A 42,459-nucleotide genomic window follows, 5' to 3' on the forward strand; every position below is an offset into this window, starting at 1 on the left:
GGTTATATGTCCGCATAAAAAAACGATATCTTCGATGAGTTATGCCTTGTACCTCAGCACGCTTGCTCTATAATGCGCAATCTATGCACAATCCGTTTCAAATTTAAGACGAAGTTAGAAATACAGGTAAAAAGCATTGCAAAATAAAAAAAGAGTCCTGCTCAAAAAAATATTATCTGCTTGTCTTATCCCTATTCCGATCGTTTTTTTTTACGCTTACTATACCAGCGTCACGAGCATTAATAGCCAGTTAAACACCATTGCCGATTCGTACGCCAAACGTATCGATAGCCTGATTGCTGATCTCCATGATGAAAATGCCAAAGCGTTATACAGCAATAAAAGCTGCGCACAGATTCAAGAAGACCTGTTATTTGAAAGTTTACTGCGTGAAATGTTGATCGTTGAAGATCAACAAATTGTTTGTTCATCCAAACGGGGAGAGATGCAGTCAGATATCAGCGACTATTATCCCGATGGCATTGTCACCAGTAAAGAACGCTTCTTTGACTTACAAAACGATCCAGCCATGCGCACTTTATTAGTGATTGATGCCGATAAAAACAATCCCTATCGTGGAGCCATTTCTGTTGTCGATCAAGGTTATATTCAAGCTCGTCTCGGTTATCACACCGACACTCGCATAGCTCAATTAATCGTCAAGGTCGGTAATCAATACTACCCAGCTAATAGTAAATTTATCACTAAACAACATAACGTAAAGGTCACATCGGCCAAGCAGCTTTTTACGTTACAAATTGTCGCTAGTGACTCTTTTGTTACTGAACAGATAACCTTTTATCTACTGAGTGCCCTTCCGGCCTCGATTGCACTTTCACTATTCATTTATGTTCTGTTTTTATTTTTCACCGGCCGGACGAGCTTATTAGATGATTTAAAGAAAGGATTAGAACGACACGAGCTGTTTTTAGTCTATCAACCTGTCATCGACAGTCAGAAACAAAATGTTGTCGGCTATGAAGCGTTACTGCGTTGGATTAACCCTAAATTAGGTTTTGTTAAACCCGATACGTTTATTCAAATTGCAGAAGAGTATGGCTTAATCAATAAAGTGACCGATTATGTGATTAGCCAAGCTCAAAAAGATGCTCAGCATTTACCTAATCATCAGCAATTACACCTTAGCATTAACGTTCCACCTTGCTATCTTTCACACCAAAAGCATATTCATCGTTTAATCCTTTGTGCCAGTCATCTTGCTGCTCAAGGAATTCAGTTGGTGGTTGAAATTACTGAACGCCAACTGCTGGATAAAAAAGGACAAACTATTTTACAAGAATTACGGCAAGCTGGTGTGATGATCTCTATTGATGATTTTGGCACAGGACAAACCTCATTATCGGTCCTGCAACATATTGCTTTCGATTATTTAAAAATCGATAAATGCTTTATTGATTCAATTGGCGTGCAATCGGTTAGTGCGCCGATCTTAAATACCATTATTGAGCTGGCTCATCAGCTTAAGGTCAATATCGTCGCGGAAGGAGTGGAACATGCCGCTCAAGCCAAATACCTTGCCAACAAAGGGGTTCAATATCAACAAGGGTATTTCTACTCTAAACCTCTCGATCTTTCGGCAATAACAAAGGGGAAATCATCGACATCCTAATGAAGACCAGCCAGAACAACACCAAGGTTACACCTTCTATTGTGATAGGGGTTTGCGCAACCAATGTATATGTGGAACAAATCCCCCTTGCTGATAAAAATGTTGCGCCGTTTGATTAAACTCCCACACCTCAACAAACATTTCTTTGACGCCATACTCAACGAATGTCTGCTCTAAATGAGCAAGAAGTGAGGCTGCGACTCTTTGTTGACGATAACAGGGAACAACATATAGCTCATCAATACTGCCCATCGGAATGGGCTGACTGACACTCGAAATTAACTCACAAAAATGCCCAGTAATAAAACCAACGATCTGAGAACCCTGTTTAGCAACGTAAACCAAACATTCCGGATCATCTAAATAACGGGCAATACTCTTCTCTTGCTCAATGTCATGAGCGGTTTTGAAATAAGCTGGACAAGCACGGTGATGCTCGTCATGTAACTCAAACATCAACTGATTGAGTACTTCTAAATCATCGACTTGAGCCGCTGATAGGATAATCGCTGACATAATGTTGCCATCACAGAAATAAAAACTCTCTGAATTCTATCCAATAAAGGTAAAAAAAAATACGCCTAAGACCGATTAGTGTTAGGCGTATTGGTTAGCATCACAAAAGTGAATAGCCCTACTCTGTGGCTGGTGCCTTAACGGTTAATGCATCACGACGCAGCTTGAGAATGGTCAGCAACATGGCACAAAGCGCTAAAACACTCATCCCGATATAAACCAAGCTAAAGCCTTGAGCGAGTACATGAGTCGCGACTTGCGCTTGTTCAGCACCATGTTCACTGACTGTCACGTCTTGGGGAACTCGTAGATAGAATAACGCCGAGCAAAATGCAACCCCTAACGCTCCGCCTAACTCACGGCCAAAATTAAATAACGACATGCCAATCCCACGATCGCGAGCAGGCAAAACACTTTGGACGACAACACTGAGTGCAGGCAAAGTTAACCCAAGTCCAATTCCTGCAAAACCGAGCGCGAAATTAACCCAAATATCATAGTGAATTTGCCATAGCGCAATCATCGCCAAAGCAAAACCTAATGCCACTAACAATTTATAGCGAGCAAACTTAGCGACCAGCTTACCGCCGACATACGCGCCCGCCGTGATACAAAACATAAAAATTACCATCACGACGCCACTTTGTGATGGAGAAAGTCCTTTCTGCCATTGCAGTTGCAAAGGTAGATAAACTAACAGCGCAAACATCAACATTTGCGATCCCATCACTAACATAATGGCGGTTAAGTAGTTGGGCAAACGCGCTAAACGAGCAGGTAAAATAGGATCGCTAACGCGTTTTTCTACCAATACAAGCATGACAAGGCTAGCTAATAAAATAAATGCCCCCCAGCCATTAGGCATAAACGAGTGCGATGAAAGCAACATTAGCAACATGGTAGTGGCGATCATCAATAATCCGGCACCAAGCCAGTCAAAGCGGCTATTACGACGTTTATTCAAGTGGCTGAGGTAACGATTGACCATCCACAATGCCACCAAGCCAAGGGGCAAGTTGATTCCAAAGACCCAGCGCCACGTTAAATGGTCAGCAAAATAACCGCCTAACAGTGGCCCAGCAATACTCGATACCGCATATACCGCGGAAATATAGCCTTGATATTTACCCACTTCACGCGCTGGAATCGAATCGGCAATCACGGTAAAGGCCAGCGCAATTAAGCCACCACCGCCAATGCCTTGAATCACGCGCGCACCAATTAAACTCGGCAAATCAATCGCAAACGTACAGAGTGCTGAGCCAATCATGAAAATGACAATGCTGATATTGAGCATGCGCACTCGACCAAACAGATCGCTTAACTTACCATAAACCGGCAGTACCGCTGTCGCAGCCAATAAATAAGCGGTAATCACCCAAGTAAGGGATTTTCCAGCGGATAACTCCTGACCAATCAAAGCCAAAGGTGTGGTGACAATACTTTTTTCTAAAGAGCCTAAGGCAATCACCAGTGCGACGCTGGCAAAAATAATTTTCGGGTTGGATGAATAAGTCGAATCGGTTGACATAAATCCTCTGGTATTAAACGATACCAATACAACATAACGTTATGGGTAAGTGATCAGCGAATGAGCGCAGAGGGTGCGCCGCTTCGGTAACTCAAGATTGAAGAAAGCGCAGCCTATCGCGCATCACTATAAGATAACTGAATATCATTCTATCTAAAATAGGATAGAATGGGATCGTCAATTGCAAATATGGGATTATGATGAAATTAGACGATCTGGCGCTTTTTATTACGGTGGTACGCTGCGGTAGCTTCGCCTTAGCCGCTAAGCAAAAAGCCCTCTCCAGCAGCACTCTGAGTCGCCGAATCCAACAATTAGAGCATGATATGGGTAGCATCTTGCTGATCCGTAGTAGTAAAGAAATTGTTTTAACCAAAGAAGGTGAACAATTATTTGAAACCTATGCCGAGCTCTTCGCTGAAATCGAATCGAAACAAGAAATCGCCTTACGTGCCAAACAAGAATATCGTGGCACGATTGTCATTAATGCACCGATTATCCCCTTACGTCATCAACTGAGCCCACTTGCATTAGAATTTTGTCAGCAACATCCCAACGTTAATATCCATTTTCAAGTCGGTGCGGGCATGGATTACTTCACGCGTCACGATATTGATATCGCTTTGCGTTTTGGTCCTCAGCCACATTCCGATTGGGTCGCTCGTAAGCTAGCCAATAATCCATCGCAGCTCTGCTCGACTCCCAGTTACGCCGCTACCTTAACCTTAAATCACCCTGAACAGTTGCAAACATTACCGCTACTGACGCTGAATACCAAACAGGCTTGGGTGTTTAAACATCGGCTCACAGGAGAACAATTTCAATTTACCCCGCGAGCTCGCTTAAGTTCAGAAGAGTTAGATACGATTTTACAAGCGACGCTCCTAGATATGGGAGTCGCTCGCTTACCGAAAGGATTGATTAGCCAAGAACTGACGCAACAGCAATTAGTTCCTTTATTGCCAGAATGGGATATAGAAGGGGCTGATGTTTATTTACTGCACCCTCAACGGCGATTCTTACCAGAAAGGACCCAAGCTTTTATTGACTACATCAATGCACATTGGCCAAGAGTGGCGTTCAGTCATTGGTTAAATACATAATTGACGAGAATAAAACGCCCTTGGAGAAAAACACAACCTCCAAGGGCGTTATCGATGGTTTATCAACTGAGCGATAAACCGATTTGACGACTAACCGCTAAAGCGATTATAGAAAATGGAAAGTCGCGTTAAAGGAAAGCACACTGACGTCTTTCTTGTCGAGAGTATAACGATGGTAACCTGCGCCTACCGAAAAAGGACCCATAATAAAATATTCAGCGCCTACGCCATACATGATATCGAAACCATCATCATCTTTACTGTTGTTGATTTCTGTTTTCCATGAATGGATACCACCACGCGCATAAATATGTAAAGGACCAAAATCAATGCTTGGCTTTAGTGCGGCATACATGGTTGAAGCAGAGGTTTCAATACCGTTAATTTTAAAATCGCCTAATTTTGTGTAACCACCTTCAACCGCAAAAAATGGCAGAATTCCGGTTCCAACATGCAAATTATAAGCCGTACTGCTATCACCACGGTAATCAGATTGGCCAACCGATGCACCAGCGTAAACCAAAGCATCTGCCATTGCTGCAGAAGAGGCTCCCAATAGCGCGAGGGCAAGTAACGTTTTTTTCATAATTAACCTTTTGATAGTTGTCTGGCCGCTGCTGCTAAGCCAATGTTATGCATTACCAGAAATTATAGAATCATCTTCACCGCACCTCAAGGAACGAAAGGACAGATAGTGAATAAAGATCAATAATATATCCGCTTATCATTTGAAGTCGCCGCCCGATGGGCGGAGACTTGCAGCTTGCCTAACAGGCATCAATCGCTTGTTTGACTCGTTTATCTGAAATCGGATAAGGCGTACCAAGTTGCTGAGCAAAATAACTCACTCTTAGCTCTTCGATCATCCAGCGGATCTCTTTGACCGATTCAGGCACAGCTACTCCTTTCGGAATTTTATTCAATAAGGTCTTGTATTCGTTAACCACCGATTCAATTTTCAACATATGCAAGCGATCTTTATTGGGATCAACCGGCAGCTTTTCCAGCCGCCTTTCAATCGCTTTCATGTAGCGCAAAATATCCGCCAGCTTTTTCCAACCGCATTCGGTGGCAAAACCTTTAAAAATCAGCCCTTCCATTTGTGCTTTGATATCCGATAAAGCAAAAGCCATCGTGAAATCGACTTTACCTTTCAAACGCTTATTAATGTTGTACGCGGTGGTTAAAATGGTTTCTACTTGCTGGGCAATCTCGACCACCGTATCGCCCAGTTCAGCGCGAACATATTCTTTCAGCGCTTCAAAGGCTTCTGGCTGCCAAACCATGCCCCCATGCTGCTCGATAAGCTTATCAACGCCACAAGCAATACAATCATCAATTAAATCCAGCACTTTACCGTAAGGGTTAAAATACAAGCCAAGCTTGGATTTATTAGGCAAGTTACTGTGTAAGTATTTGATCGGTGATGGCACATTAAGCAAAATTAATCGTCTTTGTCCGGCTTGCATCGCGGTTTGCTGCTCACTTTCCGTTTCAAATAGCTTAATTTCAATGCTGTCTTTATTATCCACCAACGCCGGATACGCTTTAACCTCAAAACCGCCGCGTTTCTGCTGGTAAACTTTCGGCAGCTCACCAAACGACCAAGTGTGGAGATCTTTCTGCTCAATATCATCATCCGCCACTTGCGATAAGGTTTCTTGAACCTTGGCTTTCAAGCTTTCTTTCAATGCGTATAAGTCTTTATCTTCATTGAGTTTCCGCTGACGATGATCCACCACCCGATAGGTCACTTTTAAGTGATCAGGTACTTGCTGCCAATTCCAATCTTCACGCTCGATAGCCACGCCTGTCATCCGCTTAAGTTCTTTTTCCAGCGCATCCAGTAATGGCATTGCTAACGGTGTGACGCGCGCTAGAAAAGCATCAGCATAGTTTGGCGCTGGCACAAAGTTCTTACGCAGCGTTTTCGGTAGCGATTTAATCAAACTGACCACTAATTGATGACGTAAACCCGGAATTTGCCAATCAAAGCCTTGCGGCTCAATTTGGTTAAGGATCGGCAAAGGAATATGCACCGTGACACCGTCACTATCAATGCCCGGTTCAAATTGATAACTGAGCTTTAATTTAATTCCGTTTTGGTGCCAGAAATTAGGGTAATCGAGTTCGGTGATATGGCTGGCATCGCCTTTAACCAGCATCTCTTTTTCAAAATTGAGTAAGTCTGGGTTATCATGGCTGGCTTTTTTCCACCAAGCATCAAAATGACGTCCAGATACTACCTCTGCGCCAACTCGTTGATCATAAAATTGGAACAGCTCTTCATCATCCACCAAGATATCTCGGCGACGAGATTTATGCTCTAACTCCTCGACCTCAAGTAACAAAGCGCGATTTTGCTTAAAGAAAGCGTGTTTGGTTTGCCAATCACCTTCCACCAAAGCACTGCGAATGAAAATCTCGCGGCTCAATGGCACATCAATCGCCCCATAATTGACCGCTCGTTTGGCAACGATAGGTACGCCATAAAGGGTCACTTTTTCATACGCCATCACCGCGGCACTTTTCTTCGACCAATGTGGTTCGCTATAACTACGCTTGATCAAGTGCTTAGCAAGAGGCTCAATCCATTCCGGTTGAATTTTGGCGACAATCCGCGCCCACAGTTTCGAGGTTTCGACCAGTTCTGCCGACATCACCCACTTTGGCTGTTTTTTAAATAAACCAGAAGCTGGGAAGATATTGAATCTTGCGTTACGAGCCCCTTGATACTCATTTTTTTCAGCGTCTTTACTGCCGATGTGTGACAGCAAACCCACCAAAATGGCGCTGTGCAGACTGTCATAATTTGCCGGCTGATCGTTGAGCTTATAATCCATTTCACGCATCGATTGATGAATTTGGAAATAAACGTCTTGCCACTCACGAACGCGCAAATAATTTAAATAGTCCTGTTTACATTGACGACGAAAAGCATTGCTATTCAAGGCCTTTTGCTGCTCTTGTAAGTAATGCCACAGATTGATTAAGGTAACAAAATCCGAGTCTTCATCGACAAAACGGCGATGTTTTTCATCTGAGGCTTGCTGCTTATCACTCGGCCTTTCTCTTGGGTCTTGAATCGATAACGCTGAGGCAATGATCATCACCTCTTTTAAGCAGCCTAGTCGCGGCGCTTCCAACACCATTCGCGCTAAACGTGGGTCAATCGGTAAACGAGCCAACTGACGTCCAATCGTGGTCAGGCGTTTTTTCGGGTCGCTGATCTCAGGGTTCATTGCCCCCAACTCTTCCAGCAAGCGAACGCCATCTTGGATATGGCGTTTGTCTGGCGCTTCAACAAATGGGAACGCCTCGATATCGCCTAAGCCTAGCGCAGTCATTTGTAGAATGACTGACGCTAAGTTGGTGCGCAGAATTTCTGGGTCGGTAAACTCAGGGCGAGATAAAAAGTCTTCTTCTGAGTATAGACGGATACAGATCCCCTCTTCGACACGCCCACAGCGCCCTTTACGTTGGTTAGCACTGGCTTGAGAAATTGGTTCAATCGGTAAACGTTGCACCTTGGTGCGATAGCTGTAACGGCTGATCCGCGCGGTGCCAGGATCAATAACATACTTGATCCCTGGTACCGTTAACGAGGTTTCCGCCACGTTGGTGGCAAGTACGATCCGCCGGCCGCTATGGGGTTGGAAAATCTTATTTTGTTCGCCAGAGGATAAACGGGCATACAAAGGTACAATCTCTGTATCTCGTAACTTACGTTTTGCTAACGCATCGGCAGTGTCACGAATTTCCCGTTCACCATTCATGAAAATCAGGATATCCCCTAACCCCTCAAGGCACAGCTCATCCACCGCGTCAAAAATACCTTCGAGTTGATCGCGATCGCTGTCCGTTTCTGCCACTAGTGGACGATAACGCGTTTCTACCGGAAAGGTTCTGCCTGACACTTCAATGATCGGCGCATTAGCAAAGTGTTTCGAAAATCGCTCAGGGTCAATGGTTGCCGAGGTGATGATCACCTTGAGATCAGGGCGACGCGGTAGTAACTGGCGTAAATAACCGAGAATAAAATCAATGTTTAAACTGCGTTCGTGAGCTTCATCAATAATGATCGTGTCGTACTGATTGAGATAACGATCATGTTGAATTTCTGCTAGTAAAATACCGTCAGTCATTAATTTGATTTGGGTTTGCTCAGAGATTTGATCGTTAAAACGCACTTTATAACCGACAACGCCACCAAGCTCACACTGCATTTCTTCGGCAATGCGATTAGCCACCGAACGAGCGGCGAGTCGACGTGGTTGCGTGTGACCAATCAGCCCATATTTACCACGTCCAAGCTCAGCACAAATTTTCGGTAACTGAGTGGTTTTACCTGAACCGGTTTCCCCAGCAACAATCACCACTTGATGCTGCTCAATTGCCCGCGCAATATCATCCCGCTTTTGACTGACCGGTAACTGTTCTGGGTAATCAATCGTGATTTTTTGCGCTTCTCGCTGTGAAACCACCATCATTGAACGAGCAATATCCAGCGCTATTTCATCAAAGACGGCTGTTCTTGCTTGTTCTTTAACAATTTTACTGGCACCGATGATCCGCTTATTGAGACGAAAACGGTCTTTTATCAAACACTGTTGCAACGCTTGTTGCAATGACTTGACGGTATTGGCTTTTGCCATCGTATTTTTTTCTGAGTGAGGCTGTGACTGAGTCAAAGCGTTACCTATTCTTTTCTTTGCATAAAATTAGCCGAATTGTATCACAAACTTGTTGGTCGATCGGTAATTCGTATTAAGCCAATCCTGCTGATTCGGCTCGGTAACCAGTAAAGAAATGTATTTCGATGATTAATTGTTCGTTTATGGCCCATTGCATGCAAGAAGGTTTAGTTTTATTGTCATTTGGCCGCTAAAATAGAAAGATACCTAACTAAGTAGAAAATACTGTGAAAGCTTCTGAACTGAAACTAAGACTTGATGACCTGCCTGCTGATTGTGACCCTGAAGTCGTCATGGGAGAACTTTGGCTGCCCGAACGTTTAGTCGGTACTCAGCACGATAACGATATGCTGTTTTTACAATTTGATAATGCTCCAGAAGAAGGTGAAGGCGAGGAAGAGGGTCGCGGTTTTGTTCAGCATGAAATCAATCTGATCCGTGAGCGTATTACTCAATTACTCAATGAACCCAATCCACAGAGCGTTCAAGTTGAAGCTTTAGTCGCCCTACTGCTGCTTGCCCATGAACAAAGCAGTTCGGAGTTTGTAGAAATGATCAGTGACTGGGAACTGTAAGCGTTTAACTCTCTCAACGCTTGAATAAGCACCTTCTCTGCGCCATTTTCTACAACAATAAGGGAACTGTAGCAGCGTTTTATCCTCCAATCATTAACGTTCACTGGTACCGCATATAGAGAAAGGTATTTTTTATGTTCAATACTATTACTGCCTTATTTAAACAGCTTCTCGACGGGCACGATCTAAGTCAACCTTCTCCTAGCCCTAATTTTGCAATCGCTTGTTTATTGAGTGAGGTCGCTGGTTCAGATCAAAAAATAACCCCCACAGAACGACAAGCGAAGCTAGCCTTACTGCAACGTTTACTTGCAATAGACGACAGTGAAGCACAAGCTTTGATTAGCCGTGCTGAGCAACAAATACGTCAATCGGCATCATTGTATGAATTTACCTCTCAGCTACGAGAATTAACCCAAGACAAACGATTTGAGTTAATAAAAGCGATGTGGGAAGTTGCCCATGCGGATGGTGAGATTGATCCACTAGAAGATGCGGTGATCCGTAAAACGGCTGAGTTATTGTACGTTGACCACAGTCAGTTTATTCGCGCAAAACTGATGGTTGTTAATCCGAAAAAATAAAGCGAAGTTCTCGAATTAACGCGACCTTCGCTTGATGATTTATTTTTTTGCTGTTTTTACTTTCTTTAATGTTGAATTCCACGATGACCTTGATGGGAGCGAAGCAATACGCCCATCAAGGTCTCCAAGACCGTTCGTTAGTATTTAAACTGATTTAAACGCGAGCTCACCGCACTCACTCGATTCGCCGCATCACGACTCTCTTGATTGGCGGCACTGGCACCATGATCAATTTCATTCGCCGCATCATTAATCGCCACAATATTACGATTCACCTCTTCAGTCACCGCCGCCTGCTCTTCTGCTGCGGTGGCGATTTGGTGGGCCATGTCTTGAATACGTTCACTTTGCGCGCGAACCTCTTTTAAAGCATCAACAGCACGTTGTGATAACGCTTGGCAGTTATTACTCTGTTCACGACTTTCATTCACTGTGGCCACCGCTTTTTTACTGCGCTGACGTAAGGTATCAATCATGGTTTGAATTTCATCGGTAGACTGCGCGGTGCGCGTGGCAAGGTTACGCACTTCGTCAGCCACCACGGCAAAACCACGTCCCTGATCACCAGCACGCGCCGCTTCAATCGCTGCGTTTAATGCCAATAAGTTGGTCTGCTCAGAGATGGCTCGAATGACATCCAAGATTGACCCCACTTGCTCACTTTGCGCTTCCAGCTCTTCTATCTCTTGCGCAGATTTAAGAAGATCATTAGCTAAACGTTTCAAGCCTTCGGCACTTTGTTCTACTTCGCGCTGGCTTTGGTTAATTTCTTGCTGAGCTTGAGTCACGGCGCTGGCCGTCTCTTGAGCATTGTCGGAAACACTGTGCGCGGTAGAAGACATTTCATTGGTTGCGGTTACCACTTGCTCTATTTCTGCCCGTTGATGTCTAATCTGATCGACGCCCTGTTTCGCATAAGAAGCCGAACGCTGCGTGCTTTCCGTTAAGCCATCCATTTGCTGAGCGACATCAGAGACTATCGAGCGAACGTTACCGACAAAGGTATTTAAATGATGAGCCAATTGCCCGGTTTCATCACGGCGATCAATTTTAATGGTTTGGGTTAAATCACCTCCAGATTGGGTGAGTTTTTCAACCAAACCAACCAGCTTTTGAATCGGACGGCTGATTGATAATGCCATGACCCACATGGCGATAATACCTAATAAGATGAGTAAACCACCGACCCAAAGCTGACCTTGTAGGTTAGCGGAGAAGCCTTGATCTAATTGCTGGGAGATCACAGCGGCCTGAGCTAATGCCACAGAAACCGGTAATATCACAATCACTTCCCAGTTATCATTCACCCCATGAGCACGAAACTGCGCTGATGCGATCACTGAATTATCTTCAATGCGGCTTTGTCCAACCACCCGCTTACTGATCAACTGAGCGATACCTGTCTGTTGAAGAGCTTTACCAACATTCGCGGCTTCAGAGCTGTCTGCACTCACGATATTTTTCGGGCTAAGGATGAGGACTCGCGCTTGACGATCAATATGCTTTTGGGTATCGGCAGCGATGCGTTGCAGGAAGTTTAACGAGTAATCGACACCAACCATCCCCGCCGCTTTACCATTAACCATCACAGGAGAAACAAAAGAACTCAACAAGGTTTGTACACCTTGGATATCGTAACTTGCAGGATCAATCACGCAATTTCTGCCCGTTTCGATGGGGCATAAATACCATTCAGAATTACGTACGCCTGTCGAAGAAACGGTTTTATCGTACATATTACCTAATGGACGCATCCCTAGTTGCCCCGAAGCCGAGCGATTCCAGTAGGGGGCGAATTGACCATTATCTTTGCTATGCGGTAAGCCGAGCGAAAAGATATCATCACCATCGAATTGATGCGCTTCCCAACCGGTATAAATACCTAGCAAATCGGGATGTTGAAGAAAAACACTGCGTAACATTTCAGTGACCACTTCACGAGAAGGACGCTCACCTTCTAAGCTACTCGATAATGACTGTGAAATGAGCATCGCTTGGTCAAAACGACTTTTCACTCCTAACGCTTCTTGCGTTGCAATAAGCTGCATGTTTTGTAACGCTTGACGGCGCAGCTCTTGATCGACCTGTTGATTAACGGAAGCCGATAAAATTTGACTGCTATGATAACTAAAACCAATCACCGCAAGGGTGATTGATAAAAGGGCTAACACACTAAAGGTTAAAACCTGTTGGCGAATACTGGTAAATTTCATCCTGATAACCTTACTTATCCATTGATTACTACCAGTTTAAGTCAGATTTTTCCTTTGAGCATTGTCATCGCGTTTTTATTGAGAGATTTGCCATATAAATAGATCGATGAATGTTTAAAACATCGTTAATGCCAGTTTTGCCAGATTGTAAGCATCGACATAACCGGAATGCTGACGCCCTTCCCAATCAATACCCTGTGCTTCTTGCGCCGCTCGATGCCCGATTCGTTTATCTTTTAAACGATGTTGAAGACGATATAAGGTCGCTAAATTGATGCATTCGTGGATCGGCATAGGCAGACCTTTTTGCGCGCACTCTTTGGCTAAGATCAAATCGTCTCTTCCCCAACACGCATAAATTTTCTTACTGCCACCAAAGTTTTTCACCATCGACCGCAACACATCGGCAAGGGGGCGGCCTTGTTTAGCTACTTTACGTGGAGTAATCCCCGTTAGTTCAACGCAAAACTCAGAAATTTTATCCTGCTCGGGTTGTACATAATATTGAGCTCGCTTGACGATTTTACCCGCCGTAAGATCGATTTCAGCCAACCCCACTTCGATGATCTCTCCGGTAGTGCCTACGCCGTTCTCATTCCAGCAACACATTTCGAGGTCAAAACACACCACTCGGTTGTAATTCATTCGTTTATTCCGTGACTGATTGTCAATAAACCACAAATACTACCCAACTCTCTGCCAAAACTCGACGATTAAACCGTAGCGCCACGATTGGTTGCCGCAATTTTAAAACGATTGTCGACAAACTCGACAAATCACCACGTTGAGCGCTTAAAAAGCGAACGAATAGTCGCACTCTCACCCTGAAAACACCGATTTAACCATGCCTCATCGGTTGAATATGCTAATATCTGCCCTTATTTATCAAGCTATTCTGATCATCAAAATACTGCACCACGCTGTATTTGTTAGACCTAATATTGAGAATTCATCATGAACTTCGATTTAAGCGCTATACCAACCACCGTCGACATGCTCCACGCTGTCCTTGCTATTTTCAGCTTATTTGCTCTGTTATTACTGATTCTTCGTAAACCGCGTGTGATAGAAACCATCGTTGAAAAGCCGATTGAGAAGATCGTCGAAGTGGAAAAACCGGTGGAGAAAATTATTGAAGTCGAAAAGATTGTTGAAGTAGAAAAAATCGTTGAAAAAGTGGTCGAAGTAGAATCCAAGCTTGCCACGACATCGACTGACTCGGCACTGCAATTGCTGGCCATTTTGCAAAAAGAAGCCCGCTTCATTGACTTTTTACAAGAAGAACTCAGCGCATTCTCTGACGAAGAAGTCGGTGCAGCGGCTCGCGTTATCCATTCGGGCGGTCAAAAAGTTCTCAAAGAATACTTAACGTTAGAGCCAATTCGTACTGAAGAAGAAGAGACCCGCATCACCGTTGAACAAGGGTTCAACTCGCAAGCGATTCGTTTGATCGGCAACGTGACCGGACAAGCACCGTTTACTGGTACGTTGATCCACAAAGGGTGGAAAGCCAGCGCACTACACTTGCCGAAACTGGCCGAGCATTATGATCCCTCAATCATTGCCCCAGCAGAGGTAGAGCTATAATGGAACATCAACACGATCTCTCCACGCAACCATCAGCAACTTTTAGTGTCGGTATTGATTTAGGTACGACTCACTGTGTGCTTGCCTATAGTGATACACGCAACGAACACGCGAGTGTGCAAGTGATGCCGATTCCTCAGCTCAGCGCACCGGGTAGCGTCGAATCGCTCAATCAGCTTGGTTCTTTCGTCTATCAACCCCATGAACACGAAATGAATCCAGCGTCTCGTGTATTGCCATGGACAGATAAACCCAATGCCTTAGTAGGAGCGATTGCCCGCAACCTTGGCGCTAAAACGCCGATTCGCTTGGTGGCCAGTGCGAAATCTTGGTTATGCCATGGCGGTGTGAATCGTCGTGAAGCATTTTTACCTGCTGGCAGTCCCGAAGAAGTGGAGAAACTCTCTCCCCTACGCGCCACCGAGCTTTACCTTGAGCACTTAAAACAAGCGTGGGATCACACTCATCCCGAACATCCGCTCTGTGATCAAGAAGTAACCATCACCGTACCCGCCTCGTTCGATCCGGCAGCGCGAGAGCTCACGGCTGAAGCGGCGCGGAATATTGGCTTAACCCATTTGATCTTACTCGAAGAGCCTCAAGCCGCACTGTATAGCTGGATCGATAATAGTCATGATCAATGGCGTGATCAGGTCAATGTCGGCGATATCGTACTGGTGGTGGATATTGGGGGTGGTACTACCGACCTATCACTGGTTGAAGTGACCGAAGATGAAGGAACACTAAGTTTACAACGCATCGCCGTCGGTGAGCATATTTTGCTCGGTGGCGATAATATGGATCTCGCTCTTGCCTACCACTTAAAAATGAAGCTGGCCAAAGAAGGTAAAGATCTACAACCTTGGCAAGTGCAAGCGATGACTCACGCTTGCCGCGATGCCAAAGAAGCGTTATTGAATGATAGTCAACGACAAGCGATGCCGATTGTTGTGCCAAGTCGCGGATCCAAACTGCTCGGTAGCACATTGAAAACCGAGTTAACACAAGATGACGTTCAGCAAATGCTGATTGACGGCTTCTTCCCGAAAGTGACGATTAATGATCATCCGCAGCAACGCAGCCGTGGCGCATTAACCCAAATGGGCCTACCTTATGCGCAAGATGCGGGTATTACTCGCCATATTGCCGCGTTTCTTGCCAAACAAGCCAACGCAACCACAGAGGCAACAGACCAAGAATTCAATCCGTTTCTTGGTGGCATGCCCAGCCAATCATCACCGTCAAACGCTTTTATTAAGCCAACCGCAATATTGTTTAATGGCGGAGTGTTAAAATCCTCTCTCTTAGCTGAACGTTTGCAAGACACCATTAATCAATGGCTAGTCGAAGCCAACGCTCCAATCGCTAAACGCCTGACGGGCGTTGACTTAGACTTAGCCGTTGCCAGAGGTGCCGCTTATTATGGTGTGGTTCGCCGCGGTCAAGGGGTGCGTATTCGTGGTGGTATAGCTTCGAGTTATTACGTGGGTATTGAAAGTGCGATGCCAGCAATTCCCGGTATGGCTCCGCCAATGGAAGCACTCTGTGTTGCACCGTTTGGTATGGAAGAAGGCTCTAGCGTCGACGTCCCCAGCCAAACTTTTGGTTTAGTGATTGGTCAACCGGTTAACTTCCAGTTTTTTGGCTCAACAACTCGCCGTGACGATGCCGCAGGCACCCATCTGGATCATTGGCAAGATGACGAATTAGAAGAACTACCGGAGATCCAAGTCACTTTACCGGTATCAGAAGGCCGTCGCGAAGGTGAAATTGTCCCTGTCACCTTAGCTGCACGAGTCACGGAGTTAGGAACGTTACGCCTTGAGGCCATCGCCGCTGATAATGGCCAAACGTGGCATGTTGAATTCAATGTCCGTGAAGAAGCGCAACCGACCGCTTAGCCATCCATTACAAAAACGGCACTTTCAGAGTGTCGTTTTTATTCATGAAAAGGGTTGTCATGACATCTCCTCGTTTTCTGGTGGGCATTGACTTAGGTACCACCAATACTGTCGTTGCTTATTGCGAGCTAACCACGGATTTATTGCATTCACCCGTGACTCTGTTCGAGATCGATCAATTAATTGGGCCCGGTGAAGTGGTGCGTAGACCGTTATTGCCTTCTTTTCGCTATCACCCAGCAGCAGAGCAAGTCAACGCCGCTGATCTTACCCTACCTTGGGAACATCAAGCGGTCAGTGGCGATCTTCCTCAGGTAATCATTGGTGAATGGGCCCGAGCGCTCGGTGCCAAAGTCGAAGGTCGCCAAGTGGTGAGTGCCAAAAGCTGGCTGTCTCATCCGAGTGTCGACCGACACTCCGCCATTTTACCTTGGGCTGGAGCGAGTGATGTCGATAAAGTCTCACCGGTGATTGCCAGTGCGAGTTATCTCAACCACATCCGTCAAGCGTGGAATCACCGCCATCCGGGAGATCGGTTAGAAAATCAAGAAGTGGTAGTCACCGTGCCAGCCTCATTTGATGAAACAGCCCGTCAACTCACCCTCGATGCTGCGCAATTGGCAGGTTTATCTACCATCATTTTATTAGAAGAGCCACAAGCCGTTTGCTACGATTGGTATGCTCGTCATTCCGCTACCGCCAGTGAGCAACTGAGCGAAGTCCCTTTGATTTTAGTCTGTGATGTCGGCGGTGGCACCACCGATTTGAGCTTAATTGAAGCCAAATACCAGCAAAGTTTAATCCTCAATCGTGTTGGTGTCGGTGAGCACCTCATGCTCGGTGGTGATAACGTAGACCTCGCCCTCGCCCATCTTGCGGAACAACATTTCAATACGAACCAAAAGCTGAGCGCTGCAAGCCTGAGTAAATTGATTCAACAAACACGGCAAGCAAAAGAGCAACTGCTGTCTACCAATCCCCCAGACAACGTAAAAATCACCCTATTAGGCAGTGGCTCTAAATTGCTCGGTGGCAGTAAAAGCGTCTCGCTCACTCGCCAAGAAGTGCATCAGATTGCTTTAGAAGGATTCTTTCCACGGTCTGAATTTTCACAGTTGCCTGATAAGCGGCGTCGTGCGGTGGTCGAATTTGGCTTGCCCTACGTCGCTGACCCTGCAGTGAGTAAACATGTCGCCGAATTTCTTCACCAGCATCAATCTGTTGCGCTATCAGCACTCAATCAGCTCGATACCACACAGCCAGCGATACCTGTTGGGTTGCTGCTCAACGGTGGGGTTTTTAATAGCCCATTAATTACCGAACGTCTTACCCAACTGCTGACCGACTGGCGAGGGGCGCCAATAACCGTATTAGATAACCCTCACCCTGATTTAGCCGTAGCGCTTGGTGCTGTCGCGTTTGCCAAGGCTCGACGTGGTGCACAGCTGAAAATTGGCGGCGGATCTGCCCGCTCGTATTTTTTACATCTTCCCGAAAAGAATCATTTAGGCAAGGCATTGTGTTTACTCGCTAAAGGCAGTGAAGAAGGGCAAGAGATCCGCTTAACTGGTCGGCGCTTCTCGTTAACATTAGGCGAGCCTGTCCGTTTTAACCTTCTTACCTCCAGTTACGATACGATTGATGAAAAAGCGCCAATACAAAATGGGATGCTGATCAACATTGAACCGGAACGATTTACGCCTTTACCGCCCTACATTACCAGCCTCGAAGGTGAAGGGGCGGTTTTACATGCCAACCAAAAAGAGCGCATTGAAGTACAACTGGCCTGTCAGCTAACCGAAGTTGGTACATTGAAAATAGAGTGTGTTCACGTCGACGATGAAAGTAAACGCTGGGCATTAGAATTCGAAGTTCGTCAGCAAACCGAAGCGATGCAGCAACCAGCCTCTCTTCATCCTCGCTTATCGGAATGCAAAACCTTAATCGCTCGTTTGTACAGCGGTAATACCAAAAGTGCAGCGAATAACGAGATAAAAACCTTAACCAAAACCCTTGAGAAACAACTGGGCAAACGCGATGAATGGGATTTCACCACCCTGCGCCATTTATTTGATGTATTAGCTCAAGGACGTAAACGTCGCCGTCGCTCAGAAGCACACGAAAAACATTGGCTACGCTTGGCTGGGTTTACATTACGTCCAGGTTTTGGTGATAGCACCGACCCATGGCGCATCGATCAGGTATGGGGTCTCTATCAGCAAGGTATTCAGTTTCAAAATCAACAAGGTTGGAGCGATTGGTGGGTATTTTGGAGGCGAATTGCAGGGGGATTAAACCAAAGCCAACAAGAGCAAATTCTAGCCGACATTGCCAAATACTTGCATCCCGGCGCGATAAAAAACCCACAAACGGCGAAAGCAGCGCAAGAGATGGGCTACGAAGCGATGGTGCGCCTTGCTGCATCGTTAGAACATCTGGATGTTGAAGATAAAGTGCTGCTCGCGACTTGGTTTTTGAATAAAGCCCTCAACCAAACCAACTTCGCTCAGGCTCACTGGTGGGCATTTGGCCGACTTGCCTCACGCAGTCTATTTTATGGCAGCCAACACACCGTTATTGCGCGAGAACAAGCAGAACAATGGTTACCCACTCTGCTTGAGCAAAACTGGCAACAAGAACCGATGATTGCTTTTGCCACCGTGATGATGTGCCGTAAAACGGGTGATCGCTTGTTTGATATTAATGATTCCATGCGTCGCGATGTGTTAAGCAAACTGAAACACAGTAAGGTTCCGGATGCATGGGTAGCTCTGGTCGATAGCGTCAGTGAGCTTTCTGCGAGTGAGTCAAAACGTGTCTTTGGTGATGCTTTACCGTATGGCCTACAGCTGATTGAACATTAATCGTCAGTTGTAACGAAGGTGTTGATAGACTTTAAGATCGATAAAGGACAGTCACGGTAGCTGTTCTTTATTATATTGGTATTTTCACCGCTAGTTATGGATGAGCGGGGAGCCGTATCGTGAATGTCGTTTGCTGGGGATCAGACTCCAGTATAATCTCACCTTGATGAGCCTCAACGATTGAACGGGTAATAGAAAGACCGAGACCAGAGCCATCGCCTTGACGTAGACGAGAAGGATCGCCTCGATGAAAGCGCTCAAACACCAAGGGGATCTGATCGCGAGGGATTGGCTCTCCCGGATTACTCACTAGAAGGTGAACCTGATGATTAACCCTTTTTATCGTCACCGTAATCACGTGTTCAGCGGGAGTATGTCGAATCGCGTTAGATAAAAGATTAGACAGTGCTCTTCGTAACATTAAACGATCACCGATCACGGAGCCCTTACCGACCAACTTCATCGTTAAGCCCTTTTCTTCTGCCAAAGCTTCATAAAATTCAAACAGAGCGCGCACTTCTGATTCAAGTGCAACATTTTGCTCAGGTTTCGGCAGCATGCCATTATCAGCTTTAGCCAAAAACAGCATATCAGCAATCATCCGGGCTAAGCGTTCAAATTCTTCTAGGTTAGAATGTAAGGCTTCTTGGTACTCCTCTGCCGAGCGAGAGCGTGATAACGCCACTTGTGTCTCGGTCATCAAGTTGGAGACTGGTGAGCGTAACTCATGAGCGATATCGGCAGAAAATTCATTCAAACGACGAAACGACTGTTCGAGACGCTCTAACATGCCATTAAAAGCTTGCACCAGTTCTTGTATCTCGCTGGGTGCCTCTTCTGTTGATAACCGTTCCCCAAGGCTATGTGCCGATAATCGCCTTGCTGTACCAGCAATCGTTCGCATTGGCGCTAAGCCTTTATGGGCGGCCATCCAGCCGAGCATCGCCGCAAATAACGTTGCAATACCAATCCCGATGCCTAATTGTAAGCGTAGGGTATTAAGAAAATGCACGTGATGAGAGATATCTAACCCGACCAAGACATTAACGTCGCTAAGCTCTGGTAATGACACAGAAAACTGAGTGGCGATACCAATAAAATCCGCCCCAGAGGCATCGCTCCATTTGAGAAAAGGTTGCTTAGAGGTGACTAAATGAGTCTTAATCGGCTCAAGGTGTTCAGCACGCAGAGCATATTGCCATTGCTGATCGGCAATAGCGATCAAAATGGCAACATTATCATGCCCTACAAGGATCTCATTGATTCGGGGCGATAAGGTGTCAAGTGAGTGATGAGAAGTCGTCGTCGATAGGAGTCTTTCTATAGTAGTCAACTTAGTTGCAAGCTCATGGCTATCTAATTCATCGAAATGAAGGGACACTGAGCGCTCAATTAACACGCCCATGATGATCAATAGTCCACCCGCCATCAGAGCAAACAACACCGCCAGTCTAACGGTTAGAGATTGCGCCAATTTCACGTCTCGTCAACCTCAAGCACGTACCCCATTCCTCGAACAGTACGAATTAACTTTGGCTCAAAGGGGTCATCAACTTTCGCTCGTAAACGACGCACAGCCACTTCAATCACATTCGTATCGCTATCAAAATTCATATCCCACACCTGAGAAGCAATAAACGAGCGCGATAAAACTTCACCTCGTCGGCGCAATAATAACTCTAATAAGATAAATTCTTTCGCTGTTAAATCAATTCTTTGTCCATTTCGTATCACTCGACGTTTCACCAGATCAAGCGCTAAGTCTGCTGCCTGTAAGTGATCGATCTTTTGCGTTTTCCCTCTTCTCGATAAGGTCCGAACTCGAGCAAGCAATTCGGAAAAAGCAAAAGGCTTGATGAGGTAATCATCAGCACCCAATTCAAGCCCATGCACACGATCTTCAACGGCATCCCGCGCGGTCAAAAACAGCACCGGCATATGATATTCAGCACGACGAATCGTCTTTAACACACCCCACCCATCCAGTCCCGGCAACATAACATCCAATATTAAGAGGTCATACTCTCCTGTTAATGCCAGATGTAATCCATCAATGCCATCACGTACCAGATCAACCACAAAACCGGCTTCACTTAACCCTTGCTGTAAATAATCGCCGGTTTTCTTTTCATCTTCTACGATCAAGATTTTCATCATTCGCTACTAAAGTTCAGGACAGGTGGCGTTATGTTCTCGTAAACACCAAACGATAACAATACTTAACGAGAACATTGTCGAAAAGGATCGTATCACTAGGGTCTGTTGACCACACAAACAGACCCTAAGCATAAGCTTTAACGAATTAGTTAAGGCCTCGTTCCGCTAACCATTGTTGCATCATGCTAATTTCCTCTTCTTGTGCTGCAATGACCGCTTGCGCCAAAGCACGAATTTTAGGATCGCTACCGTGCTCTAATACCACTTTCGCCATCTCAACCGCACCTTCATGGTGAGGAATCATTCCGCGCACAAAATCCACATCGGCATCACCGGTAAAATTGATATTCATGGCTTGGTGCATTTGATCATTAATGGCTTGATAAGCCGCAATCGACGCTGATTGTGTCGAAGGGGCAGCCATCTTTGTATGGTGTTTGGCATGCCCATCGGTGGCCGCAAAAGTCACGGCACTAAACATCACCAAGACACTGGTCAATAGCCCTACTTTACGTAACATAAACACCTCGATAAAAACGTGATAAAAATTTTGCCATTGCCTGACAACTCAACATTGCTCCCAACCCAAAGTACAATCTGCTTTGGTCGCTGGAACAGATTAATCATAGTCTGCGCTGCCTGTCAGTAACATGACCTGAAGATTACATTCTTGTCATCTATACCCAAACGACTTGGAGTTGCAGGTAGGCGACAAGTGACTGACAAATTTGTCTGGAACAAATTTGAACAGCCGTAGGCTGGCCTTTGGTGAGAGCCACGGATGGTTCTCATCATCCCCATAAGCATAGGCAAACGATGTGATTGGGGTGAACGAACATAGCCAACACCGCTACAGCTTCAAATAGGAAAGGGATAACGAGTACCTAAACTCATCCGTGAGCATCACTGCCGTGATTCAAGGCATTAGAAAGAGCACTCTACAACCGATTAACACTCTATAAAACTGGATGCATTCAGCATAGACGAGGATATTTCGGCATAAAACCACTTTTTATTCACTGTTTTATGCCGTTTTTTAACATTAGTAACAATTGAACTTGTATTAATTGAGCATCGGTTAATAATAGTCAGTTCAATCACCCCGAGCGGCTTTAGGTGGCAAACGGATCATCCGTTCATCGACCACGATAAGCGTAGATAGACATAAGTCATGTGACTACCGTGGTGAAAGCATTTAATGACGCAGAACATTGAAAGAGAAAAAGAATAAATAAGACGTGTAACAATCATTCTATCGTAACTTACTGATTCCCAATACTCTACCTACTCGCGATTGATCGCCATTCCCTCTCCTTGAGCCATAGCGTTTTACAGGAAAGGAAAGTTTTTGAATCTCGGCGTTATCAAGTCATCAGGGAAGAGAATATCTACGATACCTCAAACGCCATCGAGAATTTAGGAGAAAGTTGTGAAAATATTTTGGCATTTACGCTGGTTTTTTAGACTACGCTGGCAACATTATTGTGGTTCTATCTTACTGTTCGTGCTTATTTCAACCATGCAACTTATTACCCCCAAAGCCGTTGGCCATATTGTGGATGGTGTCGTCGACAACACTATGACGCGTAATGAAGTATTGCAATGGCTGGGTGGACTCTTGGTGGTCATTCTTATCATCTATGGTTGTCGAATTCTCTGGCGTATTTGGTTATTTGGTGCCAGTTTTGAACTGGGCAGTATTCTGCGTAACCGTCTCTATCAACACCTATCACACCAGCCGCCACGTTTTTTTGAACGCTATAAAACCGGCGATCTCATGGCGCGTGGCACCAATGACGTGAAAAATATTGTTATGACGGCAGGCGAAGGTGTGCTTACCGCGACAGATTCACTGATCACCGGTATTGCTGTACTGATCATTATGAGTACTCAAATCAGTTGGAAACTAACCCTAATGGCACTATTGCCTATGCCCTTTCTTGGATTAGCGATTTTTTTCATTGTTCGCATTCTCCATCAGCGCTTTAAAGTCGCTCAAGAAGCTTTCTCTGATATGTCTGACATGACTCAAGAGTCATTAAATGGCGTGCGTATGTTGCGAGCATTTGGCCTAGAAAGCCAAGAACAACAACGCTTTGAAAGAATGGTCAACGAAACTGGCGATAAAAACATTGCCGTCGCTCGTGTCGATGCCCGTTTTGATCCCGCGATCCAGTTGGCGATTGGTTTATCGTTTTTTATCAGTATCAGCGTCGGTGCCTATCTGGTTGCTCAGCAAGAAATTAGTCTAGGTGATCTCACTGCGTTCACTATGTATCTCGGCCTGATGATCTGGCCGATGTTAGCATTTGCGTTTTTATTTAACATTTTAGAACGCGGCTCTGCCGCTTGGGATCGCTTGCAAGAGGTACTCGACCTTGCGCCGAGCATCATCAGTGGTGATCATGCATTACCAAACGAAGCTCAGCCACTAACAATCCATATCGAACAATTTCACTGGGATGCACAACTTCCCGCGGCTTTGGAACAGTGCCATATTCATCTTAAACCCGGTGCGATGTTGGGTATTGCTGGCCCCGTGGGTAGTGGTAAATCGACCTTAGTCGCCTTACTACTGCGGCAACAAGAGTTACAACATGGGGAGATTCGTTATGGTGATGTGTTGATAAAAGAGGCCAAATTGGATCAATGGCGCCGTAAATTTGCGGTGGTGAGCCAATCGCCTTTTCTTTTCTCCCGTTCGATATTTGACAATATTGCCCTAGGTTGCCCTACCGCCACTCAAGAAGAGGTTTACCAAGCAGCGAAACTGGCTTGTATTCATGACGATATTTTGAAATTTCCAGCAGGTTACGATACCGAGGTCGGTGAAAAAGGCATCACGCTATCTGGTGGACAAAAACAGCGCATAGCGATCGCGCGTGCGATGTTATTGAATGCCGAAATATTGATTCTCGACGATGCGTTATCAGCGGTGGATGGACGCACTGAGCATACCATCTTGCGTAACCTTGCAACGAGTAACCAGCAGCAATCTTTGATTATCATTGCTCATCGCTTAACCGCTTTAGAGAAAGCCGATGAAATCATTGTCCTTAATCACGGGAGAATCGCCGAACGCGGTCGACATCAACGCTTGCTGACCAATCACGCTTGGTATGCCGAGATGTACCAATATCAACAACTGGCTCAAGCGATTGAGGGAGAATAAACATGAGAAAGCAAACCATAAAACGCCTGTTTACCTACCCTCTCTCACAACCCAAGCCGATGATGATTGGCCTGTTGTTTCTGTTTATCGCTGCAGTAGCGAATGCAGGGGGGCCTTGGCTTATCCAACACTTTATCGATGAACACATTGCTAAAGGGGATTATTCTCAGCAAGCGTTAACGCTATTAGCAGCCGGTTATCTTGGTCTTACCCTGTGTTCAGCGCTGTTTCAATATCTGCAAAGTATTCAATTTAATATTGTCGCCACAGGGGTGATCAAAACCATTCGTAAACAGGCTTTTAATCGTGTCCTTCGACAGCCGCTGTCAGCCTTCGATTACACGCCAACCGGTAAGTTGGTCTCACGGTTAACCAACGATACTGAATCGCTGCAACAGTTTTATGAATTACTGATCGCTTCGGTGGTTAGAAATATTGTGATGATCTCCGTCATGCTGGTAGTAATGTGGCTACTTAGCTGGCAACTCACGCTGGTCGTGCTGGTTCTTTTACCCGTGGTTATAGGGTTCATGTTACTTTTCCAAAAACTCAGCACTTCAGCTTATCGGGTAATGCGTGATTTACTTACTGACATCAATGGCAACATGAGTGAATCGATTCAAGGTATGAGTGTGATTCAGTTAATGCGCCAAGAACAACGTTTTAACCAACAATTCAAACAACTGACCGCCGAACATTTCAATGCCGGTAAAAAAGTGATCACCTTAAATGGTATTCTGCTTCGTCCATTAATGGATCTATTGGCTGGCATTGCGTTATTAACCTTAGTGGCTATTTTTGGTTTTAGTGGCACTGAGTTAATCGGTGTTGGCGTACTTTACGCGTTTATTAGCTATCTCGGACGAATTACCGAGCCGCTAATAGAAATGACTCAACAACTGGCTCTATTACAGCAAGCCTTAGTCGCCAGTGAACGAATTTTTGAGATGATCGATGCGCCACAACAAACCTATGGTGAAGATACTCGACCACTGGCCAGTGGTGCCATCTGCTTAAATAATCTCTCATTCAGCTATGATGGAACGCAAACCGTACTCAAGCAGATTAATTTGACTATTCCTCATCAGCACTTTGTGGCTTTAGTTGGCCATACCGGTAGTGGTAAAAGTACCATCGCTTCGTTATTGATGGGCTTTTATCCGGTGGAACAAGAGGCATTATTGATTGATGGCAGAGCGATTCATGATCTCGATAAAACCGTATTAAGAAAAGACATTGCCATGGTGCAGCAAGACCCACATGTTCTACCGTCATCAGTGCGTGATAACATTGCTCTTGGACGCAAGATCAGTGATGAGTCAATTTGGCGAGCGTTGCATCAAGTCGGACTGGCTGAGCAGATTCAGCACTATCCCGAGCAATTAGACACTCAATTGGGGCAAGGTCAAACCAATCTCTCCGCCGGACAAAAACAACTGCTCGCGATGGCTCGTGTCTTAGTCGCTAAACCGAAAATACTGATCTTAGATGAAGCGACAGCCAATATCGATTCAGGCACAGAAGCATTAATACAGCGTAGCCTCCATGCGTTACGCCATGATATGACCTTAGTGGTGATTGCCCACCGCCTATCAACCATTATGGAAGCCGATAAAATTGTTGTTTTGCATCATGGCGAACTGGTCGAACAAGGCTCACATCAAGAATTACTGGCTCAAAAAGGACGTTACGCGCAAATGTATAAAATGCAGCAAGTGGGTGAACATCTGCGTGATATTGAGCATCAAACACCGCTCGAACCGGTTTGCTAATCCTATACCGCTTCGTAAACAGAACGAAGCGGTATATCGCACCTCTCTCAAGTAATGATAAAAAATCCCTTCGTATCTCATGCCTACTAGGATCCCCCCTCATTAATGATAAAATACTCGCTATCTCATCCATGACTACGGTATGATGCGCGGCTGTCATGATGACTCACCGTTCAGCTCTAAACCCCATTAGCAGGATAGATCACCTTAAGTAAAGCAGTTGTATGATATGTCTATGAACGCCGATAAATTTATGAATGTGTTTCGCCTACCAGGCTCAATACAAGTTCGTATAGGTCAATGGCAATCGACCTTTCGTGGAACCTCCGATATTATTTTGCACCAAGCGCTAACGCTACGTAACCAACAGTATCATCAAGCTGATTTTTTGCCCCGTGGTTGGTGTTTAACCCCATTCTCTACCGAGGATATTTCTATCACTCATCACGGCAAATACATCCAAACGACAATGCTCACCATGATCGACCGAAAGGTGACTTATAAACGAATTTATCTGTCTCGTTTGCCTCTTGAACAGGCTGAGCCAGCTTTACGTGCGTTTAAAACCGAATGGATTAAGCAATACAACATTGTGTTGAGCAAATACAATCAGCAACAAAAAAAGCAGTTTATGCGGTTTGCGCAAGAAGAGCTGGAAACGCTCTACCCATCGATCCCCAAAGGACAATTTAACTCTGTATTATGGAACCGCATAGTGCGTTCAGAATTCGGCTCTGAAAACAAACAGACCAATCCCTATTTTGTTAAAGCCTCTCTTTAACTAAGCCGTTAGGAACTAAGCCGTTAGGCGACAAAAAGGTAGCATGATCAATAAAGAGTCAGTCAACCACCCAGCCCTAACTGGCTGAGTGGAATAAAAGGTTAGTGTTGTACACCGGAAGGGTTATGACTAAATTCGGTTTGTTGATAAATATCCGCCAGCGCTTTGACTTTGTTGGCTCTGGCTTTTCGACGCCGTTTAGGTTCGAACTCTTGCTCAACGTGTTTTAACGTTTGCTCGTGCTCTTTGGCTGATTGAATGAACTCAGGGTTTGATATCGCCTGTTGGCGTAGGCGGTTAACGCGTTCTAATGTTTCCCACAACATAGAGACCTCCTTACCACTGGTTATATAACCAGCATAGCTCAGCCTCTAGGCTTGTCAAGCGTAAACACTGTCATTATACACAGTATTTACACTCTTTTACGCTTAAAACACTATCTTGATCACCCTTTATCGATGGTGTACTTACTGAACAAAGATTGGCTAACCGATTGAGGGTGCTGTAAATATTGATTCAGACCGGCTTTACGAAGCTCACAAGCCGGACAAGTCCCACAGCCATCCCCGATCATGCCGTTGTAACAGGTCAGCGTTTCGTTACGCACTAAATCCAAAGCTTGATACTGATCCGCTAACGCCCATGTTTCTGCTTTATTCAACCACATTAACGGAGTACGAATGGTTAATTGGCGATCCATTCCTTGCACCAAAGCGTGGTTCATCGCTTTGACAAAATCATTTCGACAATCCGGATACCCTGAAAAATCGGTCTCACACACCCCAGTAATGATCGTATCAGCACCAATTTGGTAAGCGTAAATACCTGCTAAAGTCAGAAACAAAATATTTCGTCCCGGGACAAAGGAATTCGGTAAACCGTTTGCCTGCAATTCATGAGAGACCGGAATATCATCACGAGTTAGTGAGCTGATCGCCAGTTCATTAAGCAAGCTGACATCCATCACTTTGTGTGCTTTGACACCTAATTTGAGTGCTAATTGCTGAGCAACTTCAATTTCAAGTTTATGTCGCTGCCCATAATCAAACGTAATCGCATGAACTTCATCAAACTCTTGCAAGGCTTGCACTAAACAGGTAGTTGAATCTTGCCCACCACTGAATACCACGACTGCTTTATTCATGTTGGATTCCTTTAAGCAATATTTAAGTATTTATGGGTTTGGATCGATAAACGCCAGTTACGGGTAATACAAGTCTCTATACATAACTGGGTTGCCCGTGGTTTTTGACTGATCGGCTGCAAAGCAATAATGGTATCAGGGCTTATCGCTACTTGTGCTAATAAGGCCTCTAACTGTGCGATGTCTTTTTCTGTACCCACTGGATGCTTGATTTCATTGGCCCGTTGTAGTGCTGACGGCACAATCGGTAACTTACCTTTCATCGCGATTTTCGGTGACACGGTCACCCAAGTCTTCGCACTGGCTTTAATCTCAAACGTACCACTGGTTTCAATTTGACATTGACAGCCAATCGCTTCAAACGCTTCCGTCAAAGGGACAAGATCATAAAGACAAGGCTCGCCACCCGTGATCACAATATGTTTGGCGGTGTAGCCTTGCTGCTGATATTGAGCGACGATCTGCTCCGCAGAGCCTTGACACCATGTTGGACTATCGCCTTGTTTGATAATAATTTGCTCGAAGCTACGCTGATCTTGTGGCTCAGCATCCCAAGTTTGCTTAGTATCACACCAAGCACAACCAACCGGACATTGTTGAAGACGTACGAATACCGCTGGGACACCAGTGAAGACGCCTTCCCCTTGGATGGTTTCAAATATTTCATTCACTTTGTACAAAGTCATTGGCCTATATTTGCGCTGATAAAACGTTAGGCCGCAGACCTTAATAGATGCTCAACTTGAGGTCAATTTAAACCCGCCGATCATCAATAATTTCTCGTTAAGGGCTCCGCTCCCTTCTTACTTGCACCGTTAGTGTTATTGACGAGGTTGATTCATCTACCTCAATCCCGCGCTTTTTATAAACTGACTTTAGATTTTCATAAAAAACACGTATCTTGTCATACTTTCAAGCCAAGCGATTTATCCGTTGCACCACGGAAAATGGGCTAAAAACGATAAATCCAGCGGTAACTCTCTTTTTAGTCATTTTAGGTAACACATGTATAAATTGATCGCGCTCGATATGGATGGCACCTTACTCAATAGCCAAAAGCAGATTTCTCTACGCACTCAACAAGCGATAGCCAAAGCTCGCGAGCAAGGAATTAAAGTCGTGCTTGCTTCTGGTCGTCCACTCGCGGGGATGCAAGATAAACTCGAACTTTTACACCTCACCTCAGATCAAGACTATGTATTGCACTACAACGGATCGATGGTGCAAAACGTCGGTACGGGGGAAGTTATCTATCAACAAATTATTGATGGTCGCTCGGCTAAACGGGTAGCACAATTAGCCAAAGAGCTGGGCGTTAATACCCATGCATTTAGTCAAATTCATGGTTTGATCACCCCAAAAGTCAGCCAATATACTGAAGTCGAAGCGACTATAAATGGCATTTCCATCACTGAGATGGACTTTGACCAGTTGGAAGATGATCATCCGATCATCAAAGCAATGATTGTCGCAGAGCCAGCAGTGTTAACCGCAACCATCGCGAAAATTCCAGCTGAGTTCTATCGAGATTTCACGATTGTACAAAGTGCGGCATTTTTTGTTGAATTCCTTAATCCTAAAAGCAATAAAGGCATTGGCGTACAAGCGATTGCTGAACACTTAGGCATTCAGGCCTCTGAAGTGATGTGCATGGGGGATGCTGAAAACGATCACCATATGTTGCAATATGCAGGACTCGGTATTGCGATGGACAATGCCATGGAAGAGACAAAACGCATCGCGGATCATATTACCTTGAGCAATGATCAAGACGGTGTTGCTGTTGCGATTGAGCAGTTTGCTTTACGTTAAGAAACACCATTTAAAAACCCCCGTATCAAATGATTCGGGGGTTTTTATACTCTCAAACTAGAGTGGTGTTTTAGGTATCAAGGGAACGCTACCCTTCGCTACCTTGTTTAAGCACTTTCTCTTGCCCTTGCAAAAGCACATATTCTTGACGTGCCGAAGGGATTAATATCACTACACGCTGCTGAGCCTGTTTTGCACTGGCTAAACGTTCGCTTAATTGACCAGGATGGCTAAACGGTTCGCGCTCAGCATCACGACGACACAAGTTAACAAACTCATGGTCACAAGAGTCACAAAACAACACCAACTCCGCTTGTTGCATATAACGTAACGCTTTTAGTGAAAGCAGCTCAACATCCCTACCACACTCAATCCACGTCACTTCTCCTCGTTCATCGATCGGCTGCTCTAGTGCCGCACAATACTGCTTTTCTAATGCTTCACGGCTAGTGGCATTTTTAACCGCAGTTTGCGCAAAAAATAGTTCCCAAAACTTACGGCGTTGATCGACGGTCGTGAGATGATCTTTAATCGAATTACGTTTCGAAGCGCCAAAATCAGCCAATAACGCGAGGTTTTGCGGTAAAACACTTTCGAGGGTTTCACGAATATTGCGGATCAAGACTGGGGAAGCTCCACCACTAGAGATCGCCAATTGAATTCGGCCGCGCTCAATCATCGACGGAGTAATAAAATCGCAATAAGGCTGATCATCGACCACATTAACCAAAACTCCGACTGACTTGGCATCACGAAACACTTGATGATTCAGATCGGGATTATCTGTGGTCGCCCAAACTTGCACATAATCGGCGCTAATAAATTTTGAGGAATAGAAGTTTTGAATCCATTGGCAGCGGTCTTGCTCAACCCAGGCCTGCAATTGAGGGGTAATATGGGGGGACACTACCGTGATATGGGCACCAGCACGCATCAGCGCCTCAATTTTTCGACACGCTACCTCGCCACCACCCACCACTAAAACGGCTTTATTGGACAAATCAAGAAATACTGGAAAATAGCGCATGTTAGTCTTTTACCTTTTAATTCAATCGATTCATGCTAACAAAAAACCAACACTAACAGTAGATAGGTTGTTGAAGCAATCTAACATTAATTTGACTTGGTAGAAGTGACTTATCTTATCTACGCTTATAATAACTGACAAATTGACCGAGCGCTTCTGCTCAAAGAAGGATATTCCCATGGCGAATCGATTGGCTACTCTTGTTTGTGCGGTTTCATTATCGTTAACCACTCATCTCGCTTTTGCATCGCCAACGACCTTAGACCGCGTGTTAACCCAAGGAAAACTCACCTGTGGGATCGGTACTGGTTTAGCGGGTTTTTCTGATGCCGATGCCAAAGGTCAATGGCAAGGTTTGGATGTGGACTATTGTCGCGCCCTCGCCGCCGCAGTATTAGGCGATAAAAATAAAGTAGAGTACGTGCCGTTAACGGCTCGCGAGCGCTTTAATGCTTTACAATCGGGACAGGTCGATGTGCTTTCTCGCAATACTACATGGACATTTGAACGAGATACCACCATGGGCTTAAACTTTGTCGGCGTTAATTTTTATGACGGCCAAGGATTTATGGTTACTAAAAAGTCCGCCATAACCCAACTCAGCCAGCTTAATAATCGCCCTATTTGCGTCCAATCAGAAACCACCACCAAATTGAATTTGGATGATTATTTTCGTCATCACGGCATGAGTTACCAACCCGTGGTGTTTGATACTGCAATACAAATTGCCCGCGCCTTCAATGCAGAGCGCTGTGTTGCGGTCACCGCCGATAAGTCTGGATTATATGCCTTGCGACTGAACTTAGTGAAACCAGACTCAGCCATTATTCTACCACAAATCATTTCCAAAGAGCCGCTTGGCCCCGTGATTCGCGAAGGCGATGATCGCTGGTTAAATATCACTCGCTGGACGCTCGCCGCGATGATTAACGCCGAAGAACTCGGCATTACCTCAGCCAACGTCGACCAAAAGCGCAAATCAACCAACCCTGAAATCAGACGACTCCTCGGTGTTGAAGGAGAAATTGGACGTCCACTGGGCATTAATAACGATTGGGCTTATCAAATCATCAAACAAGTGGGCAACTACAGTGAAAGCTTTCAACGTAATGTCGGCGAAGACTCTCCTCTAGCCATTCCACGTGGACTGAATGCCCTTTGGAACGCGGGAGGAATTATGTACGCCCCACCAATACGCTAAAAGTTTCTTATTATTACGTCTATTTTAACGTAGAATAAGCGTTACCTATTCACAAGCGCGATCGCACCGTTCTAGTATGAATAGCGAACGCAAGTAATATCATGTTACAACTTGTTCACACTTAATTCGCGCTTTTTGATTATTATTCTCGTAAACAAAAATACAGATATGGGATTGAAATAGTGAACTTTTCACCCCATTACTGTCTACATAGTTAACTACACCTTCTATGAGGAAGAGTATGAACAGTCCAATGTATTCACGCACCTCGTCTTATGACAGTGCTCTACAAACCAACAAAGTGCTAAGAAACACCTATGCGCTACTCTCAATGACCTTATTATGGTCAGCGGTTGTCGCTGGCGTTTCTATGGCAATGAACCTACCACGCCCTGGCTTAATTCTTATGCTGGTCGGTTTTTATGGTCTGTTATTTTTAACTGAGAAAAACCGTAACAACAGCCTTGGCCTAGTGTTTACGTTCTTATTTACTGGCTTCTTAGGTTATACGATTGGTCCAATCCTCAATATGTACATCGGTGCAGGCATGGGCGATGTTATCCTCACCGCTTTAGGTGGTACTGCCTTAGCCTTTATGGGTGCATCAGCGTACGCGTTAACGACTAAGCGTGACCTCTCTTTCCTTGGTGGCGTACTGATGGCTGGCTTCGTTGTGCTGCTTATCGGTATTGTGGCAAATATTTTCCTACAAATGCCAATGCTGCACCTAGCAATGAGCGGAATGTTCGTGTTGTTTTCAACCGGTGTTATCTTGTTAACAACTCAGCAAATTGTTCGTGGTGGTGAGACTAACTACATCTCTGCGACCGTCAGCCTTTACGTTTCAATCTACAACCTATTCATCAGCTTGTTGACGATTCTTGGCATCATGCGCGACTAATCGCAACACAACTGAAATAACATTACCCAAAGGCCCGAAAGCTTGCTTTCGGGCCTTTGTTTTCTCTTGAGCAAAAACCAAGCCTCCATTACCCTATGCGCACTTTTCAATTGGGGCGAGAAACTGATGTTCGACTATAACGGTAAAAGCATTGCAACCGATGCACAAGGGTATTTACTTGATCACACCCTTTGGGAAGAAGGAATGATAGAGATTCTAGCTAATGAAGAGGGGATCCTGTTGAGTGATGCGCACTTAGAAGTGATCCATTTTGTTCGTCAATTTTATGAAGAATACCAAACCTCTCCCGCGATTCGCATGCTAGTCAAGGCAATGGAAAAAGCCCACGGGCCGGAAAAAGGCAATAGTAAATACCTGTTTAAGCTGTTTCCTAAAGGTCCCGCTAAACAAGCAACAAAGCTCGCAGGCTTACCCAAACCCGCGAAGTGCTTATAAGCCCGACTAAACAGCCGAGGGCTGACAGTGAATCAGCCCTCTTTGAACTCGCTATAAAATTTGGAAATCCGATGGTACTGAATCGATAGTGACTTGACTGCGCATCACTTGTTCCACTCGTGCCGTTTTCGGCCCTTGTTGTAGCCATATAAAGAGCTGCTCAACGTGTTCTGATTGACCAACCGCCAGCACCTCAACCTCACCACTAGGAAGGTTTTTCGCATAACCGAGCACACTAAGCTTCGATGCCTGCAAGGCGGTATGGTAACGAAAGCCAACCCCTTGTACTCTTCCCGACACGATAAACTTATCGCTTATTACGTTATTCATACTTTCCTCCACGTCAAAGTCATCTCCAGTAGAGTATATCTCTCAGCGACTTGCCGTTGTAGGTAGATAACCATTTGGTAACGCTATAGAGGTAAATGAAGCATCGTTATCTCATGAAGATCAATATAGCGATATGAGTACTGAGGATAAGCGTAGTTAATGCCGTAGCATTGATAAAGCAAAGGGATACTCTGATTTGCTTTTCACCCCAAGTTGCACGACAATGCCTGCCCATTTTTATTAATCTTTTTGAGTAGCGCAATGACTCCTGCAATCTATCTGGTCAAAGGTCGTGATAAATCTTTACGTCGTAAACATCCTTGGGTTTTTTCTCGTGGCATCAGCAAAGTTGAAGGCGATCCACAACTCGGTGAAACGGTCGATATTTACACGCATGATGGACAATGGTTAGCGAAATCGGCTTACTCTCCCCACTCTCAAATTCGTGCTCGTGTATGGAGCTTTAACAATGAAAGCATTGATAATGATTTTTTTATCAAACGTATTCAGCAAGCTCAAAAACTGCGCGACGAATTGATTGAGCGTGACGGCGTCACTGGATATCGCCTGATTGCTGCGGAATCGGATGGCTTGCCCGGTATAACGATTGATAAATATGATAACTATTTAGTCTGTCAGCTACTCAGTGCCGGTGCTGAATACCAAAAACCGCACTTGATCGCCGCACTTAAACACTGTTTTGCCGATTGTCATATTTATGAGCGTTCAGACGTTGCAGTGCGTAAGAAAGAAGGCTTAGAAGAGCGCGTTGGTGTATTGCACGGAGAAGTTCCACCAGAGGTGGTGGTGATTGAAGAAAATGGCATTAAAATCCGTGTTGATATAGTTGGCGGCCATAAAACTGGTTTTTATCTTGATCAACGCGATAGCCGTCAGCAATCGATGAAATACGTTAAAGATAAAGAAGTACTCAACTGCTTCTCTTACACCGGTGGCTTTGGGTTATACGCGTTAAAAGGTGGCGCTAAGCGGGTAATTAATGCCGATGTGTCACAGCCAGCACTCGATAATGCGAAAATGAATGCCGAGCTCAATGAATTTGATATCAGCAAAAAACGCGCGGTGTTTCTCAATGCGGATGTGTTTAAACTGCTGCGCGAGTACCGAGAGCAAGGCACGCAATTCGACGTAGTGATTATGGACCCACCTAAGTTTGCCGAGTCTAAAGCTCAGTTGAACGGCGCTTGTCGTGGCTATAAAGACATTAACATGTTAGCGATGCAAATTTTAAAACCTGGTGGCACCCTACTCACCTATTCGTGCTCGGGTTTAATGGATCAAGTCCTGTTTCAAAAAATCATTGCCGACGCAGCACTGGATGCCGGTCGCGACGTGAAGTTTATCGAACGCTTCGAACAAGCGGCGGATCATCCCGTTGATACCGCATACCCAGAAGGTTTTTATCTGAAAGGCTTTGCCTGCAAGGTGATGTAAATACCATAAAATAACGGCCTCTTTCGAGGCCATTATTTTTCCAATACCACTACATGCGATTACTTGTAGCTTAAGTCTGTCGCCTTACCTTTAAAAATCCGATAGACAACAAAGGTATAAAGCAAGATCATTGGCATAACAATCACTACCCCAATCCCGACCACTAACAAGCTAGCAGTAGAAGCGGCTGATTCTTGCGCTGTCATCACCCCGGGTACAACATCAGGAAAGAAGCTGTAAGCTAAGCCGAGGAAACTTAAAACAAAAATCAACATTACCCCAAAGAATGGCCATTGAACGCCCATATCATTCTCTACCGGCACCCGTCTTAAATAACGATCAACCATAAAAATGGTTGCTAGCACTACCAATGGCACCGGAGCCAACAGCAACATCTCTGGAAAACTGAACCAACGCTCAGCCACCATCGGATTAAACAGTGGATTAACCACACTGACCGCTAAAATACCTAATGCCGCTAACCAGCCAGCTCGGCGAGACCAATATGCCGCGCGTTTTTGTAACTCACCCTCTGTTTTTAAAACTAGCCAAGCGCCACCAATGTACACGTAAGCCGCAGTGACACACAACGCGCTGAGCAGTGCAAAGGCGTACGCTTGAGTTGACTCTTCAAAACTCATCACATAGCGACCAATCATGTAGCCTTGAGTCAGTGCCGCGAGCAGTGAACCCGTTTTAAAGCACAAATCCCAATGATCTTTATGATCGGCTTTCGCTTTGGCGCGAAAATCGAACGCCACACCTCGCATAATCAAGGCGATCAGCATAATGGCGACAGGCATATAGAGTTCGGTAAGGATATAGCTATGCGCAGCAGGAAACGCGATTAATAAGATACCAATACCTAATACTAGCCACGTTTCATTAGCGTCCCAAAAAGGGCCAATCGAAGCGATCATTCGATCGCGTTGCTGCTCATTATTACGCGGTAACAAAATGCCAACGCCTAAATCATAGCCATCAAGCACGGCATACATGAAGACACTAAAGCCCAGCAGTAATAAATAAATTTCAGGTAGATATGTGATCATGCTTATACCTTTTGCTCATTAGTGGTTGCGGTTTCAGTCGGTGATGAAAACTGTCTGGCTAAATAAAACAGGGTATGGATATAAGCCACCAGCAAGACCACATAGACAATTAAGTACATCACTAATGACGTGGCTACAGAGCTACTCGCCACCGTCGTTACCGCATCTGAGGTTCGTAATACCCCTTGAACTAACCAAGGCTGACGACCAATTTCTGTCACATACCAACCCGCTAAGGTTGCTACCCATCCGGAAAATGTCATCGCCACTAAAGTGTATAAGTAAGGTTTCGGTAGTGATTGTTGGCGTAGCAATCGCCAAGCACCGTACCAACTCACCAATAGCATCAACATCCCGACACCCACCATGATCCGAAAACCAAAGAATAAAGGCTTGACCGGAGGATGATCTGGCGCAAACTCATTTAAGCCCTGAATTTCACCATTTAAGTCATGGGTTAAAATGAAGCTCGCTAATTTAGGGATCCCGACTTCAAAATGATTACTGCGCGTGGTTTCATCGGGCCAAGCAAAAAGCAGTAATGGCGCACCTTGTTCAGTTTCCCACACCCCTTCCATCGCAGCGATTTTCGCAGGCTGATGTTCAAGCGTATTTAAACCGTGTAAATCACCGACCAAAATCTGCACCGGAATACCAACAGCGGCAAGAATAATCGCTACTTTCATGCCCACTTTGGCGGCGTTAAGTTGTGAATTACGCAGGTACTGATAAGCCGAGATCCCAGCAATAACAAAACTGGCTGTGAGTAACGAAGCAAGTAACATGTGGGCGAGACGATAAGGCATAGAAGGATTAAAAATCACTTCTTTCCAACTGGTCACATGTACTATGCCGTCAATCAGTTCATAACCCGTTGGCGTATGCATCCAACTATTAAGGACTAAAATCCAGAAGGCAGAGAGTGAGGTACCAATCGCAACCAGTACGGTGGCTAAGGTGTGTACCCATTCAGGAACACGACCCCGTCCAAACAACATCACACCAAGGAAGGTCGCTTCCATAAAGAAAGCAGTCATCACTTCATAACCCAGTAATGGTCCGGCAACATTACCGACTTTTTCCATAAAACCCGGCCAGTTGGTGCCAAATTGGAAACTCATGGTAATACCAGAGACAACCCCAAGAGCGAAGGTAAGCGCAAATACCTTGACCCAAAAATAGTACAAATCAAGCCATAACTGAGCTTGAGTACGAACAAAACGCCACTTGAAAAACACCATGATCCACGCTAACGCAATGGTGATGGTCGGAAATAAAATATGAAAACTAATATTGGCCGCAAACTGTATCCGCGACAACATGAGGGTATCTAACATCACGTATTCCTCAATCTAAAAAACCGCTAGGCAATGACACAACGATTATTAACTTACTTGTTAATTACGAGTCCCACTCCAATTTGGTTTACTCGTTGCTATTTTTATTGTGTTTTGCCATTGCCAATTAGGGTTAATAGCGATCGACTCGGTATAAAAACACAAATAAGCTTGATGTATATCAAACTTATTCATGATAACCGAGCCAAAAGGTGTGTCGAATCGATGAGAATGATGACAAAAAGTGAATAGCGCCACGCTTGCGCAATAATCGTACGCTTATTGCGCTGGAGAGACAGGCCAATCAACCATATCAACAACATCAATACTGTGCTGATCCGCTTCCCCCTGCCAATGACGAATAAAACTCAACTCAGGATCGTATAACGCGGTCTGCTTAGCCAAATCAAAGCGGCGATGACCGCGAGGGTCCGCGCCAACTCCCGCTAAATATTGCCAATTACCCCAATTACTGGCGACATCATAATCGATTAATTGTGATTGAAAATACTGCGCGCCATAGCGCCAATCGATGCTTAGCTCATGCACCAAACAACTGGCAACAAGCTGACGACTTCGATTAGACAGGTATCCTGTGGCTTTTAATTGCTTCATTGCCGCATTCACAATCGGATAAGGGGTTGTACCATTGATCCAACTGCGCATCCGTTGCGGATAGTAGCTGGTCAACGGCACTTGACCTTTGATACCTGAGAATTGAAATAATTGCGCCCCATATTTAAGGGCGTACCATTGAAAATATTCTCGCCACAACAATTCAAAATAAATCCAGTATGTCGACTCATTCGCTCCTCGTTGCGTTTCATAATCGTTAAGCCTTGCTAATAAACGGCCAATCGAGAGACAACCATTGGCAAGCCAAGACGAAAACTTCGTCGAAGACTCCCATTCATCTAACGCATTACGCGTTTGTTTATAAATCAATGGCGCATCGCTAGAAAAATAATCTTCAAGATGCTCTAAGGCAGCACTTTCACCGCCTCTCCACAGCGGCGAAGACCGCAACTCAAGATTGATGGGGCTGATGGCGGTCGATAACCAAGAGCTCGACGATGAAAGAACACTGGGTGGCAAAGCCGTGATATCGCTATTCCACCGCGCTGATTGCGATGAATATCGACCGTCGAGTGATTCGACCTGTTTACGAAAAACAGAAAAAGAGTCAGGTAACGCCGCTAACGAAAACGGTAATTCGGCTTGCTCAAATAAACGATGAGTATTAAGAGAGACCACCGTTAATTGTGGGTAGCGTAAGCGTACTTCACGTAACGTTTGATGAATGGCAAAGTCGACAGATTCAGACACATACAAATGATTGGCTTCGGTCAGTTCAATAAACTGGCAAAGCTGCGATACCGCCTCTCCGGTGGCTATCTGTAATGATTGACCGAGCGTTTGCAATTTTGCATCCAAATCCGCCAAGCTCTCTAGTAAAAACCGCTGCTTGGCCAAGCCATTACTGGCCACAACTTGAAAACGTTGATCTAAAGGCGTTAACGAAGGGATCAGATAACAGCAAGTCAACTGGTGACTATTTTGCGCGGCTTGAGTCAATAATGGGTTATCTGAAATCCGTAAGTCATTGGTAAACCAATAAAGAGAGCGTATGGACATAAAAAGTAACCGATGATTAAATTTTTATTTTGATACGTAAATAGAGGGATTATCGATCGATTCAGCAATAAAAAAGGGCAGAAATCATTCTGCCCTTTTTACAACCGATAATAATAGTGGTGCGCGTTTAAAACTCAGCCGCGAGCTTAATGTACACTTCATCTTTGCCTAGCTTACTGTCTAAGCCATGAGCATATCCAATATGAATCGGTAACGCATTACCATACAAAACGATCGCATCGATTTGTAACTCAGCACCGATGCCCGTTAATGCACTGTAGCTTTGCTGAGAATTCCAACTGGAACCAGAATCAACAAATGCGGTCGCAGAAATGTCACCTAAACCAATCGGCCATAAGCCCCAGTTTCGCTCAGCTCGATACAGCAAACGGCTTAGCTCAATACTTTGTGTGGCATATTGCTGGCCCACTTGCGCCGCAGAACCATAACCGCGTAGTTTAAGTTCATTTCGGCCATAAAGTTGTGCTTCGTCACCCGTATAACCACCAAGTTCAAAAGGTTTAGCTTTAGCATCGGCATAACCGGCGGCCAAATGCGTTGTTAAGCGTAAACGTCCGGGTAAATCCCAGTTCGCCTGCCACTGTGCTTGCCACTTCTGTCCTGAGTAGTCACCGTCAATATTGGTTTCCCACACTAAGTCAGCGTAATGTCCCCAAGCGTAACCGGGGATATTCAACAAGTCTTCACGGTTATCCCATTGAATCGCACCACCGGCCAGCCATTCATTACTCGCGTCCGCATAGCGAGAACCTTGAGGAGATTTAACCTGCGCTTCTTTCTGCCAATACGTTCCGACGCCAACGTTTAAGTGGTCATCAAACGCATGCCATAAATGGTTACGCTGCAGTGTGAAATCATCCTGACGAACAATCCGATCGTCTTTACCCGTTAATGCGTTAAATTTAAACTCATGTTCACGACTTAATGTCGCTTGCCAGCGGTTATCGTATTGATAGCCAAGTTGATAAGCAGCAAACGCATTTTTACTGTCCCATGCCGCCATGATCTCATATTGGTGGCGACCCAATACATCGGAGCCACTAGTAGCAACACCAAATAACGATTGATTATCATCAGACTGCCATACCGGCACCCAATAACGTGGCGCTAACGTCGATAATGGCGAGTATCCTGTTGGCTGACTTTTCTCTGTAGCAGTAATCGTGGCTATCGGAGCCGCATTCACGGTGTTGGCCACCGGTAGCGTTGATAGCGGTATATCGGCAAGTCCTTGCGGATTCTCTACACGACGCAGATGGTAACCATCATGCTCATACGCTTGATAAACAATCCCTTCAGGCCCCGATTGCGGTGAAAATGCACCGCCGATTTCTGCGGTTAATTGTTCAACGATATTGGTTTGCAAATCAAGACGATAAATCTGATAACGCCCAGTATAATCGGCACTGAATAGTAAATCGCCTTGCGCAGTAAAGCTCAATTGATGTTCAGTAGCGGCGGTTTCAGTGACCGCCATCCAGCTTTGCGTTGGCTGATCAAAACGCATAATATTCCACGACTGAAAAGGCGCTTTCACTGTGGCATAAATATCACCGTTTGGTGACACGGCCATATCGCCTAATACCCAATTGGCTTCACCCTGCCACAACTGAGTTTGCTTGCCGTTTAATTCGATTTGCCATAACTCAGCCAGACCTTGCTGATGACGGACCGCAAAAATGCTTTGCCCATCGTTACTCCAGCGTGCTTGCACAACGCGTTGCTGCTCAGTTAAACGCTGCCACTGACCATCAACATAACGATACAGATCATTAAAAACACGCCCATCAACATACGAATTGATCTGCGAAACCACTAGCCCTTGCGTCGGATGCGAGTCGATACTGGTTAAGCTTTTGGTACTGACCAGACTTTGCCATTGACCATGCTTAGCATCCCATTGAGCAAGGTTAGCGCGATCGTCGCCATTTCGACGCCAAGCGAGCAACGTGTCATTGTCATAGGCTAACAAATACTCAAATGGCTGAGCATCGAGTTCATGGTAAGTGAACGCCTCATTCGAAGTCAGTTGATCGGTAAATTGCGTGTTCAAATCGGCACGAAACTCTTCCCAAAGCGCGAAAAAATCTTTCCCAAAAATGTGTCTAGCACTGAGATTTAAGAAAAGTCCCGGAACCAAATAGCCACTGTAATCGGTTAAAAATGCCTGAACAGACTCTTCACCATAGGTTTTGGCTAGATACTGAACAAAATAAGCACCATACAAATAGTTACTGCCAAAGGGCAAACGCTTATTCGCCACCACCACTTGTTCAATATCGGCTAACTCACCACTCGCCACTTCCATACGCATCTGCATTGCAAAGTGACTGTTGTGCAATCGACCCACACCATGATCGTTTTGGCTTTCCATATAGACCGCCAAACCTTCCAATAGCATCGAGGGGGTAAAAGCATGTGGGAATAAAAAAGGATGGCGACCGACAATGCCTCGTCCAATGGTAACAGCACCATCATTCATTTCCATATGGATAATATGGGTATATTCGTGACGGATCAGTAAATGCAGCCACTCATCATTACCTTCTAAGCCATTCACATCGCTAGGTGGATTGATGATCAGACGTATCTGTGCGTAAGGCAGTGGCGTAGCCCATCCGTTAGAGTAATCATAATCATCGACTACGGTGAGATGCGTTTTCTCGCTGGGCATTTGTGCAAACTGAGACGCGAGCTCTTGATGAACCTGCTCAGCAATATCTAATGCACGTGCTGCACTACTGGCGAGTTCACTACGAAAATGGACCACAAAATGCGCAGATTGCTGTGTTTGCCAAACCTGCCCCGCTTGATCCCAAGCGACGGGCTCCGCTAACACGTGAGGGGAGTGAAGCCCAAGGCAAGCCATCAAGCCCATAATCGGAGAAAGTGCCAATGTTTTCGACATAGTAAACAGCGATCCTATTAGTGATTAACAGTATTTATTATAAAGATAAATATCAAAATCATTCAGTCATGAAATGTATGGTTTTGTCTGAATCTAACCC

33 protein-coding genes are annotated in these 42,459 nt (G+C 45.2%); 15 read left to right on the forward strand and 18 right to left on the reverse strand.

Annotated elements, in window-relative coordinates; genetic code table 11:
- Positions 1 to 136 precede the first annotated feature (136 nt).
- On the forward strand, positions 137 to 1,630 hold the full coding sequence (locus CAG60_RS06970; protein ID WP_161438583.1) for an EAL domain-containing protein: 1,494 nt from the start codon (positions 137 to 139) through the stop codon (positions 1,628 to 1,630).
- 36 nt (positions 1,631 to 1,666) lie between these two features.
- Here CAG60_RS06970 and CAG60_RS06975 read toward each other — a convergent pair whose 3' ends face one another.
- Both CAG60_RS06975 and CAG60_RS06980 read right to left on the reverse strand, forming a co-directional pair.
- Positions 1,667 to 2,146 (reverse strand): GNAT family N-acetyltransferase, encoded by a 480-nt coding sequence (locus tag CAG60_RS06975; RefSeq protein WP_158138489.1) that lies wholly within the window; start codon positions 2,144 to 2,146, stop codon positions 1,667 to 1,669.
- A 118-nt stretch (positions 2,147 to 2,264) separates the two neighbouring features.
- On the reverse strand, positions 2,265 to 3,677 hold the full coding sequence (locus tag CAG60_RS06980) for an MDR family MFS transporter (RefSeq protein ID WP_154168110.1): 1,413 nt from the start codon (positions 3,675 to 3,677) through the stop codon (positions 2,265 to 2,267).
- A gap of 200 nt (positions 3,678 to 3,877) precedes the next feature.
- Between CAG60_RS06980 and CAG60_RS06985 the strand changes: the two genes are divergently transcribed.
- Positions 3,878 to 4,780 (forward strand): LysR family transcriptional regulator, encoded by a 903-nt coding sequence (locus CAG60_RS06985; RefSeq protein WP_161426485.1) that lies wholly within the window; start codon positions 3,878 to 3,880, stop codon positions 4,778 to 4,780.
- A gap of 106 nt (positions 4,781 to 4,886) precedes the next feature.
- Here CAG60_RS06985 and CAG60_RS06990 read toward each other — a convergent pair whose 3' ends face one another.
- Together CAG60_RS06990 and hrpA are read right to left on the reverse strand one after the other, a co-directional pair.
- Positions 4,887 to 5,366 (reverse strand): outer membrane beta-barrel protein, encoded by a 480-nt coding sequence (locus CAG60_RS06990; protein ID WP_072669170.1) that lies wholly within the window; start codon positions 5,364 to 5,366, stop codon positions 4,887 to 4,889.
- Positions 5,367 to 5,547: 181 nt separating this feature from the next.
- Positions 5,548 to 9,471 carry an ATP-dependent RNA helicase HrpA gene (hrpA, locus tag CAG60_RS06995; RefSeq protein ID WP_161438584.1) on the reverse strand — a complete coding sequence of 1,308 codons (3,924 nt, stop codon included), beginning with the start codon at positions 9,469 to 9,471 and terminating at the stop codon, positions 5,548 to 5,550.
- 230 nt (positions 9,472 to 9,701) lie between these two features.
- Between hrpA and CAG60_RS07000 the strand changes: the two genes are divergently transcribed.
- Both CAG60_RS07000 and CAG60_RS07005 read left to right on the forward strand, forming a co-directional pair.
- Positions 9,702 to 10,049 (forward strand): hypothetical protein, encoded by a 348-nt coding sequence (locus CAG60_RS07000; protein ID WP_004395210.1) that lies wholly within the window; start codon positions 9,702 to 9,704, stop codon positions 10,047 to 10,049.
- A gap of 134 nt (positions 10,050 to 10,183) precedes the next feature.
- The gene (locus tag CAG60_RS07005) at positions 10,184 to 10,633 is read left to right on the forward strand and encodes a tellurite resistance TerB family protein (protein ID WP_158138491.1); all 450 of its coding nucleotides are present in this window, start codon (positions 10,184 to 10,186) and stop codon (positions 10,631 to 10,633) included.
- A 137-nt stretch (positions 10,634 to 10,770) separates the two neighbouring features.
- Here the strand turns inward: CAG60_RS07005 and CAG60_RS07010 are convergent, their stop codons facing one another.
- Positions 10,771 to 12,846 (reverse strand): methyl-accepting chemotaxis protein, encoded by a 2,076-nt coding sequence (locus CAG60_RS07010; RefSeq protein WP_161438585.1) that lies wholly within the window; start codon positions 12,844 to 12,846, stop codon positions 10,771 to 10,773.
- 114 nt (positions 12,847 to 12,960) lie between these two features.
- A complete protein-coding gene (locus tag CAG60_RS07015; protein ID WP_004395207.1) occupies positions 12,961 to 13,491 on the reverse strand; it encodes a 3'-5' exonuclease in 531 nt (176 codons plus the stop codon).
- 309 nt (positions 13,492 to 13,800) lie between these two features.
- On the opposite strand from CAG60_RS07015, the gene CAG60_RS07020 reads away from it, so the two are divergent.
- The 3 genes from CAG60_RS07020 to CAG60_RS07030 are packed head-to-tail and all read left to right on the forward strand — an operon-like array spanning position 13,801 to position 19,198.
- The gene (locus CAG60_RS07020; protein WP_154168102.1) at positions 13,801 to 14,433 is read left to right on the forward strand and encodes a DUF2760 domain-containing protein; all 633 of its coding nucleotides are present in this window, start codon (positions 13,801 to 13,803) and stop codon (positions 14,431 to 14,433) included.
- Positions 14,433 to 16,334, forward strand: coding sequence for an Hsp70 family protein (locus CAG60_RS07025; protein WP_161438586.1), 1,902 nt, complete (start codon positions 14,433 to 14,435; stop codon positions 16,332 to 16,334). Before CAG60_RS07020 ends, CAG60_RS07025 begins: the two co-directional genes overlap by 1 nt.
- Before the next feature lie 59 nt (positions 16,335 to 16,393).
- The gene (locus CAG60_RS07030; RefSeq protein ID WP_161438587.1) at positions 16,394 to 19,198 is read left to right on the forward strand and encodes an Hsp70 family protein; all 2,805 of its coding nucleotides are present in this window, start codon (positions 16,394 to 16,396) and stop codon (positions 19,196 to 19,198) included.
- Between the two features lie 94 nt (positions 19,199 to 19,292).
- Here CAG60_RS07030 and CAG60_RS07035 read toward each other — a convergent pair whose 3' ends face one another.
- The 3 genes from CAG60_RS07035 to copM all read right to left on the reverse strand — a co-directional run bounded on the left by CAG60_RS07035 (position 19,293) and on the right by copM (position 21,875).
- Entirely contained in the window at positions 19,293 to 20,678 is a 1,386-nt protein-coding gene (locus CAG60_RS07035) for a heavy metal sensor histidine kinase (protein WP_161438588.1), read from the reverse strand.
- A complete protein-coding gene (locus CAG60_RS07040; RefSeq protein WP_004395202.1) occupies positions 20,675 to 21,352 on the reverse strand; it encodes a heavy metal response regulator transcription factor in 678 nt (225 codons plus the stop codon). The genes CAG60_RS07035 and CAG60_RS07040 overlap by 4 nt, the downstream gene beginning before the upstream one ends.
- A gap of 148 nt (positions 21,353 to 21,500) precedes the next feature.
- Positions 21,501 to 21,875 (reverse strand): CopM family metallochaperone, encoded by a 375-nt coding sequence (gene copM, locus CAG60_RS07045; protein ID WP_161438589.1) that lies wholly within the window; start codon positions 21,873 to 21,875, stop codon positions 21,501 to 21,503.
- A 909-nt stretch (positions 21,876 to 22,784) separates the two neighbouring features.
- Here copM and CAG60_RS07050 point away from each other — a divergent pair.
- The 3 genes from CAG60_RS07050 to CAG60_RS07060 all read left to right on the forward strand — a co-directional run bounded on the left by CAG60_RS07050 (position 22,785) and on the right by CAG60_RS07060 (position 27,080).
- Complete coding sequence (locus CAG60_RS07050) at positions 22,785 to 24,527, forward strand: ABC transporter transmembrane domain-containing protein (protein WP_161438590.1); 1,743 nt, start codon at positions 22,785 to 22,787, stop codon at positions 24,525 to 24,527.
- Between the two features lie 2 nt (positions 24,528 to 24,529).
- The gene (locus CAG60_RS07055) at positions 24,530 to 26,299 is read left to right on the forward strand and encodes an ABC transporter transmembrane domain-containing protein (RefSeq protein ID WP_154168090.1); all 1,770 of its coding nucleotides are present in this window, start codon (positions 24,530 to 24,532) and stop codon (positions 26,297 to 26,299) included.
- 235 nt (positions 26,300 to 26,534) lie between these two features.
- Entirely contained in the window at positions 26,535 to 27,080 is a 546-nt protein-coding gene (locus tag CAG60_RS07060; RefSeq protein WP_161426486.1) for an MSHA operon transcriptional regulator, read from the forward strand.
- A gap of 101 nt (positions 27,081 to 27,181) precedes the next feature.
- Here the strand turns inward: CAG60_RS07060 and CAG60_RS07065 are convergent, their stop codons facing one another.
- The 3 genes from CAG60_RS07065 to queE form a co-directional block, all read right to left on the reverse strand.
- The gene (locus CAG60_RS07065) at positions 27,182 to 27,406 is read right to left on the reverse strand and encodes a hypothetical protein (RefSeq protein ID WP_004395197.1); all 225 of its coding nucleotides are present in this window, start codon (positions 27,404 to 27,406) and stop codon (positions 27,182 to 27,184) included.
- 119 nt (positions 27,407 to 27,525) lie between these two features.
- On the reverse strand, positions 27,526 to 28,224 hold the full coding sequence (gene queC / locus CAG60_RS07070) for a 7-cyano-7-deazaguanine synthase QueC (RefSeq protein WP_161438591.1): 699 nt from the start codon (positions 28,222 to 28,224) through the stop codon (positions 27,526 to 27,528).
- Positions 28,225 to 28,235: 11 nt separating this feature from the next.
- A complete protein-coding gene (gene queE / locus CAG60_RS07075) occupies positions 28,236 to 28,910 on the reverse strand; it encodes a 7-carboxy-7-deazaguanine synthase QueE (protein WP_161438592.1) in 675 nt (224 codons plus the stop codon).
- A 319-nt stretch (positions 28,911 to 29,229) separates the two neighbouring features.
- On the opposite strand from queE, the gene yidA reads away from it, so the two are divergent.
- Entirely contained in the window at positions 29,230 to 30,036 is an 807-nt protein-coding gene (yidA, locus tag CAG60_RS07080; protein ID WP_004395194.1) for a sugar-phosphatase, read from the forward strand.
- A gap of 88 nt (positions 30,037 to 30,124) precedes the next feature.
- Here yidA and CAG60_RS07085 read toward each other — a convergent pair whose 3' ends face one another.
- Positions 30,125 to 31,063, reverse strand: coding sequence for a precorrin-2 dehydrogenase/sirohydrochlorin ferrochelatase family protein (locus CAG60_RS07085; protein WP_161438593.1), 939 nt, complete (start codon positions 31,061 to 31,063; stop codon positions 30,125 to 30,127).
- Positions 31,064 to 31,241: 178 nt separating this feature from the next.
- Here CAG60_RS07085 and CAG60_RS07090 point away from each other — a divergent pair, with 178 nt between their 5' ends.
- The 3 genes from CAG60_RS07090 to CAG60_RS07100 all read left to right on the forward strand — a co-directional run bounded on the left by CAG60_RS07090 (position 31,242) and on the right by CAG60_RS07100 (position 33,621).
- Complete coding sequence (locus CAG60_RS07090; protein ID WP_161438594.1) at positions 31,242 to 32,264, forward strand: amino acid ABC transporter substrate-binding protein; 1,023 nt, start codon at positions 31,242 to 31,244, stop codon at positions 32,262 to 32,264.
- 241 nt (positions 32,265 to 32,505) lie between these two features.
- Positions 32,506 to 33,165 (forward strand): Bax inhibitor-1/YccA family protein, encoded by a 660-nt coding sequence (locus CAG60_RS07095; RefSeq protein WP_040904274.1) that lies wholly within the window; start codon positions 32,506 to 32,508, stop codon positions 33,163 to 33,165.
- 126 nt (positions 33,166 to 33,291) lie between these two features.
- Positions 33,292 to 33,621 carry a TusE/DsrC/DsvC family sulfur relay protein gene (locus tag CAG60_RS07100; RefSeq protein ID WP_004395190.1) on the forward strand — a complete coding sequence of 110 codons (330 nt, stop codon included), beginning with the start codon at positions 33,292 to 33,294 and terminating at the stop codon, positions 33,619 to 33,621.
- Positions 33,622 to 33,672: 51 nt separating this feature from the next.
- Here the strand turns inward: CAG60_RS07100 and yccX are convergent, their stop codons facing one another.
- Positions 33,673 to 33,951: an acylphosphatase gene (gene yccX / locus CAG60_RS07105; RefSeq protein ID WP_040904273.1), complete on the reverse strand. Its 279-nt coding sequence runs from the start codon at positions 33,949 to 33,951 to the stop codon at positions 33,673 to 33,675.
- A gap of 261 nt (positions 33,952 to 34,212) precedes the next feature.
- Between yccX and CAG60_RS07110 the strand changes: the two genes are divergently transcribed.
- A complete protein-coding gene (locus CAG60_RS07110; RefSeq protein WP_161438595.1) occupies positions 34,213 to 35,406 on the forward strand; it encodes a class I SAM-dependent methyltransferase in 1,194 nt (397 codons plus the stop codon).
- A 59-nt stretch (positions 35,407 to 35,465) separates the two neighbouring features.
- Here CAG60_RS07110 and CAG60_RS07115 read toward each other — a convergent pair whose 3' ends face one another.
- The 4 genes from CAG60_RS07115 to CAG60_RS07130 all read right to left on the reverse strand — a co-directional run bounded on the left by CAG60_RS07115 (position 35,466) and on the right by CAG60_RS07130 (position 42,359).
- Positions 35,466 to 36,458 (reverse strand): cytochrome d ubiquinol oxidase subunit II, encoded by a 993-nt coding sequence (locus CAG60_RS07115; protein WP_161438596.1) that lies wholly within the window; start codon positions 36,456 to 36,458, stop codon positions 35,466 to 35,468.
- 2 nt (positions 36,459 to 36,460) lie between these two features.
- Positions 36,461 to 37,795, reverse strand: coding sequence for a cytochrome ubiquinol oxidase subunit I (locus CAG60_RS07120; protein ID WP_161438597.1), 1,335 nt, complete (start codon positions 37,793 to 37,795; stop codon positions 36,461 to 36,463).
- A 279-nt stretch (positions 37,796 to 38,074) separates the two neighbouring features.
- Complete coding sequence (locus tag CAG60_RS07125; protein WP_161438598.1) at positions 38,075 to 39,430, reverse strand: DASH family cryptochrome; 1,356 nt, start codon at positions 39,428 to 39,430, stop codon at positions 38,075 to 38,077.
- Between the two features lie 127 nt (positions 39,431 to 39,557).
- Complete coding sequence (locus CAG60_RS07130; RefSeq protein ID WP_161438599.1) at positions 39,558 to 42,359, reverse strand: TolB; 2,802 nt, start codon at positions 42,357 to 42,359, stop codon at positions 39,558 to 39,560.
- Positions 42,360 to 42,459: the final 100 nt, after the last annotated feature.

The organism is Vibrio sp. V33_P6A3T137, assembly GCF_009904835.1.
Lineage (GTDB): Bacteria > Pseudomonadota > Gammaproteobacteria > Enterobacterales > Vibrionaceae > Vibrio > Vibrio metschnikovii.

What these genes read in the sequence shown, in the direction of transcription:
- CAG60_RS07085 (WP_161438593.1), bottom strand. Translation starts at nt 31,063, where the DNA reads ATGCGCTATTTTCCAGTATTTCTTGATTTGTCCAATAAAGCCGTTTTA.
- CAG60_RS07030 (WP_161438587.1), top strand. Translation starts at nt 16,394, where the DNA reads ATGACATCTCCTCGTTTTCTGGTGGGCATTGACTTAGGTACCACCAAT.
- CAG60_RS07040 (WP_004395202.1), bottom strand. Translation starts at nt 21,352, where the DNA reads ATGAAAATCTTGATCGTAGAAGATGAAAAGAAAACCGGCGATTATTTA.
- CAG60_RS07130 (WP_161438599.1), bottom strand. Translation starts at nt 42,359, where the DNA reads ATGTCGAAAACATTGGCACTTTCTCCGATTATGGGCTTGATGGCTTGC.
- CAG60_RS07025 (WP_161438586.1), top strand. Translation starts at nt 14,433, where the DNA reads ATGGAACATCAACACGATCTCTCCACGCAACCATCAGCAACTTTTAGT.
- CAG60_RS06990 (WP_072669170.1), bottom strand. Translation starts at nt 5,366, where the DNA reads ATGAAAAAAACGTTACTTGCCCTCGCGCTATTGGGAGCCTCTTCTGCA.
- yccX (WP_040904273.1), bottom strand. Translation starts at nt 33,951, where the DNA reads ATGAATAACGTAATAAGCGATAAGTTTATCGTGTCGGGAAGAGTACAA.
- CAG60_RS07020 (WP_154168102.1), top strand. Translation starts at nt 13,801, where the DNA reads ATGAACTTCGATTTAAGCGCTATACCAACCACCGTCGACATGCTCCAC.
- CAG60_RS07015 (WP_004395207.1), bottom strand. Translation starts at nt 13,491, where the DNA reads ATGAATTACAACCGAGTGGTGTGTTTTGACCTCGAAATGTGTTGCTGG.
- copM (WP_161438589.1), bottom strand. Translation starts at nt 21,875, where the DNA reads ATGTTACGTAAAGTAGGGCTATTGACCAGTGTCTTGGTGATGTTTAGT.
- CAG60_RS07125 (WP_161438598.1), bottom strand. Translation starts at nt 39,430, where the DNA reads ATGTCCATACGCTCTCTTTATTGGTTTACCAATGACTTACGGATTTCA.
- CAG60_RS06980 (WP_154168110.1), bottom strand. Translation starts at nt 3,677, where the DNA reads ATGTCAACCGATTCGACTTATTCATCCAACCCGAAAATTATTTTTGCC.
- CAG60_RS07095 (WP_040904274.1), top strand. Translation starts at nt 32,506, where the DNA reads ATGAACAGTCCAATGTATTCACGCACCTCGTCTTATGACAGTGCTCTA.
- CAG60_RS07065 (WP_004395197.1), bottom strand. Translation starts at nt 27,406, where the DNA reads ATGTTGTGGGAAACATTAGAACGCGTTAACCGCCTACGCCAACAGGCG.
- CAG60_RS06985 (WP_161426485.1), top strand. Translation starts at nt 3,878, where the DNA reads ATGAAATTAGACGATCTGGCGCTTTTTATTACGGTGGTACGCTGCGGT.
- yidA (WP_004395194.1), top strand. Translation starts at nt 29,230, where the DNA reads ATGTATAAATTGATCGCGCTCGATATGGATGGCACCTTACTCAATAGC.
- CAG60_RS07115 (WP_161438596.1), bottom strand. Translation starts at nt 36,458, where the DNA reads ATGATCACATATCTACCTGAAATTTATTTATTACTGCTGGGCTTTAGT.
- CAG60_RS07060 (WP_161426486.1), top strand. Translation starts at nt 26,535, where the DNA reads ATGAACGCCGATAAATTTATGAATGTGTTTCGCCTACCAGGCTCAATA.
- CAG60_RS06975 (WP_158138489.1), bottom strand. Translation starts at nt 2,146, where the DNA reads ATGTCAGCGATTATCCTATCAGCGGCTCAAGTCGATGATTTAGAAGTA.
- CAG60_RS07010 (WP_161438585.1), bottom strand. Translation starts at nt 12,846, where the DNA reads ATGAAATTTACCAGTATTCGCCAACAGGTTTTAACCTTTAGTGTGTTA.
- CAG60_RS07110 (WP_161438595.1), top strand. Translation starts at nt 34,213, where the DNA reads ATGACTCCTGCAATCTATCTGGTCAAAGGTCGTGATAAATCTTTACGT.
- CAG60_RS07090 (WP_161438594.1), top strand. Translation starts at nt 31,242, where the DNA reads ATGGCGAATCGATTGGCTACTCTTGTTTGTGCGGTTTCATTATCGTTA.
- CAG60_RS07055 (WP_154168090.1), top strand. Translation starts at nt 24,530, where the DNA reads ATGAGAAAGCAAACCATAAAACGCCTGTTTACCTACCCTCTCTCACAA.
- CAG60_RS07100 (WP_004395190.1), top strand. Translation starts at nt 33,292, where the DNA reads ATGTTCGACTATAACGGTAAAAGCATTGCAACCGATGCACAAGGGTAT.
- queE (WP_161438592.1), bottom strand. Translation starts at nt 28,910, where the DNA reads ATGACTTTGTACAAAGTGAATGAAATATTTGAAACCATCCAAGGGGAA.
- queC (WP_161438591.1), bottom strand. Translation starts at nt 28,224, where the DNA reads ATGAATAAAGCAGTCGTGGTATTCAGTGGTGGGCAAGATTCAACTACC.
- CAG60_RS07005 (WP_158138491.1), top strand. Translation starts at nt 10,184, where the DNA reads ATGTTCAATACTATTACTGCCTTATTTAAACAGCTTCTCGACGGGCAC.
- CAG60_RS07120 (WP_161438597.1), bottom strand. Translation starts at nt 37,795, where the DNA reads ATGTTAGATACCCTCATGTTGTCGCGGATACAGTTTGCGGCCAATATT.